Annotated in this window: 54 protein-coding genes (2 of these 54 running past the window's edge); 24 read left to right on the top strand and 30 right to left on the bottom strand. The window is 69.4% G+C overall.

What is annotated here, in order from left to right; translation table 11 throughout:
• The 3 genes in view from ON31_RS21805 to ON31_RS21815 are tightly spaced (at most 35 nt apart) and all read right to left on the bottom strand, a layout consistent with a single transcriptional unit that may run on beyond the window.
• Positions 1-1,074, bottom strand: partial view of an ABC transporter permease gene (locus ON31_RS21805; RefSeq protein WP_039816203.1) — the 5' end (the start) only. Its footprint begins 1,422 nt before the window's first position; the window shows 1,074 of its 2,496 coding nt (coding positions 1-1,074); its start codon is at positions 1,072-1,074; its stop codon lies off the left edge, out of view.
• Positions 1,071-1,841: an ABC transporter ATP-binding protein gene (locus tag ON31_RS21810; protein WP_081592628.1), complete on the bottom strand. Its 771-nt coding sequence runs from the start codon at positions 1,839-1,841 to the stop codon at positions 1,071-1,073. Before ON31_RS21810 ends, ON31_RS21805 begins: the two co-directional genes overlap by 4 nt.
• Positions 1,842-1,876: 35 nt before the next feature.
• Complete coding sequence (locus ON31_RS21815) at positions 1,877-2,206, bottom strand: hypothetical protein (protein WP_039816205.1); 330 nt, start codon at positions 2,204-2,206, stop codon at positions 1,877-1,879.
• A 157-nt stretch (positions 2,207-2,363) separates the two neighbouring features.
• Between ON31_RS21815 and ON31_RS21820 the strand changes: the two genes are divergently transcribed.
• The 6 genes from ON31_RS21820 (at position 2,364) to ON31_RS21845 (ending at position 9,444) form a co-directional block, all read left to right on the top strand.
• Positions 2,364-3,743, top strand: coding sequence for a sensor histidine kinase (locus ON31_RS21820; protein ID WP_051037573.1), 1,380 nt, complete (start codon positions 2,364-2,366; stop codon positions 3,741-3,743).
• The gene (locus tag ON31_RS21825) at positions 3,740-4,426 is read left to right on the top strand and encodes a response regulator (RefSeq protein WP_039816207.1); all 687 of its coding nucleotides are present in this window, start codon (positions 3,740-3,742) and stop codon (positions 4,424-4,426) included. The genes ON31_RS21820 and ON31_RS21825 overlap by 4 nt, the downstream gene beginning before the upstream one ends.
• Before the next feature lie 57 nt (positions 4,427-4,483).
• Positions 4,484-6,241: a serine/threonine-protein kinase gene (locus tag ON31_RS21830; RefSeq protein WP_039816210.1), complete on the top strand. Its 1,758-nt coding sequence runs from the start codon at positions 4,484-4,486 to the stop codon at positions 6,239-6,241.
• A 37-nt stretch (positions 6,242-6,278) separates the two neighbouring features.
• Positions 6,279-7,202, top strand: coding sequence for a serine hydrolase (locus ON31_RS21835; RefSeq protein WP_255222197.1), 924 nt, complete (start codon positions 6,279-6,281; stop codon positions 7,200-7,202).
• Between the two features lie 279 nt (positions 7,203-7,481).
• Positions 7,482-8,309 (top strand): serine hydrolase, encoded by an 828-nt coding sequence (locus tag ON31_RS21840; RefSeq protein WP_051037575.1) that lies wholly within the window; start codon positions 7,482-7,484, stop codon positions 8,307-8,309.
• 103 nt (positions 8,310-8,412) lie between these two features.
• Positions 8,413-9,444, top strand: coding sequence for an ATP-dependent 6-phosphofructokinase (locus ON31_RS21845; protein ID WP_029930679.1), 1,032 nt, complete (start codon positions 8,413-8,415; stop codon positions 9,442-9,444).
• Between the two features lie 65 nt (positions 9,445-9,509).
• Here ON31_RS21845 and ON31_RS21850 read toward each other — a convergent pair whose 3' ends face one another.
• Together ON31_RS21850 and ON31_RS21855 are read right to left on the bottom strand one after the other, a co-directional pair.
• A complete protein-coding gene (locus ON31_RS21850; protein ID WP_029930680.1) occupies positions 9,510-9,710 on the bottom strand; it encodes a DUF397 domain-containing protein in 201 nt (66 codons plus the stop codon).
• Positions 9,707-10,588 (bottom strand): helix-turn-helix domain-containing protein, encoded by an 882-nt coding sequence (locus tag ON31_RS21855; RefSeq protein WP_039816214.1) that lies wholly within the window; start codon positions 10,586-10,588, stop codon positions 9,707-9,709. The genes ON31_RS21850 and ON31_RS21855 overlap by 4 nt, the downstream gene beginning before the upstream one ends.
• Positions 10,589-10,862: 274 nt before the next feature.
• Between ON31_RS21855 and ON31_RS21860 the strand changes: the two genes are divergently transcribed.
• Positions 10,863-11,069, top strand: coding sequence for a hypothetical protein (locus tag ON31_RS21860; protein WP_147287089.1), 207 nt, complete (start codon positions 10,863-10,865; stop codon positions 11,067-11,069).
• Between the two features lie 24 nt (positions 11,070-11,093).
• On the opposite strand, the gene ON31_RS21865 is transcribed toward ON31_RS21860, so the two are convergent.
• The 4 genes from ON31_RS21865 to ON31_RS21880 form a co-directional block, all read right to left on the bottom strand.
• Positions 11,094-11,396 carry a hypothetical protein gene (locus ON31_RS21865; protein ID WP_218007371.1) on the bottom strand — a complete coding sequence of 101 codons (303 nt, stop codon included), beginning with the start codon at positions 11,394-11,396 and terminating at the stop codon, positions 11,094-11,096.
• 1,370 nt (positions 11,397-12,766) lie between these two features.
• Positions 12,767-13,933, bottom strand: a complete 1,167-nt coding sequence (locus tag ON31_RS38400) for a serine/threonine-protein kinase (protein WP_081592630.1) — start codon at positions 13,931-13,933, stop codon at positions 12,767-12,769.
• Positions 13,934-14,027: 94 nt separating this feature from the next.
• Complete coding sequence (locus ON31_RS21875; protein WP_039816221.1) at positions 14,028-14,687, bottom strand: response regulator; 660 nt, start codon at positions 14,685-14,687, stop codon at positions 14,028-14,030.
• A 120-nt stretch (positions 14,688-14,807) separates the two neighbouring features.
• Positions 14,808-15,992 (bottom strand): sensor histidine kinase, encoded by a 1,185-nt coding sequence (locus ON31_RS21880; protein ID WP_085996463.1) that lies wholly within the window; start codon positions 15,990-15,992, stop codon positions 14,808-14,810.
• A 168-nt stretch (positions 15,993-16,160) separates the two neighbouring features.
• Here ON31_RS21880 and ON31_RS34795 point away from each other — a divergent pair, with 168 nt between their 5' ends.
• Entirely contained in the window at positions 16,161-17,168 is a 1,008-nt protein-coding gene (locus ON31_RS34795) for a hypothetical protein (protein ID WP_147287087.1), read from the top strand.
• Between the two features lie 440 nt (positions 17,169-17,608).
• Positions 17,609-18,952 (top strand): alpha/beta-hydrolase family protein, encoded by a 1,344-nt coding sequence (locus ON31_RS21890; RefSeq protein ID WP_039816223.1) that lies wholly within the window; start codon positions 17,609-17,611, stop codon positions 18,950-18,952.
• A 101-nt stretch (positions 18,953-19,053) separates the two neighbouring features.
• Here the strand turns inward: ON31_RS21890 and gatA are convergent, their stop codons facing one another.
• On the bottom strand, positions 19,054-20,523 hold the full coding sequence (gene gatA, locus ON31_RS21895; protein WP_039816224.1) for an Asp-tRNA(Asn)/Glu-tRNA(Gln) amidotransferase subunit GatA: 1,470 nt from the start codon (positions 20,521-20,523) through the stop codon (positions 19,054-19,056).
• A complete protein-coding gene (gene gatC, locus ON31_RS21900) occupies positions 20,520-20,819 on the bottom strand; it encodes an Asp-tRNA(Asn)/Glu-tRNA(Gln) amidotransferase subunit GatC (protein ID WP_029930688.1) in 300 nt (99 codons plus the stop codon). Before gatC ends, gatA begins: the two co-directional genes overlap by 4 nt.
• 244 nt (positions 20,820-21,063) lie before the next feature.
• Here gatC and ON31_RS21905 point away from each other — a divergent pair, with 244 nt between their 5' ends.
• Complete coding sequence (locus ON31_RS21905) at positions 21,064-21,714, top strand: ACT domain-containing protein (RefSeq protein WP_029930689.1); 651 nt, start codon at positions 21,064-21,066, stop codon at positions 21,712-21,714.
• A gap of 49 nt (positions 21,715-21,763) precedes the next feature.
• On the opposite strand, the gene ON31_RS21910 is transcribed toward ON31_RS21905, so the two are convergent.
• The 3 genes from ON31_RS21910 to ON31_RS21920 form a co-directional block, all read right to left on the bottom strand.
• Positions 21,764-22,264 carry a GNAT family N-acetyltransferase gene (locus ON31_RS21910; protein WP_029930690.1) on the bottom strand — a complete coding sequence of 167 codons (501 nt, stop codon included), beginning with the start codon at positions 22,262-22,264 and terminating at the stop codon, positions 21,764-21,766.
• Between the two features lie 93 nt (positions 22,265-22,357).
• The gene (gene ligA / locus ON31_RS21915) at positions 22,358-24,439 is read right to left on the bottom strand and encodes an NAD-dependent DNA ligase LigA (RefSeq protein ID WP_039816226.1); all 2,082 of its coding nucleotides are present in this window, start codon (positions 24,437-24,439) and stop codon (positions 22,358-22,360) included.
• A gap of 70 nt (positions 24,440-24,509) precedes the next feature.
• On the bottom strand, positions 24,510-24,953 hold the full coding sequence (locus ON31_RS21920) for a DUF4345 domain-containing protein (protein WP_051037593.1): 444 nt from the start codon (positions 24,951-24,953) through the stop codon (positions 24,510-24,512).
• A gap of 82 nt (positions 24,954-25,035) precedes the next feature.
• Between ON31_RS21920 and ON31_RS21925 the strand changes: the two genes are divergently transcribed.
• Complete coding sequence (locus ON31_RS21925) at positions 25,036-25,611, top strand: TetR/AcrR family transcriptional regulator (protein WP_039816228.1); 576 nt, start codon at positions 25,036-25,038, stop codon at positions 25,609-25,611.
• Between the two features lie 47 nt (positions 25,612-25,658).
• Positions 25,659-26,078, top strand: a complete 420-nt coding sequence (locus tag ON31_RS21930; RefSeq protein WP_039816230.1) for a PPOX class F420-dependent oxidoreductase — start codon at positions 25,659-25,661, stop codon at positions 26,076-26,078.
• Positions 26,079-26,090: 12 nt separating this feature from the next.
• On the opposite strand, the gene ON31_RS21935 is transcribed toward ON31_RS21930, so the two are convergent.
• Entirely contained in the window at positions 26,091-26,909 is an 819-nt protein-coding gene (locus tag ON31_RS21935) for an ArsR/SmtB family transcription factor (RefSeq protein WP_039816232.1), read from the bottom strand.
• 110 nt (positions 26,910-27,019) lie between these two features.
• On the opposite strand from ON31_RS21935, the gene ON31_RS21940 reads away from it, so the two are divergent.
• Complete coding sequence (locus tag ON31_RS21940) at positions 27,020-28,273, top strand: AAA family ATPase (RefSeq protein WP_255222205.1); 1,254 nt, start codon at positions 27,020-27,022, stop codon at positions 28,271-28,273.
• Between the two features lie 52 nt (positions 28,274-28,325).
• Positions 28,326-28,670, top strand: a complete 345-nt coding sequence (locus ON31_RS21945) for a hypothetical protein (protein WP_051037577.1) — start codon at positions 28,326-28,328, stop codon at positions 28,668-28,670.
• Between the two features lie 47 nt (positions 28,671-28,717).
• Here the strand turns inward: ON31_RS21945 and ON31_RS21950 are convergent, their stop codons facing one another.
• The 3 genes from ON31_RS21950 to ON31_RS21960 are packed head-to-tail and all read right to left on the bottom strand — an operon-like array spanning position 28,718 to position 32,179.
• A complete protein-coding gene (locus ON31_RS21950) occupies positions 28,718-29,767 on the bottom strand; it encodes a methionine synthase (RefSeq protein ID WP_051037578.1) in 1,050 nt (349 codons plus the stop codon).
• Between the two features lie 46 nt (positions 29,768-29,813).
• Positions 29,814-30,938 carry a tRNA 2-thiouridine(34) synthase MnmA gene (gene mnmA, locus ON31_RS21955; RefSeq protein ID WP_051037579.1) on the bottom strand — a complete coding sequence of 375 codons (1,125 nt, stop codon included), beginning with the start codon at positions 30,936-30,938 and terminating at the stop codon, positions 29,814-29,816.
• Between the two features lie 2 nt (positions 30,939-30,940).
• A complete protein-coding gene (locus tag ON31_RS21960; protein ID WP_039816235.1) occupies positions 30,941-32,179 on the bottom strand; it encodes a cysteine desulfurase family protein in 1,239 nt (412 codons plus the stop codon).
• 153 nt (positions 32,180-32,332) lie between these two features.
• Here ON31_RS21960 and ON31_RS21965 point away from each other — a divergent pair, with 153 nt between their 5' ends.
• Both ON31_RS21965 and ON31_RS21970 read left to right on the top strand, forming a co-directional pair.
• On the top strand, positions 32,333-33,433 hold the full coding sequence (locus tag ON31_RS21965) for an enolase C-terminal domain-like protein (protein WP_029930700.1): 1,101 nt from the start codon (positions 32,333-32,335) through the stop codon (positions 33,431-33,433).
• A 143-nt stretch (positions 33,434-33,576) separates the two neighbouring features.
• Positions 33,577-34,596, top strand: a complete 1,020-nt coding sequence (locus ON31_RS21970) for an SDR family oxidoreductase (RefSeq protein WP_039816237.1) — start codon at positions 33,577-33,579, stop codon at positions 34,594-34,596.
• Positions 34,597-34,698: 102 nt separating this feature from the next.
• Here ON31_RS21970 and ON31_RS21975 read toward each other — a convergent pair whose 3' ends face one another.
• Positions 34,699-35,589: a manganese catalase family protein gene (locus tag ON31_RS21975; protein WP_039816239.1), complete on the bottom strand. Its 891-nt coding sequence runs from the start codon at positions 35,587-35,589 to the stop codon at positions 34,699-34,701.
• A 160-nt stretch (positions 35,590-35,749) separates the two neighbouring features.
• On the opposite strand from ON31_RS21975, the gene ON31_RS21980 reads away from it, so the two are divergent.
• Complete coding sequence (locus tag ON31_RS21980; RefSeq protein ID WP_039816241.1) at positions 35,750-37,600, top strand: glycoside hydrolase family 15 protein; 1,851 nt, start codon at positions 35,750-35,752, stop codon at positions 37,598-37,600.
• 58 nt (positions 37,601-37,658) lie between these two features.
• On the opposite strand, the gene ON31_RS21985 is transcribed toward ON31_RS21980, so the two are convergent.
• A complete protein-coding gene (locus tag ON31_RS21985; protein ID WP_039816243.1) occupies positions 37,659-39,440 on the bottom strand; it encodes a thiamine pyrophosphate-requiring protein in 1,782 nt (593 codons plus the stop codon).
• Positions 39,441-39,591: 151 nt separating this feature from the next.
• Between ON31_RS21985 and ON31_RS21990 the strand changes: the two genes are divergently transcribed.
• Both ON31_RS21990 and ON31_RS21995 read left to right on the top strand, forming a co-directional pair.
• Positions 39,592-42,567 carry an FAD-binding and (Fe-S)-binding domain-containing protein gene (locus tag ON31_RS21990; protein ID WP_440589910.1) on the top strand — a complete coding sequence of 992 codons (2,976 nt, stop codon included), beginning with the start codon at positions 39,592-39,594 and terminating at the stop codon, positions 42,565-42,567.
• Between the two features lie 142 nt (positions 42,568-42,709).
• Positions 42,710-43,120, top strand: a complete 411-nt coding sequence (locus tag ON31_RS21995) for a PRC-barrel domain-containing protein (RefSeq protein WP_029927384.1) — start codon at positions 42,710-42,712, stop codon at positions 43,118-43,120.
• Positions 43,121-43,218: 98 nt separating this feature from the next.
• Here ON31_RS21995 and ON31_RS22000 read toward each other — a convergent pair whose 3' ends face one another.
• The 3 genes from ON31_RS22000 to ON31_RS22010 all read right to left on the bottom strand — a co-directional run bounded on the left by ON31_RS22000 (position 43,219) and on the right by ON31_RS22010 (position 46,676).
• A complete protein-coding gene (locus ON31_RS22000) occupies positions 43,219-44,283 on the bottom strand; it encodes a lysophospholipid acyltransferase family protein (protein WP_051037594.1) in 1,065 nt (354 codons plus the stop codon).
• 9 nt (positions 44,284-44,292) lie between these two features.
• The gene (locus ON31_RS22005) at positions 44,293-45,141 is read right to left on the bottom strand and encodes a GNAT family N-acetyltransferase (RefSeq protein WP_039816245.1); all 849 of its coding nucleotides are present in this window, start codon (positions 45,139-45,141) and stop codon (positions 44,293-44,295) included.
• Positions 45,142-45,383: 242 nt separating this feature from the next.
• Positions 45,384-46,676, bottom strand: coding sequence for an NAD(P)/FAD-dependent oxidoreductase (locus ON31_RS22010; protein WP_039816247.1), 1,293 nt, complete (start codon positions 46,674-46,676; stop codon positions 45,384-45,386).
• Between the two features lie 113 nt (positions 46,677-46,789).
• On the opposite strand from ON31_RS22010, the gene ON31_RS22015 reads away from it, so the two are divergent.
• Complete coding sequence (locus ON31_RS22015; RefSeq protein ID WP_039816249.1) at positions 46,790-47,647, top strand: LysR family transcriptional regulator; 858 nt, start codon at positions 46,790-46,792, stop codon at positions 47,645-47,647.
• Between the two features lie 40 nt (positions 47,648-47,687).
• Here ON31_RS22015 and ON31_RS22020 read toward each other — a convergent pair whose 3' ends face one another.
• Entirely contained in the window at positions 47,688-48,626 is a 939-nt protein-coding gene (locus ON31_RS22020; protein WP_039816251.1) for an aminoglycoside phosphotransferase family protein, read from the bottom strand.
• Positions 48,627-48,682: 56 nt separating this feature from the next.
• Here ON31_RS22020 and ON31_RS22025 point away from each other — a divergent pair, with 56 nt between their 5' ends.
• On the top strand, positions 48,683-49,090 hold the full coding sequence (locus ON31_RS22025) for a DUF1707 domain-containing protein (protein WP_051037580.1): 408 nt from the start codon (positions 48,683-48,685) through the stop codon (positions 49,088-49,090).
• A gap of 15 nt (positions 49,091-49,105) precedes the next feature.
• Here the strand turns inward: ON31_RS22025 and ON31_RS22030 are convergent, their stop codons facing one another.
• The 3 genes from ON31_RS22030 to ON31_RS22040 all read right to left on the bottom strand — a co-directional run bounded on the left by ON31_RS22030 (position 49,106) and on the right by ON31_RS22040 (position 51,530).
• Entirely contained in the window at positions 49,106-49,495 is a 390-nt protein-coding gene (locus ON31_RS22030) for a hypothetical protein (RefSeq protein ID WP_039816253.1), read from the bottom strand.
• Positions 49,496-49,745: 250 nt separating this feature from the next.
• The gene (locus ON31_RS22035) at positions 49,746-50,705 is read right to left on the bottom strand and encodes an electron transfer flavoprotein subunit alpha/FixB family protein (protein WP_039816256.1); all 960 of its coding nucleotides are present in this window, start codon (positions 50,703-50,705) and stop codon (positions 49,746-49,748) included.
• A gap of 39 nt (positions 50,706-50,744) precedes the next feature.
• Positions 50,745-51,530 (bottom strand): electron transfer flavoprotein subunit beta/FixA family protein, encoded by a 786-nt coding sequence (locus tag ON31_RS22040; RefSeq protein ID WP_039816258.1) that lies wholly within the window; start codon positions 51,528-51,530, stop codon positions 50,745-50,747.
• A gap of 184 nt (positions 51,531-51,714) precedes the next feature.
• Between ON31_RS22040 and ON31_RS22045 the strand changes: the two genes are divergently transcribed.
• The 3 genes from ON31_RS22045 to ON31_RS22055 are packed head-to-tail and all read left to right on the top strand — an operon-like array spanning position 51,715 to position 55,285.
• Positions 51,715-52,497: a class I SAM-dependent methyltransferase gene (locus ON31_RS22045; protein WP_255222199.1), complete on the top strand. Its 783-nt coding sequence runs from the start codon at positions 51,715-51,717 to the stop codon at positions 52,495-52,497.
• On the top strand, positions 52,494-54,023 hold the full coding sequence (locus tag ON31_RS22050; RefSeq protein ID WP_039816262.1) for a 1,4-alpha-glucan branching protein domain-containing protein: 1,530 nt from the start codon (positions 52,494-52,496) through the stop codon (positions 54,021-54,023). The genes ON31_RS22045 and ON31_RS22050 overlap by 4 nt, the downstream gene beginning before the upstream one ends.
• Positions 54,023-55,285, top strand: a complete 1,263-nt coding sequence (locus tag ON31_RS22055; protein WP_039816264.1) for a glycosyltransferase family 4 protein — start codon at positions 54,023-54,025, stop codon at positions 55,283-55,285. The genes ON31_RS22050 and ON31_RS22055 overlap by 1 nt, the downstream gene beginning before the upstream one ends.
• Before the next feature lie 35 nt (positions 55,286-55,320).
• Here ON31_RS22055 and ON31_RS36860 read toward each other — a convergent pair whose 3' ends face one another.
• From ON31_RS36860 to ON31_RS22065, 3 genes are all read right to left on the bottom strand, one after another.
• Complete coding sequence (locus tag ON31_RS36860; protein ID WP_157533747.1) at positions 55,321-55,488, bottom strand: hypothetical protein; 168 nt, start codon at positions 55,486-55,488, stop codon at positions 55,321-55,323.
• 105 nt (positions 55,489-55,593) lie between these two features.
• On the bottom strand, positions 55,594-56,835 hold the full coding sequence (locus tag ON31_RS22060) for a vWA domain-containing protein (RefSeq protein ID WP_039816265.1): 1,242 nt from the start codon (positions 56,833-56,835) through the stop codon (positions 55,594-55,596).
• A 57-nt stretch (positions 56,836-56,892) separates the two neighbouring features.
• A protein-coding gene (locus ON31_RS22065) for an NACHT domain-containing protein (protein ID WP_039816266.1) crosses the window boundary here: on the bottom strand, positions 56,893-57,671 show its 3' portion. It continues 1,396 nt past the right edge of the window; the window shows 779 of its 2,175 coding nt (coding positions 1,397-2,175); the start codon falls outside the window, past its right edge; its stop codon occupies positions 56,893-56,895.

Below are 57,671 nucleotides of genomic sequence, written 5' to 3' on the forward strand. Positions count from 1 at the left end.
GGCCACCACGCAGGCCGCGACGGCGACCGGCACGGCGTAGCCGGGCAGGATGAATTCGGTCCGCGCCTCGACGGAGTTCAGCATGGCCGCGGGTAGCCGGTGAATGGCGATGCGCCCCATGAACACGCCGACCGCCGCGCCGACGAGACCGCCGATCAGCCCCAGCAGCGCGGATTCGGCCACCAGATCGCGCACCATGGGCGCACGGCGGCCGCCGATGGCGCGCAGCAGCGACAGCATCGGGCGGCGTTGCGCCACCGCCATACTCATGGCGTTGTAGATGAGGAACGACGACACGATGAGCGCGGCGGCCGAGGAGGCCAGCGTCGCGAGGGTCACCACCTGCACCGCACTGCCCGCCTGGGCCGCGCGCATGCCGGGATCGGCCACCACGGCGCGCCCGTCCACCACATCGGTGAGGGCCGAACGCAGCTGCGCCACATCGGTATCGGCGGCGGCGACGATCTGGATGGAGTCCAGCCGCCCGGCCCGGTCGGTGATCTGCTGCGCCACCGGCAGCAGCGTGATCACCAGGTGCCCGTCGTTGAGTTTGCGCGCGGCCGGATCGTCGAGCACCCCGGCGACGGTGACGGGGGTACCGCCGATATCGAAGCTCTCCCCCTCCGCGTATCCCATTCCGGTCCCGACCAGCACGCCGTTGCGGACGGTCGGCAGCTTGGCCGCCTGCTCACGCAGCGGCCCGTCCAGATCGCTGCCCAGGGCGGCGGCGCTGGCATCCGCGCCGATGAGCAGGGCGCGGTCCGCATCGGCCCCGATGGGGGCGCGCAGCATGGGGACCGCGGTCCCGACTCCCGCGACACCCCGAACCTCTTGCAGCAGCGACTGTTCGAATCCGGCGTCGGTGATACCGCTGATCTCCAGCACGGCGTCGCCGGAGAGGCTGCGCGCGAGTCGGTCCACCGATCCGGTGATGGAGCCGGAGATGCTGAACACCGACACCAGCAGCCCCGCCGACACGCCCATCACGATCATGGACATGAGGGTGCGGCCACGGTGCGCGAGCAGCTCACCGATATTGAACAGCCGCAGACGATCCCACCCCGCACGTATCACGGACGCACCGCCTCGGCGGGCTCGGAGCCGTCCTCGCTCAGCGATGCGGTGAGTTCCACCGGTACCGTGCGCGCCTCGCCGTTCTCGGTGTGCTCGACCAGTTCGTTGGAGCCGATCTTCCCGTCCCGCAGGGTGATCAGCCGGTCGCAATAGCGCACCGCGCCCATGTCGTGGGTGACCATGACCACGGAGTTGCCCTGCCGGGTGATGTCGCCGAGCAGTTCCAGGATGGACGCCCCGGTCTTGGAATCCAGGTTGCCGGTGGGCTCGTCGGCCAGAATCAGCGGCGGGTCCATGATGAGCGCCCGCGCCACCGCCACGCGCTGCATCTGCCCGCCGGACAGTTCCGCGGGCCGATGTTCGGCGCGGTCGGCCAGTCCCACCAGCTCCAGCAGTTCCAGGGCGCGCGGCTTGGCCTTGCGCAGTCCGGTGCCGTCCAACAGCTTCGGAATGGCGACATTCTCCCAGGCCGACAGCGTGGGCAGCAGGTTGAAGAACTGGAAGACGAAACCGACACGGTGCCTGCGGAATTCGGACTGCCGATCGTCGTCGAGCCCACCGATCTCCGCGTCCTGGAAGCGGATCGATCCGGAATCAGGGGAATCGAGGGCGCCCAGCATGTGCAGCAGGGTGCTCTTGCCGGAGCCCGACGGGCCGATGATGGCGGTGAACTCCCCCGGTTCGATACGCAGGCTGATGCCGTCCAGCGCGCGTACCGTCTGTTCACCCACCCGGTACTCCTTGGTGACGTCGGTCAGTTCCAGCATGTGCTTCCCCTCGTCGGAAATAACGTCGATCGCCCTCAGCTCGCGAGTGCGCGGTCTCGCGGCCGGTCGATCAGGTGGTCGGTGTCGTAGGTGTCCAGGACGGCGCGCAGCGCGGGCTGTTCGGAGGCCAGTTCGAGATAGACGTCGACCGCCGATTTTCCCTCCGTCAGCGCGTTGTCGAGCTTCGCGTGCAGGTGGTTCTCCCAGCGGTACCGCAGTGCCAGCAGCACCCCGGTGGGTCCTCCGAAGAGGCGTTCCACATCCGGCAGTCCGTGAAAGAGCTTGGGATCAGCCGGATTTCGCGCCGCTCGATCGAGTACGGCGTGCAGGATATCCGTGCGAGCACGGTGGTCTGCCCAAGTCATGGCCCCAACCTTTCGTTCTCGATATCCCACACGCTACGTACCAGGTTCTGTGCCTGTCTTCGTGCCGTGGACCCGAATCGATCTCCTACCGGGGTAGGAGATCGGGCCCACTCGACGAAGGATGCACACGACCGATCCGGGCAATTAGCCTTACAGGATGAACGTGACCGACGCCACGTCACGGTTCGCCGGGGCCGCCTGGCGTGACCTGCGGGAGAGTGCGCGCGACAGCCGCGTGCGGGCCCGCCGGTTCCTGCGCGATCCGGTGCGCGAGTTCCAGCGCAATGTGGAGGAGCTGCCCTACGACTATCCGGCGGCCACGATCATGCTGCTGGATGTGGTGCTGCTGGTGGCGGCCACCATCGCCATGATTCAGCGGCACGAGTACTTCCCGAGCCCGCTGCCGCTGGTGGCCATGGGCCTCACGTACGTGACCGGCCCGCTGTACGCGTTCTTCGGGATGGTGCCGAAACCGGTGATGATCGGCGGTCTGGCCATGGTCGCCACGGCATTGTTCCTGGTGCAGCCGGTGGAGAACGATATCTCGCCGCTGATCCTGATCCTGGCCGCGGGCGAGGTCGCCGCTATCACCCCGGCACTGGTGAGTGTGCCGCTCACTCTCGTCATGCTGGGGCAGCTCGCCTTCTTCGCCCGGATCGGCCATCTCGATGGTGCGCTCCAGTACAGCGCGGGTGTGGTGTGCGGCTGGATGACCGGACGGATGCTGCAGTACCAGAGCCGCTTCACCCGCCAGGAGCGCGAAACCCAGGAGGTGCGCACCGCGCGGGCCGCCGACGAGGAACGCGGCCGCATCGCCCGGGAGGTGCACGATGTGATCGCGCATTCGCTGTCCATCACGCTGCTGCACGTCACCGCCGCCCGCCACGCGCTGCAAACCGACCGCGACGTGGACGAGGCCGTGGACGCCCTCGCCGACGCCGAACGTCTGGGCCGCCAGGCCATGGCCGATATCCGCCGCACGGTCGGGCTGCTCGACCAGCGGCCCTCCCGCACCACCCCGGAACCCGGCCTGGAGGATATCGCCGAGCTGGTGGGCGACTTCGTCCGCGCCGGAATGGCGGTGGACTACGAACTCGAGGGTGATCCGGCGACCGTGAGCGCGGGCCTGGGGCTGGCGCTGTACCGGATCAGCCAGGAGTCGCTGGCCAATATCGCCAAACACGCGCCGGGCGCGCGAGCGCGCGTGCGCATCCTGGTGGACGCCCGGGGCATCACCGTCACCGTGCACAACACGCTGCCCGCCGGAGTGGCCGCCCGGCCGGGCAACGGCATGGGCGTCCGGGGTATGCGGCAGCGCGCCGAACTCCTCGGCGGGATGCTGTCGGCCGGACCCGAGGCGGGCGGCTGGCAGGTGCGGGCGCGCATTCCCCTGTCGGGCAGGCCGGTCGACGGCTGCGTCGTCATCAATGCCGCGAGTACCGCCGAGGATTCGCTCAAGTCCATGTTCCAGAACATGACCCGCAAATTGCAGGAGGGCCGCGCCGACTCGGCGCGGGAGAGCCAGGAGGGTGTGTGAGCACGCAGCCGGAGGACGAGCCGACCGCCGTACTCGTCGTCGACGATCAGGAGCTGGTGCGCGGTGGTCTGCGCCGAATCCTGCGCCGCCGTGACGGTTTCGTGGTGAGCGAATGCGCCGACGGGGACGAGGTGCCCGCCGCGGTGGCCGCGCATCGACCGCAGGTGGTGCTGATGGATCTGCGCATGAAGCGCATCGACGGCATCGAGGCCACCCGCACCCTGCGGCAATCGGCCGACGCCCCACCGGTATTGGTGCTCACCACCTTCGACGACGATCAGCTGCTGTCCGGTGCGCTGCGCGCGGGCGCGGCCGGATTCATCCTCAAGGACTCCCCCGCCGAGGATCTGATTCGCGCGGTGCGCACCGTGGCGGCGGGCGGCGCCTGGCTCGACCCCACCGTGACCCCGCGCGTGCTCACCGCCTACCGGTCGGCCCGTCCCACCCCGTCCCCGGCCGCCACCCGGCTCGGCGATCTCACCGCGCGCGAACTCGAGGTGCTCGAACTCATCGGCCGCGGCCGCCTCAACGCCGAGATCGCGCATGCCCTGGGCATCTCCGAGGTGACCGTGAAGAGCCATGTGGGACACATCTTCGGCAAGCTCGGGCTGCGGGACCGGGCCGCGGCCATCGTCTTCGCGTTTGACCAGGGTGTGGTCGCCCCAGGAGAATCCAATCTCTGACGGATGGGTCGCGGCCGCCGCTGCCGCGCCCCGTCCCAGAGTTGGAGGTTGGACGGGGTGGATGCACCGCCATCGCGGGCCGGGAGCAGGTTCGGGCCGTACGAGTTGCGCTCGCTGCTGGGCAGGGGAGGGATGGGTGAGGTCTACGAGGCCTACGACACCGGGAAGGACCGGGTGGTCGCGCTCAAGCTGCTGCCGTCCGAACTCGCCGAGGATCCCTCCTACCAGGAACGATTCCGCCGGGAATCACAGGCGGCGGCGAGATTGGCCGAGCCGCACATCATTCCGATCCACGACTGGGGCGAGATCGACGGTGTGCTGTACATCGATATGCGGCTGGTGCGCGGCCAGGATCTGCGCTCCCTGCTGAACCAGTTCGACACCCTGCCGCCCGCCCGGGTGGTCGGTATTCTCGAGCAGGTCGCGGCGGCCTTGGACGCCGCGCACTATTCGGGTCTGGTGCACCGCGATGTCAAGCCCGCCAATATCCTGGTCACCGAGGCGGATTTCGCCTATCTGGCCGATTTCGGCATTGCCCGCGCGGAGGGTGACAGCACCGTCACCACGGCGACCTCGGCCGTCGGCTCCTATGCCTACATGGCCCCGGAACGCTTCGATGTCGGACCGGTCACCGGCCGCGCCGACATCTACTCGCTGGGCTGCGTCCTGCACGAGGCGCTCACCGGCACCCGACCGTTCCCGGTGCAGAATATGAGCGAGCTGGTCCGGGCGCATCTGTCGCAGTCGCCGCCCCCGGCATCGCACCTGCGGCCCGGCATTCCGCCGGGGCTGGACGCCGTAATCGCCCGCGCCATGGCCAAGAATCCTGCCGACCGGTTCTACACCGCGGGCGAATTCGCCGCGGCCGCGCGCAACGCGCTGGTCGGCGGACCGGTCGCGGTGCCGCCGCCCCCGACCGTGCCGTCCGCCCGGACCGTCCCGCCGCCCACGGTGCCGCCCGCCGTCCCGCCGACCGCGGTCCAGCCACGGGTGGGCGCGTCCGATCCCACCGTGGTGCGGCGGACTCCCGCCGATTCCGGACCGGCCTACACGACCGGGGCCTTCCCCGCGGCTGGTGACGAGCAGCCCGCCACCGGCGATCTGCCGGTGATCGTGCCCGCCGACCCGACCGTGGTGCGGCCCAGCGACTTCTACTTCACGCCCCTGCCCGAGCAGGCGCGACCGGCGGAACCGCGGTGGGGTGAGCATTCCTATGCCTCCGGCAACGCCGACTTTCCGTACGCGCCCGCGCCGGACCCGTCGGCCTATCCCACCTCGGAGCATCCGGTCGTCGAACCGCCCCCGACCGAACCCCGGCCGCGGCAGCGCCGGTCGATCGTGGTGCCGGTGGCGGTGGGCGTGCTGGCCGTCGCGTTGACCGCGGTGGCGGGCGTGCTGGGCTGGCAGGCCATCGACGACGGCGGTACCGAATCACCGAATGTACCGGCGGCACAGGATAATCCGACCCGGCCGCGCACGGCCCCGCCCACACCCGGCCGTACGACGACCGCGCCCACCACCACGACCACGCCGACCACGGTGCAGCTGCCCGCGGGCGCGACGCCGTGCCCCTCGGTCTTCGGGTCGCTGGGCGGCTACACCTCCTCGGCGACCGGAACCTCGGTCACCAGTTGCCCGTTCGCCGAGGAGGTGCGCCGGGCCTACGCCGATGCGGCGGGCGACACCTCGGGTACGACGGCTACGGTGGTCGCGGTGAGTCCGGTGACCGGCCGCTCGTACCCGATGAGTTGCACGGCCGCAGGGAAATTGGTGACCTGCACCGGTGGAGAGAACGCGGTGGTGTATGTCTACTGATCCGTTTCGGATCTGTCGTAAGGCCCTGAGGAACACGGTGGTACTCGCCACCCTGCTCGCGGTGTCGGCGTGTGCCGTTCAGGTCGGCACCTCCGGTGTGCCCGCCGCCGATTCGGCGGAGATCGCGCCCGACGGCGGCGACCGCGCGATGGGTCTACCGGCGGCGGAGGGGAATCGCTCACTGGGCGCACCAGACCTGCCGGATCTGTTCGGCCTGCCCCGAACCATCTCCCTGGCAGCGGATTTCGCCGATCTGCGGGCTCGTCTGGACGGCCGCATGGGGATGGCGATCATGCCGGTCGGCGGTGGCGAGGTGACGGTGCTCGGCGACTGGAGCACGGGTATCGCGTGGTCGACCATCAAGGTGCCGATCGCCCTGGCGGCCCTGCGCCGCGATCCGGAAGGCCTGCTCGATACCGCCGAGGCGGCCATCACCTTCTCCGACAACGATGCGGCACAACAGCTCTGGAACTCGCTGGGCAGCGCGGAGGAGGCCGCCACCGCGGTCGAGTCGGTGCTACGCGAGGCCGGTGACACCGTCACCGATATCGCCGACCGGCACACCCGACTGGCGACCGTGGGCTCCTACGAACTCATGGCCTTCGGCGCGACCAGCTGGACACTGACCGATCAGGTGCGCTTCGCCTCCCGGCTGCCCTGTCTGGACGACGCCGATACGGTGATCTCGCTCATGGGCGAGATCACACCCGACCAGAGCTGGGGTCTGGGCCGACTCATCGGCGCGGAGTTCAAGGGCGGCTGGGGTCCCGACGACGACACCGGCGACTACACGGTGCGGCAGTTCGGCCTGATCCCGACACTGTCGGGCCCGGTGGCGGTGGCCATGGCCGCCGAACCCGCATCGGGCGGCTTCACCGACGCCACCGACATGATGGACCGCATGGCCCTGCTGGTCGCCGACCATCTCGAGGAACTGCGCGGGGGCCGCTGCGTGCGCTGACCCGGTACACCGGATGTCGCAGAGACGCCATGGCCGCCGCACACCCGAAAAGCGTGCGTCCGACCGCATTTGACCACCGCCCGTAGACACACCAGAATCCTTGCGATCGACGGGAGCCGGTGGTCGAGTATCGACGTCGCCCACCACACCCGGGATATGGAGGTAGACGGGGTGGACGTCCCACGGTCGGAACTTCGGGGCGGCGCCGCGAGCGGCGGGTCCCCACGACGATCGACGCGTCACGACCGGCGGTGGAGCCGGTTCGCGCGGGCGGCCGGGGTGGCCGCCGTGCTGGCGCTGTCCGCCTGTAGCAGCCAGCCCACGCTGGTGCCCGAAACCACCGGTGCCACACCGACGGCCGTCAAGCCCACCACCGGACTCGTTGCCGCCCTTCCCGGTTCGCTGGCCTGGGATTTCAACGAATTGCAGGCCACATTGCAGGGCACGGTCGGACTGGCGGTCATGGCCGTGGGCGGTGACCGGCAGGTCACCCTCGGCGACTGGAGCACCGGTGTGGCCTGGTCGACCATCAAGGTGCCGCTGACCCTGGCCGCGCTGCGCAACAATCCGGGGTACAGCGGCGCGGCCAGCGCGGCGATCACGGCCTCCGACAACTCCTCCGCCGAGATGCTCTGGCAGTCGCTCGGATCAGCGGATACGGCCGCGCAGGCGGTGGAGGCCGTGCTGCGCGAGGGTGGTGATTCGACCACCACCGTGCCCGCCCGGCCGCCGCGCTCGGAGTACTCGGCCTTCGGGCAGGCGGAATGGTCGCTGTCGAATCAGTTGCGCTTCGCCTCCCGGCTGCCCTGCCTGCCGCAGGCCGAGACGGTCACCGCGCTCATGGGGAAGGTCAGCTCCGGCCAGCGCTGGGGGCTGGGCACCCTGGCGGGCGCGCGGTTCAAGGGCGGCTGGGGTCCCGACATCGGCGGCGACTATCTGGTGCGTCAGTTCGGGCTGCTCCCGGTAACCGGTGGGGAGATCGCCATCGCGCTTGCGGCCGCGCCCGATTCGGGTTCCTTCGACGACGGCGCCGCCCTGCTCACCAAGCTCGCGGGGCTGATCGAACTACATCTCGAGGAGCTCGCCGGAGGCGTCTGCCCGCCATAGCGTCGCATCACAGCGTGCGGTGCCCGGCGGTACGGCGATCCGTAACGAGCGGTTCACGGGGGTGCGGCCCACAGGGTCACGCGGACGGGGCAAGATGGGCGGCATGCGTATCGGAGTTTTGACCGGAGGCGGGGACTGCCCAGGCTTGAACGCGGTCATCCGAGCTGTCGTTCGTACCGCGAACGGTCGCTGGGGCGACGCGATTGTCGGCTTCCAGGACGGGTGGCGCGGCCTACTCGAGGATCGCAAGATCCAGATCTTCAATGACGACCGCACCGACCGGTTGCTCGCCAAGGGCGGCACCATGCTCGGCACCGCGCGCACCAATCCCGATGTGCTGCGCGCCGGACTCGGCCGGGTCAAGCAGACTCTCGACGACAACGGCATCGAAGCGCTCATCCCCATCGGCGGCGAAGGCACCCTGACCGCGGCCAGCTGGCTGTCCGACGAGGGCGTGCCGGTGGTGGGCGTGCCCAAGACCATCGACAACGATATCGACTGCACCGACGTCACCTTCGGCCACGACACCGCGCTGGCGGTCGCCACCGAGGCCATCGACCGGCTGCACACCACGGCGGAATCGCATCAGCGCGTCATGCTGGTGGAGGTCATGGGCCGCCACGCCGGATGGATCGCGCTGAACGCCGGAATCGCGGGTGGTGCGCATCTGACCCTCATCCCCGAAGTGCCGTTCGATGTCGACGAGGTCTGCAATATGATCAAGCGTCGATTCCAGCGCGGTGACAAGCATTTCATCTGCGTGGTCGCCGAGGGTGCGCATCCCGCGCCCGAATCCATGACCCTGCGCGACGGCGGTATCGACGAATTCGGCCATGTCCGTTTCACCGGCGTCGCCCAGCAGCTCGGCGCCGAGATCGAACGCCGCATCGGCAAGGAGGTCCGCACCACCGTGCTGGGCCACGTGCAGCGCGGCGGTCAGCCCACCGCCTACGACCGTGTCCTCGCCACCCGCTTCGGCGTCCATGCCGCCGAGGCCGTGCACGCGGGCCGCTTCGGGCAGATGGTCGCCCTGCACGGCACCGAGATCGAGCTGGTGCCGCTGTCGGAGGCCACCAAGCAGCTCAAACTGGTGCCGCCGGACCGCTACAACGAGGCGGCTGCCTTCTTCGGCTGAACCGAACTCTCGCGGCCCCCGCTCCGTCGGGTGTGGGGCCGCGAGCGTCGCGCCTCAGTGGTCGATCAGTGGTCGAATCGACCCGCCGTCACCGCGGCGGTGAACCCCTCCCACGCGGCGGGCGTGAACATCAATGCCGGTCCGGCCGGATGCTTGCTGTCGCGCACGCCGACCACGCCCGCCAGGAACGCGATCTCCACGCACTCCTTCGCGCCGGTGCTGTGCGTGCTCTTGAACCACCGCGCGCCGGACCGTTCGACGTTCACGTCACGTACTCCTTCGCTGCCTCCCGCAAGAGGTCTCTACTGCTCGCTTCGTCCAACGCCGCGTGCTGGAGCGCGTGGTACGCCTCGCGGTACCGGTCGACCGCCGCCTGCTTCTCCAGGTAGAGGTCGCCGAGGTAGTTCTCCAGATACACCACGGTCGGGTCGACCGGCCTGTGCCGCGGGTCCCGGCCGAATTCCAGAATCACGAACGGCCCGACGGTATGCCCCGACGGGACGCCTGCGGAGAAGGGTAGTACACGAACAGTAATCGTCGGCAGCGTGCTCATATCGGCCACACGGCGCAACTGTGCCGACATGATGCGCGGCGTGCCGACGACCCTGCGTAACGCGGTTTCGTGCAGCACCACGTCGAAGACCGCGGGGCTGCGTTTGCGGGTCAGCAGGTGTTGACGGCGCACGCGCAGCTGGAGGCGGCGGTCGATCTGCTCACGCGGAGCATCCGGCCAGTAATCGGCGATGAGAACGCGCGCATAATCCGGCGTTTGGAGCAATCCGGGCACCAGATCGGGTTGATAGGAAATGAGGGTGCGCGCCGAGGATTCCAGGCCCACATACATGTCGAAGCCCTCGGGCACCAGGCTGTCGTATTCGTGCCACCACGATTTCACGTTCGACTGCTGCGCCAGTCCCACCAGCGCCGCGGTGAATTCGTCGTCGAAATCGTAGATACGGCACAGTTCCCGGATGTCGAGCACGCGGATCTTCTCGGCATTGCCGGTTTCCAGACGCTGCAACTTCGATTCACTCCACTCCATGAGCGAAGCCGCCTCGGCAATGGTCAGATTGGACTCCATCCGACCCTCACGCAGGTATCGGCCCAGCTGGCGGCGCGGCAGTGTGGAACTGTGCTCTGACATCGAATCCTCCCCCGCGAAGCTGATTTTCGGTCACTGTGAACGATGCTGCCATGCGTAATGAATGCTGACCTGGCGGTTTCGGAAAAGTTCCGCATATCTGCCGCCTTTGCCTGACATTTCCGCCTCGCGCCTGCTGTGCTTGTAGGCGCGCCCGGTGAGAGCCGGAGCCCTGACAACTCTGGACACACTCGTCCCCGAGCCGGGCGCACCTCTCGATCACCGTCGACTCGAAACGAGTCGCATGACCGGCGATTCTCGCTACGCTGGCCCTAACGTGCCCCTCGCGCTGATTCCGGCGGAACTGATGATGTACATCCTCGACTGCACGACAGACCCGGGCGAACTCACGCCCGAACAATCCCACCAAGCCATGCAATTGCACATGTGCTGCACGGTCGACGACTGCCGAGTCCGCCGCCGAGCCCGCCAAATCCTGGTGGACGCCGGACAAATGGTCCTGGACGACCGCGCCGCCCCCTGACCGCGCCACCCACTGCCCGCTCCGCTACGGATCGATCGCGCTGAGGACCAACACCACCACCAACACCAGCAGCACCCCCGCCGCAACGGCCAACGCCACCACCGCGGCAGGCTGCACCTCCCCGAACACCGACCGCCGCGGCGGCTGCACCGGCGGCACCTGCGGGGGCGGATAGGGATAGGGCACGAACGGCGGCGGCGCTCCGGCGGCCGGTGGCAGCGCATCGGGTCCCACCGCGGTGGGGCTACCTGCCGGTTCGGCGGTCTGGGAATCCACCGCCTGGCAGTCGGTGGGCACCAGGCCCACGTCTTCAGGAGCCGGTGTCACCCCGACCTGACCGGTACTCGAATCAACCTGCCCGGCAGTCGCGTCCGCAGCACCGGACTGCTCGGCACCCCCGGCCGCGACAGCCGCTCCTGACGCCGCACGCCCCACGTCCCGCCCCGACCGAGTCACCTGCCGCTGCCCCGACTCCGATCCCGAATCGGCGCCGGCCGCGGATGCGCCCGACGCTGTTACCGAAGGGGGAACGCCGGATTCGTCGCCCACGGCAGGCATATCCGTTCCGCCACCCGAAGGCGAACCGACCGGGTCGACGGCGGAGACCGAACCACTCGGCGCCTCGGTCCCGGAGCCGTCCGAATCGCGACTCGGAGCAACCCCGCGCGGCCGCACGCCGCGGTCGACCTCCCCGGGGTTCCTTCGTCCACCACTTTCCCGAACCCACGCCCCGCCCGAATCGCGCTGCACACCAACGGCATACGAGACAGGCTCCGTCACCGAACGCATCACGGCGGACGAGCCGGACCCACCGGCCGACTCAGCGTCACCGGGTCGCACCTCCGCGCCGACGGCCGCATCCAGGTGAGGTGATCGGCCTCCAAGCGCCGCGACTTCCTCGCGCGACAACCGGTCGCTACGCGTCGAGTCCAACGGCGCATCACTCGGGTTCGACGAGTGTTCGCCTGACCGCTTCTCAGCGCCCGAGACGGCGACCCCTGGCGGCCGAGCAGCCGACACGTCGGCCGCACGCCGCGACTCATCCGAACGCCCCCGGGCCACTTGCGCCGATTGATCGTCATCCCCCGAAACGGCTTGCGGCGGAAGAATGCTGTACGCGGGAACTCCAGGCTGCGAACGATCCGAGGGCACCGGCTCAGCCCGCGGCGGCCGTCCCGACGGAGCGGAACTCCCCGGTGGCTGCGCGGGCTCGCCGGAATGCGCTGAACCGACCCGCAGCGACCGGCTTTCGGACGCCGAGCCCCCGTGCGGCGGCTCACCTGAGTGTGGCGAATCAACCCAGGACGACCGCCCCGCAGACGCGGAACCTCCCTCCGGCATCTGGGCCGCAGACGCGGAACCTCCCTCCGGCGTCTGGGCCGCAGGCGCGGGGAATCCCTCCGGAGGCGAACCCGACGGCGCTTGATCCGCGGGTGACCGCTGGCCTGGCAGCGCGGCACTCTCGTGTGGCGGTGGTACCACGGGTGCGGAGTCGCCGCGCGGCGACGGATCCGGGTACGGCTGCGGCGACTCATCCGGCCGCGCGGGGATCGGCGGTGGCGGCGTACCCGACGGCACCGAATCAGCTTGCGGCGGCTGACCCGTGGGCGTGAGGTTCGGGTGTGGCTGACCCGAATGCGCTGGATCCCCCGGCGGCGGCTGTCCAGGCGGTGCGACGCCCTCCTGCGGATGCCGCATCACGGGCGCGGGGGCACCGTGCGGCGGCTGGCCGGGGGAAGCTGGACCGGCCTGGGGTGGCTGGTCTGGGGCGGGCGGTGTTCCGGGGGGCGGGTAGGCCGGTGGGGGAGGTGGTGTGGGGGTGTAGTTCTGGGGTTGGGGGGATGGGTAGCCGGGCTGGGGTGGCTGGTAGCCGGGGGGGTTGTGCGGGGGCGGGGCAGCGGGGGGTTGGTAGCTCTGGGGCGGGTACGGGGGTGGGCGGGGGGCTGCGGGTAGCCCTGCTGCTGCGGGGCGTATGCGGGCGGGAAGGGTTGTTGGGGTGCTTGGGGGTTGGGTTGGTAGGGGTACGGGGCGGGTTCCTCGAGGGCGCGGCGGGCGGCGGCGGCGAATTCGGCGCAGGTGTGGAAGCGGTCGGCGGGACGCTTGGCCATGGCCTTGGCGATGACGGCGTCGACGGCCGGGGAGAGTCCGGGGCGGCGCATGCTGGCCGGGTAGGGCATGAAATGCAGGTGGCCGCTGATGATCTCACCGGGGTTCGGGGAGTCGAAGGGGCCGATTCCGGTGAGCAGCCAGTAGAGGGCGCAGCCCAGCGAGTACTGGTCGGTGGCGTGGTCGAGCCGACCGCCGGTCATCTGTTCCGGCGAGGCGTAGGCGAGGGTGGCGGTGAACATGCCCGCCTGGGTCAAATGTGTGGAATCCTCACGCAGCCGCGCGATTCCGAAGTCGGTGAGGAACACCCGCTCCCCGTGCCCACCTACCGCCCGCGCCAGCATGATGTTGGCGGGCTTCACATCTCGGTGCAGCACGCCCCTGCTGTGCGCGTAATCCAGTGCGTCCGCGACCCCTTCGATGATCTGCACCGCCCGCTCCGGCGGCAGCGTGGCGGTCTGCACGCTGGCCGCGTCCACACCGTCCACGTACTGCATGGAGATCCACAGCTGGGCGTCCTCGGAACCCCGGTCGTACACGGCGACGATATTCGGGTGATCGAGCTGCGCCACCAGATCGGCCTCGCGCTCGAACCGCGCCCGTACCTCGCGGTCCGCGAACAGCTCCCGGTTGAGCAGCTTCAGCGCCGTCAGCTTCCCGAGCCGGGGGTGCCGCGCGAGATACACCGATCCCATACCGCCCTGACCGAGCAGCCGTTCGATGGTGAATCCGGCGAATACGTCACCCGTCTTCAGCAAGGCGACGGCCCCCCTTCCGGTGACATACGGGTGCGGAGAGCCTACCGCGCACGATGTCCTTCCGGCCGCTCGGTTCCACGGTCTCGCACATGGTTCAGCCCGGTGTCACCAGCCCGGATTCATAGGCCAGCACCACGGCCTGAGCCCGGTCACGCAGGTTCAGTTTCGCGAACACCTTGGACACGTGGGTTTTCACGGTCTGCTCGGCGACGAACAGGGTTTCGGCGATCTCGGCATTGGACATACCCCGCGCGATCAACTCCAGCACCTCGCGTTCACGAGGAGTGAGATCGCCCAGCGCCGGAGTGGGCGCCCGGCGGGCGCGGCGGCGGGTCACGTCGGCGATCAGCCGCCGTGTCACCGTCGGCGCGAGCAGCGCGTCACCACCGGCGACCACGCGCACGGCGCGCACCAGCTCCTCGGCGGGCGCGTCCTTCAGCAGGAATCCGCTGGCCCCGATCCCGAGCGCCTCGTACACGTAGTCGTCGATATCGAAGGTGGTGAGCATGAGCACCCGTACCGGCGGCTCGAGTCCCGCGGACAGAATCACCCGCGCCGCGTCGAGACCGTTCATCTCCGGCATGCGCACATCCATGAGCACCACATCCGGCCGCAGCCGCTTCGCTTCCGCCACAGCGGTTTTCCCATCGGGCGCGTCCCCGACCACGCTGATGTCCGGCTGCGCCGCCAGCAGCGCGCCGAACCCCTGCCGCACCATCGCCTGATCGTCGGCGATCAACACGGTTATCGCCACAGTCCCACCTCACGCACCCCACGAGTCTCGCACGATCGCCCCCGAGGTATGCCCGCGAGGGGGAACTGGTGGCGGCGGCCACTCGCACGATGCCGCCACCAGTTCCCCGTGATCCGATGACTACGTATCTATGGGGAGGTGGGCGTGGACTTCGAAGGTGCCGTCGGGGTGGGGGGTGGCGGTGAGGTGGCCGCCCGCGGCCTGGGCGCGGGACTGCATGCCGGTGATGCCGCTGCCGGGGGTGTCGTGGGGGGAACGAGGGGCCGTGGGGATCTGGGTGGCGGCGTCGTTGGTGACGGTGAGGGTGACCGCGGTGGTGGCGGCGACGATGCGCACCCGCACCGGCGCGCCGGGGGCGTGGCGGGAGGCGTTGGCCAGCGATTCCTGGACGATGCGGTAGAGGGCGAGGCCGGTGGCGTCGGGGAGGGCCGTCAGCGGGCCGTCGATCTCCGTGGTGAGGGCCATGCCCGCGCGGCGGGCGCCTTCCAGGAGGTCGGGTACCTCCATGGCGGTGGGTTGCGGGGCGTGTTCGGGCAACTGTCCGTCGCTACGGAGCACGCCGAGCAGGCCGCGGATCTCGTTGAGCGCCGCGCGGGCGCCCACGCCGATGGCCTCGAACTCCGCGCGGGCGGCCGCGGACAGGCCGTCGATGCGGTAGGGGGCGGTCTGTGCCTGCACCACCACCATCGACATGTGATGGGCGACCACATCGTGCAGGTCGCGGGCGATGCGCGCCTTCTCCTCCAGAATGGCGCGGCGGGCCCGCTCCAGTTCGGTCTCCTCCGACTGCGCGAGCAGCGCCTGCCGCGACTGGGTCAGCCAGCGCACCATGAGGCCGAGCAGCACGATCCCGGTCACGGCGATAGGCCAGCCGAACCCGGAGGTGGCGAACTCGTCGCCCTGCGAGGCCATGGTCGTGCCCATGAGCAGCGCCGTCGCCAACCACGCGACCAGCACGATCTGCATGCCGGAGCGCACCGCCACCGCGGCCAGCAGCGCGAACAGGCACAGCAGGTGCACCACCTGGAACGGGATGTCCTCGCCGGATCGATTCGGAATCGCCAAGGCGATGACCAGCGCGGCCCCGGCCGAAATCGCCCAGCCCAGCGCCGGATTCACCCGGGCGAGCAGCAGCGGGAAGGCGGCGAACCCGGCGATGAACGGGGCGGCCGCCGCGGCCACCTGGTGGGTGATGAACAGTGTCGGCCACGCGACGGCGTAGAAGATGAGCGCCACCGCGACGGTGCCCGCGTCGAACCAGAGCCGCGCGTGCTGCAGCCGCCGTGACGGCAATGTCGCAACCATAGCCACGACAGTAGGACCCGCCGCGCCGCCGCACCTCATACCCCCGAGCGATCTTGGACCCCCTACCGAAGTATCACTTCCCGACCCCCCTCCCCCGTACCGCGCAGCCGGGAAACCGTCCCGCAGCGTGACGTCCCGGAGCCCGCGTCCTCCATAGCGTCGGAAACCATGATCGTGAGCCCGGACCACCAGGGTCGTCCCCGCCGTCCCCACCCGTGCCCCACCGCATCAAGCTCCAGTAGGCCGATCCGCGGTGCGCGGCTGGCGGCCGCGGCGGCGGTGCTGCTGGCCTCCACGGTGGCGACAGCCCCCGTCGCGACCGCGACCGCACCAGCCCCGGGTAATCTCGCGACACTCGACGGCGCTGTCGCCGTCAACTCCGACAGTCCGGACACCGCCGCAGGCACCACCGCCGCCTTCGGCGACCGACTGCCGACCATCGCACCTCGGGTCGCCGCAGCGATCACCGGCGTTCTGGCGACCGACGTGGGTGGCGATCCCACCGCTGATGACGGTGGCTCGGCCGCCGGGACCGGGAACGGCGCGCCCATTCCGAGCACGGTGCGCGACGAGAACGCCGGTGCGCGATCGGCGGTCATCGCGCTCACCTCCGCGGGCGGATCCGGTGCCGCGATCCCACCCGACTTCGCCGCCGTCATGGGCTATCACCCGACGGTCGAGCAGGGGCTGCTGGTCAATCCCGGTGGCGACTGTTCCTCCCCTGTTCCGCTGCCTGCCGAGTTCGAGACCGCTTGCAAGGCCCATGATCTCGGATACGATCTGCTGCGCTACGCCGATGCGCGGGGCGAGCCGCTCACCGCGTGGGCTCGGCAGGCGCTCGACGCCACCCTGGAGCAGCGCATGCACGCGGCCTGCACCGCGCGCCAGGAACCGATCGCCCGCGCCCGCTGCCGCATCATGGCCAGCGTCGCCACCACGGCCGTGGACCTCAACTCGCGCCGCCAGGACTACGGACCGCCTGTCCACGAAACCCTCACCGACGCAACGGCTCCCACCTCGCCATCCGTGGCGGCCGCCTATCCGCTCGCCGCCGCTGCGCTGGCGCTGAGCGGATTCGCCACCGGCCGCGGCCTGCGCCGCCGCGCCGATCGACCGGATAGGGGCGGGTTCCGCCGCCACACCACCGCAACGACCGCACGGGGGACCTCGGCATGAGCACAACGCACGAGTTCGGGACCGGTGCCGCGCAGCGCCGAGAACCGCAAGCGGCGCAACCGATCTCCCCCGACGGAGGGAGCCGGGTATCGGAGGCGAATACCCGCACCACCGGGGCTGTCGACCACAACGGTGGAACACAGCCGCACACCACAGCGCCAACAGACCACGACAACCCCGAACACCACCAGCAGCACCACACATCGCGCCACCCGAGCCCAGACGACCGCAGGGGCCGAAGCCCGCTTCGTACAAGGTCGACGACTTCGCAGGACCGGGAACCGCCGATAGGCCGGTCCACGGAGCTCGATCCGGCCGACGATCAGCGGCAGCGGCACAGCCGCCGATCTGGGGAAGGCGCGCCGGATCACGGTGGGCGCCGGTTTGCTCGGGGCCGCTTCGGGTTCGGGCGGCAGTGGCGGGGGCCGCGGGTTCGTTTCGTGTCCATCAGTCCCACGGCGACGCCGCGGCTCGGCACCACGGTGGGAATCGCGCTGGGCGTACTCGCCTCACTGGCTCCGGGGTTGCTGCCCCGGACACCGTCGGCGCAGGCGATTCTGAGCGGGCTGCTGGCCGTGATCGGTCTCGCGCTGGCCGGGCTGGTGCGGTTCACGTTGCGGCGCTGCGGCGTGCATGTCGATACCGTGACGGCGCGGTGGCGGCAGCCGGCGCTGCTGGTTGCGGCCGTCGCGACGGGCGGGGCCGTCGGGTATGCCGAGCATTGGCAGACGCGGTTGCGGGACGCCATGGGGGTCGCGCAGGTCGGCGCGGAGTACTGGCTGTGGTGGCTGCTCGGAACCACTCTCATCGTGGGCGCGGCTGTCGGGTTCGCGCATGGAATCCGTTGGCTGGTAAGGCGTATGGGACGGTTGCGCAGTGCGGTGCTCGGCGTTCTGCTGGTGGTGGCGACGCAGGGGGCCGCGGTTCCGGCGGTGGTGCAGTGGCGGCAGGCCGCCTACGCCGCCGCGAATGCCGCGGTGGATCCGGCGGTGCGGCAGCCGATCTCCGCCGCGCGGTCGGGCAGCCCGGTGTCCACGGTCAGCTGGCCGTCGCTGGGCGCGCAGGGCCGCCGCTTCGTGGCGGGTACACCGGCGCGAGCGGTGCGGGTGTATGTGGGCCTCGATTCCGCCCCGGATCTGAATTCCCGCGTGGCACTGGCCATCCGGGAGTTGGAGCGCTCCGGTGGCCTGCGGCGCTCGCATCTGGTGGTCACCGTTCCCACCGGTTCGGGCTGGATCGACGCCGAGGCCGCCGCCGGTCTCGACGACCGCTTCGACGGCGATGTGGCGCTGGTCGGCCTGCAATACTCGGCGGCACCGAGCTGGGCCACCTTCGTCTTCGGCCGCGCCGCCGCGGAACGGTCCGCCCGCGCTTTGTTCACGGCCATCGAACAGCGCCTGTCCGTCCTCCCCCACCCGCCGAAGCTCTACGTCTACGGCCAGAGCCTCGGCGCGCTCGGCGGCAGCGCCATCTTCCCCGACGACGCCGACCAGGACCGCCGCACCTGCGCCGTCCTCTGGGCCGGACCCCCGGCCGGAGCCGTCAACCGCGACGGCGCAACGGTTCTCGCCAATGCCTCCGACCCCGTGGTGCACTGGTCCCCCGCCCTGCTGTGGCGCCCGGCGAACCTCACCGACACCCGCCCCGACGCCCCCGTCCCGCCGTGGCTCCCGGTGGTGAGCTTCCTGCAGACCACCGCCGACCTCCTCGCCGCCCTCGACGCCCCCACCGGCCACGGCCACCGCTACGGCCCCGACCAGGGCACCCGTCTCGGCACCTGCTGAACCCAGCCGATCCGGCCCCCGGGAGCTGATCCGGCCCCGGGTTTCGCGTGGGCCGGATCAGTTCAGTGGTCACCGGGATTGCGGCCGAAGCCCGCGAACACTCAGGCGATCGGTCCGCGGGCGGCCTCGTAGGCGGCACCGACCCGGTACAGCCGGTCGTCGGCCAGGGCCGGGGCCATGATCTGCAGGCCCACCGGCATGCCGTCGTCCTGGCTCAGCCCGGACGGCACCGACATGGCGCAGTGTCCGGCCAGGTTGGTGGGCAGCGTGCACAGGTCGGACAGGTACATGGCGAGCGGGTCGTTGACCTTCTCGCCCAGCTTCCACGGGGTGAACGGGCTGGTCGGCGAGACCAGCACGTCGACGCTCTCGTAAGCCCTGTCGAAGTCCTGCGCGATGAGGGTGCGCACCTTCAGCGCCTGACCGTAGAACGCGTCGTAGTACCCGGCCGACAGCGCGTAGGTTCCGATCATGATGCGGCGCTTGACCTCCGGGCCGAATCCGGCCTCGCGGGTGAGCGACATGACCTGCTCGGCCGAATGCGTGCCGTCGTCGCCGACGCGCAGGCCGTAGCGCATGGCGTCGAAGCGTGCCAGGTTGGACGACACCTCCGACGGCAGGATCAGGTAGTAGGAGGCGAGCGCGTACTCGAAGTGCGGGCACGACACCTCGATCACTTCCGCTCCGAGATCCTTCAGCTGGGCGACGGCGGCGTCGAAGGAGGAGATCACGCCGGGCTGGTAGCTGTCGGAGTGCAGTTCCTTGACCACACCGACCTTGACGCCCTTCAGATCACCCCGCGCGCCCTCGCGGGCGGCGGCGACCACGGGCGGCACCGGCACATCGCGCGAGGTGGAGTCGCGCGGGTCGTAGCCGGCGATCACCTCGTGCAGCAGCGCGGTGTCCAGTACGGTGCGACCGCACGGCCCGCCCTGGTCCAGCGACGACGCGCAGGCCACCAGGCCGTAGCGCGACACCGTGCCGTAGGTGGGCTTGGTGCCGACGGTCGCGGTCACGGCCGCGGGCTGCCGGATGGAACCGCCGGTGTCGGTGCCGATGGCCAGCGGCGCCTGGTAGGAGGCCAGCGCCGCCGCCGAACCACCACCGGAACCGCCCGGAATCCGATCCTTGTCCCACGGGTTGCGGGTCGGCCCGTACGCCGAGTTCTCGGTGGAGGAGCCCATGGCGAACTCGTCCATATTGGTCTTACCGAGAATCGGGATACCGGCCGCGCGCAGCTTGGTGGTCAGGGTGGCGTCGTAGGGCGCGACCCAGCCCTCCAGGATCTTGGACCCGCAGGTGGTCGGCTGATCGGTGGTGGTGAAAACGTCCTTGAGCGCCAACGGAACACCGGCCAGCGGCGAGGCCACGGTCCCGGCGGCCACGGCCCGGTCCACCTCGGCGGCGGCGGTGAGCGCCTGCTCGCCGGAGACGTGCAGGAAGGCGTTGATCTCGCCGTCGACCTCGGCGATGCGCTGAATGTGCGCCTCGGTGACCTCCACCGAGGACACCTCGCGGCCGTGGATCTTCTCCGCCAGCTCGGCCGCGGTCAGCTTGGTCAGGTCACTCATTCGCCCTCTCCCAGGATCTGCGGGACCATGAACCGCTGTTCTTCGACCGCGGGTGCGCCGGACAGCGCCTGCTCCGGGGTCAGGCATGGCTGGACCTCGTCCGGGCGGGTCACATTGGTCGCCGGATTCGGCGACGCGGTGGCCGGAACATCGGCGGCGGCGACTTCGGAGATGGCCTTGACGTGGTTCAGGATCGAATCCAGCTGACCGGCGTACAGGTCCAGTTCTTCCTCGGTCAGGGCGAGCCGGGACAACCGGGCGAGGTGTGCGACCTCGTCGCGGGAGATGGCGGGCACCGCGGGACCCCTTTCGGCATGGTTTAGCGTGGTGATTCGGCTGTCCGACAGCCTATCGACTCGTGCGGGGGCGTCCGTCACCGGTCGGGACCATGGCGGCCACACTCGATAGCCGCCACAATGAACAGTGGTCCACGTCACCGGAATCCCGTCGACTCGATAACGGTCTCACGAGGGTGTAAGTATTGCCAGACTCGGGTATTCGTTCCGAGTTGTCGGTCGCACAGGAAAGGAAGGGACGCACGTGTCATTTCTGCTCCGCGTGCAACTTCCGGATCGCCCGGGAAGTCTCGGCTCACTCGCCCTCGCGCTGGGCTCCGTCGGCGCCGACATCCTCTCGCTGGATGTCGTCGAACGCGGCGACGGCTACGCGATCGACGACATCGTGGTGGAGGTGCCGCCCGGCGCACTCCCCGACACCCTGATCACCGCGGCCGAATCCCTGGCCGACGTGCTCGTGGACTCGCTGCGCCCGTACTCCGGGATGCTGGACACGCATCGGGAACTCGAGCTCATCGACCAGGTGGCCAGCGCCCGCGACGACCGGCTCCAGGTGCTGGTGGACGGGGTGCCGCGAGTGCTGCGGGTGGGCTGGAGCACCATTATCGACATGGGTCCGCAGGGTGCCTACCGCGTGGTCGGCAGCCAGAGCGCACCCTCCACCCAGGCGGCGTCGGCGCCCTGGATGCCCCTGGAGAAGCCGTGCGTGCTCGACGGCGAGGCCGACTGGGTGCCGCAGATCTGGCGCGACATGGACACCAAACTCGCCGCCGCGCCCCTCGGTGACACGGGGAAGGTGCTGCTGCTCGGACGTCCGGGCGGACCGGACTTCCGCCCCAGCGAGGTGGCGCGGCTGGGCTACCTGGCCGGAATAATCGCCACGGTGCTCGGCTAGCCGAGAAGTTCTCGCGCCGAGGGCTCGCACCCGCCGCGGTAGCTGCCCGCTACGCCTCCCCGAGCAGATCCCTCCGCATGACGGTGAGCGGCGTCCCCGCCATGGTCCGCCAATCCCGTTCCGGCACATGAACGAAACCGACCCGGTCGTAGATGCGCCGGGCATCGGCCATGGTCGGCATGGTGGTGAGGACGATGCCCGCGCACCCCTCCGCTCGCGCGATCTCGACGACCCGGTCGATCAGCGCCGAACCCACGCCGAGTCCGCGCGCCCGTTTGGCCACGGCGAGCATGCGGAACTCCAGTTCGCCCGGTCGGGCGATATCGGCGAACGGCGTTCCCGGCCGGGCCACCGTCACCGACCCGAGCAACTCGTCTCCGCGCACCGCCACCAGCACCTCCGCCGCGGCGGCCCGCGTCGCGGTATCCGCGAGCTCGGACACGTAATCGCTGCGCGGATTCACATGCCCCTCCCCCACATACACCTCCACCGTCAACGCCCCCACAGCCGCGAACTCCCCCGCCCGCGCTTCCCGAATCTCCACACCCATACCGCGCCTCCATCCGACTTGGTCATTCGATCACGGGGAACTGGTGGCGGCATCGCGCGAGTGGGCACCGCCACCGGTTCCCCCTGATCTTGCTCACCCTTCGACGCCGTCGGGGCCACGCTCCAGGAGCCGCAGAAACCCCTCCTCGTCGAGGATGGGCACCCCCAGCTCCTCGGCCTTGGCCGCCTTCGAGCCGGGCGCGTCGCCGATGACGACGAAGGCGGTCTTCTTCGATACCGAACTGGCCGCCTTGCCGCCGCGCACGATGATCGCCTCCTTGGCGCCGTCGCGCGTGAACCCTTGCAGCGAACCGGTCACCACGATCGACAGCCCCTCGAGAGTGCGCTCGATGGACTCGTCGCGCTCATCCTCCATGCGCACGCCCGCGGCCCGCCATTTGTCGACGATGGTCCGATGCCAGTCGACGGTGAACCACTCCGCCACCGCGGCGGCGATGGTCGGCCCGACACCGTCGGTGGCGGCGAGTTCTTCGACGGTGGCGGCGTCGATGCGATCGATGCTCCAGAATTCCGAGGCCAGTGCCCGCGCGGCGGTCGGTCCGACATGCCGGATGGACAGGCCCACCAGCACCCGCCACAGCGGGCGGTCCTTGGCGGCCTCCAGATTGTCGAGCAGCTTCCTGCCGTTCGCCGAGAGCGTGCCGCTCTTGTTGGTGAACAGCTTGGTGGTGAGCAGCTTGTCCTCGTCGAGGTCGAACAGGTCGCCCTCATCGGCGATGGCGCCGGATTCGAGCAGGTCGATGGCGGCCTCGTAGCCGAGCGCCTCGATATCGAACGCGCCGCGTCCGGCCACGTGGAAGACCCGCTCCCGCAACTGCGCCGGACAGTACTGCTGGTTGGGGCAGCGGATATCGGCGTCGCCCTCCTTCTCGGGGGCGAGTTCGGTGCCGCACTCCGGACACCGGGTGGGCATGACGAATTCGCGTTCGCTGCCGTCCCGCATATCCACCACCGGACCGAGCACCTCGGGGATCACGTCGCCGGCCTTGCGGATGGTGACGGTGTCGCCGATCAACACCCCTTTGCGCTGCACCTCGGCGGCATTGTGCAGGGTGGCCATGGCGACGGTGGAGCCCGCGACCGTCACCGGCTCCATGACCGCGAACGGGGTGACGCGGCCGGTGCGGCCCACATTCACCTGGATGTCCAGCAGTTTGGTGGTGGCCTCCTCGGGCGGGTACTTGTACGCGATGGCCCAGCGCGGGGCCCGCGAGGTCGCGCCGAGGCGACGTTGCAGCGCGAATTCGTCGACCTTGACGACCTGGCCGTCGATCTCGTGCTCGATATCGTGGCGGTGCTCACCCCAATACGCGACGCGCTCGAGCACCGCGTCGGCACCCCGCACCAGCACGGTGTGCGCGGAGACCGGCAGGCCCCAGGCGGACAGCGCCCGATACGCCTCGTGCTGCGATTCCGGCGCCCAGCCGTCCAGACGGCCGAAGCCGTGGCAGATCATGCGCAGTCGCCGCCGCGCGGTCACCGCCGGATCCTTCTGCCGCAGCGATCCGGCCGCGGTATTGCGCGGATTCGCGTACGGCGGTTTGCCTTCCGCCACGATGGCGGCATTGAGCTGGGCGAAGTCCTCGAGCGTCATATACGCCTCGCCGCGCACCTCGAGCAGTTTCGGCACCGGGAATTCGTCGCTGGGCGTGAGCACGTGCGGGATGTCGTCGATGGTGCGCGCGTTGAGCGTGACGTCTTCCCCGGTGCGTCCGTCACCCCGGGTCGCGCCGCGGACCAGCCGTCCGTCCTCGTACACCAGATTGAGTGCGACGCCGTCGATCTTGACCTCGCACACGTACCGGATATCCGGTCCGGTCTCGGCCTCCACCCGGCCGATCCACTGCCGCATCTCCTCGTCGTTGAACACATTGTCCAGCGAGTACATTCGCTCCAGATGGTCCACCGGCGCGAATTCGGTGGTGAATCCCCCGCCCACCAACTGCGTCGGCGAATCCGGCGTCCGCAGATCCGGATGCGCCTCCTCCAGCGCCTCGAGGCGCTGGAACAGCTTGTCGAACTCCCCATCCGAGATGATCGGCGCGTCCCGCACGTAATAGCGGAACTGATGGTCGCGAACCTCCTCCGCCAGTCGCTGCCACTCCACGCGCTCGTCCCCGCTCGCCGGGGTGATCTCGATTCCCGATTCGCTCACACAGGCACCCTATCGGAGCCCACCGACACTCAGGCGCGACATTCCCGCACGTCGCACGGGGTATCCCGGACTAATCGTGACCGAGCGGTCTCCACACGTTCGCGGTGGGCTCCGGACGGCTGCCGACGGGCCGGGCGATGCGCTTCTCGTCGGCGTCGGCCAACCAGAAGAACACCGCGGGCAAGGCCAGCTCGATGACTGTCAAGGCGATCTGGAACCAGTGCGGCTGTCCCACCAGGGCCATCGACAGTAGGCGACCAACACCGCCGAGCAGGAAGACAACCGCCAGCCAGCGCACGGCCGATGCTGGAACGGGCGACCGCCGGGCGGTCCAGATCCAGACCAGCCCGTAGCCGAAAAAGATTGCCCCATAGAACCTTTCGCGACTGTCCACGGTCGCGCCCGCCCCGCCCTCACCGGGGACCGAGTGAATGCCGAGCGCGAAGTGGAAGATGCCGATCGCCACACAGGCAACCCCCATCGCCCACACGAGTCCCCGGAGCGTTCTGTCCATCACGCCCTCCCGCCGCTAGTAGACGTATGTCTAACAAGCGACGGTACGAACGTAATAGACATATGTCAACTAGAGTCGCGGCATGCCTCCTCGCCGACGCCTGACCCCGGAACGGAGACGCAGCGAATTGCTCGAGGTCGGTGCGCGCATGTTCGCCGAGCACCCCTATGACGAGGTGCTCATGGAACAGGTGGCCGAGCGTGCCGGAATCTCACGCGCATTGCTCTACCGCCACTTCCCCACCAAACGCGAGCTGTTCACGGCCATCTATCAGCAGGCCGCCGACCAGCTGCTGTCCGATGCCGCACTCGATCGCACGCGGCCGTTACGCGAACAACTCGCGACCGCACTGGACAAGAACATCGACTACTTCGCGGCCAACCGGAACACCTACCTCGCCGCCAACCGCACCCTCGCCGGCGACCCGACCGTGCAGGCGATCATGACGGGACATCACGCCGCGTGGCGGGAGCAGCTTCTCGACGCCGCCGGCCTCGACGGCCACGAACGAGCCCTGACCTCCGCCGTCCTGCTGAGCTGGCTGCTCTTCGTCCACTCCCTGTGCGTGGAATGGCTGGAGCACCAACAATTCTCACGCACCGAGCTACGCACGGCCTGTGTCGGCGCACTGCTGGGCGCACTGCCCGGCGAGCACTGATCGAGCACTCGGGAACATCCGTCGCCCGGGCCGCGGTTGCAGAGCGTATGGATATCGAGACCGCCGTCACATTCGCTCGGGAGCACCGCCGGTCGGTGTTGGCGACCATTCGCAAGGACACGCGGCCACAGCTGTCCAATGTCACGCACTGGGTAGCGGAGGACGGGATCATTCGGATCTCGATCACGGCCGATCGGGCCAAGTATCACAATCTGCGGCGGGAGCCGTGGGCGGCGCTGCATGTGACCAGCGAGGACTTCTGGTCGTACGCGGTGTTGGAGGGGAAGGCGGAACTGTCGCCGGTGGCGGCCGACGTGGACGACGCGACGGTGGCGGAACTGGTGGCCTACTATCGCGCACTCAGTGGGGAGCATCCGGATTGGGACGACTATCGGCGGGCCATGGTGGCCGACCGCCGCGTCGTCGTGCGGATCACGACGACGCGGGCGTACGGCATGCTCGGCTGAATCACCGTCGACTCACACCGATTCGGGCGTCCACGCCTCCGGGTCGAGTTCGGGCAGGGTCTCGCCGGTTTCCAGCAGGGCCTTCAGATTGGTGATGATGCTCGGCCAGCCGCCGCTGACGGCCTCGAGCAGGCCGCTGCCCGCATCGAACCCGTCGTGCACGACGGTGAGTTTCACCAACGTGCCGACCGGTTCCAGCTCGAAGGTCACCTTGGAGCGGGATTCGCTCGCCCACTGCTCCACGGTGGCCTGGTCGAGGCCGAACTGCTCGCCGAATTCGGGGCCGACGGAGTGCCAGGTGTAGGACAGCCGGGTGTACGGCTGCGCCTCCAGCACCACCTGTTCGGGGGCCTTGCTGGTCCAATCGCGTTCGTGCCAGGTCATTTCCGAGCCGGGCTGCCAGTCGGTGTCGAAGCTCGCGCCCCAGTAGCGCTTGGTGAAGGCCGGTTCGGTGAGCGCCCGCCACAGCTGCTCGGGGGTGGTCTTGATGTAGGTGGCGTAGACGAATTCGTTGCTGCCCATGGTCGTGCTCTCCAATGCGGTCTTGAGGTCGGCGAGTGCGTGCACCCGCCCGCGGTCGTAGCGGTTGATCCAGCGGTCGGCGATGGCGTTGACGGGCTCGGCGTTCAGGTAGTGCAACTTCTCCCGGCCGTGGCGGCGGGTGGTCACCAGATTGGCTGCCTCCAGCACGGCCAGATGCTTGCTGACCGCCTGCCGGGACATCTCCAGCACGGCGCACAACTCCCGCAGCGTTTGGCCGCTGCGATCGTTCAGGCTGTCGAGCAGGCGGCGGCGACTCGCGTCGGCCAACGCCTTGAACACCTCGTCCACACCATCTCCTCAATAGGCAACTCCTTGGTTGCACATTAGACCATAGGCAACCTATTGGTTGCCTGTCAAGGGTGCACCCCCGCTCGCGCATTCCGGCGGCGACCGGCAGGATGGCGAGCGTGTTGCGCAGCTTCCAGGTGTCGAATCACGGATCCCTCGCCGAACCGCAGGAATTGCGGCTCACCCGCGGCAGCGGACCGGTCGCCGTACCGGTGACCGCGGTGCACGGCGGGGCCGCCACCGGCAAGACCTCGCTCATCGACGCGCTGTGGCATATGCGCGACGCGGTGCTGAACTCGGTCACCGGCTGGGATCCCTTCGCCGGGCCCGCCCGCCGCCCGCACCTCGGATCCCCGGACCGCCCTTCGGAATTCGTGGTCAACTTCGTGGCCGAGGGCTGTCCGTACACCTACGGCTTCCGACTCGACAACGCCGATGTGACGGCCGAATGGCTGCACACCCACCCGCACAACCGCAAACGAATCGTCTTCGAACGCGCCGGTGCCGATATCCGCGTCGGCCCCATGTTCGAGGCCGCCCGCTACGGCATCGGCGCGCTGGTGCCGCTGGTGCGCCCGAATGCCCTGCTGCTCAGCCTGTCCGGGCAGATGTACGCCGAAGCCCTGGTCCCCGCCTACCGCTGGTTCCAATCACTGCTGGAAGTGCAACGCGGGCACCAGGATCCGCAGGCCATCGCACACCGGCTGGGCAGCCACATCTCCCGCTCCACCGACCACGCCGCCCGCCTGCTCACCCTGCTGCGCTCCGCGGACCTGGGCATCGCCGATCTGCTCATCCCCGAGAACGACCCCATGTACGCCGACTACCTGCGCGAGCTGGACAACGACATCGCCACCACCGCGAAGGAGATCGACGCCGCCACCACCTCCCCCGCCCGCGCCGAGGTGCTGCTACGCGACCACGGACTGACCGTCACGGTGCTGCACCGCGAACTCACCGCCCTCTACGCCGCCCGCGACGCCCTCTACGCCCGCATGGTGGCCCGCCGCGGCGTCGGCCTCGGCCTGGTGCACGACGGCATCGACACCCCGTTCGGCATCACCGAGGAATCCACCGCCACCCTGGCCCTGCTCCGCCTGCTCCCCCCGATCCTCGACACCCTCGACTCCGGCGGCGTGCTGGCCGTCGACGATATCGACGCCCACCTCACCCCCGACGCCACCGACCGCCTCATCCAGCTCTTCCAGAACCCCGAAACCAACACCCACGGCGCCCAACTGGTCTTCACCACCCCCAACCGCACCCTCATCGACCGCGGCAACGGCCGGTCCCAAGCCAAACGCACCACGGTCTGGCAGTTGCGCCGCACCCCACAGGGCACCAGCGAACTCGCGTCGCACTGACGGTCGCGGGCGGCCTGCGGTCACCCACCCCGCAGCCGCCTACCATGAGGTCATGCTGGAATTCGCCTTCCTCGTGATGATCGTCGGAAGTCTGGTGGCGGTGGTGATGCTCTACCGGCGCGGTCGGCAGGGGAAGCCGATGACGGGGGCCGAGAGCGGGACGCTGTATGTGACCGGGGTGAGTCCGCGACCGGATGTGCCCGGGGATCAGTACGTGACGATCAGCGGCAATATCTCCGGGCCGTCGGTGGTGGCGCACGAGACGTACGGGCGGTTCGCGTGGGATGTGAAGCAGTGGCCGTCGGTGGGCGATCAGATTCCGGTGGCGTATCCGCCGGGGAAACCGGACAACTGGCAGATCCAGCATCCGGGATCGCGGCCGTACTTCGGGTCCTGAGCGCGGGTGGCCCGGCGCAGGGCCGGGACCCCAGGGTGACGGTGACGTCAGTCGAAACGCAGGGCTTCCGGTTCGTCGGAGAAGGCGCGGGCGCATTCGGCGGACAGTTCCAGCGCTCGGCGGGCCCAGCTCAACGGTGCTCCGGACAGGCCGCAGGCGGGGCTGACCAGGATGTGGGTGGCGAGCAGGCGGCGGGGTAGGCCGAGGCGATCCAGCAGTCGGACGGCGGGTTCGGCGATCTCGCGCCAGGTGGTCGGGGTGGCGGGAGCTGTCGTGGGGATCAGGCCGAGGGCCAGGTGGCGACCGGAGTCGAGGAGTTCGCCGATATCGTCGAGATCGCGTGTGCCGATGGTGGACAGGTCGAATCCGACTGCGGCAGCGGTGGTTCGGCGCAGGAACCCCAGCGGCGCGCGGGCGTCGCAGCTGTGGATCAGGACCGGGGCGGGCTGGGCGGCGATCACGGTGTCGAGGATGTGCTGGGCCTCCGGGGCGGGCAGGGCACGCACGGTGTTCATGACGCTGGCACCGCGCAGGGAACCCTCCAGCACCGCCGTCAGCGACGGTTCGTCGAGTTGGACGACGACGTTCGCGCCCAGGCGTTTGCCCACCTCCGCGACATGGCCCGCGAGCCCCTCCGCGAGGGACTCCGAAAGGTCGCGCAGGGCACCGGAATCGGTGAGCACGCGATGCCCGACGGGGAGTTCGACCTGGGCGGCGAGGGTCAGGGGGCCGGTCGCCTGCACCTTGACCGTGCGCCCGGCGCCCGCCAGACCGGCTGTCTCCCAAGCCTCTTCGAGGGCGTCGAGATCGGTGCGCAGCAGATCACGGGCCCGGCGGGCCACCGCGCCCGGCCGTGCGGCCAGCCGGTAGCCCCGGGGCGTGCTGTCGAAGGCCATATCCACCAGCAGCGCCGAGGTGCGACCGACCATATCCGCGCCGATACCGCGCGCGGGCAGCTCGACCAGATGCGGGAGGTCGCCGAGTTCGCCGACGACGGTCGCCGTGGCCTCTCGGATATCGGTCCCGGGCCACGAACCCACCCCGGTGGCGATACCGCCCCGGAGCTGCACCGGCTCGCCCGCTCCGCCGTCACCCACGTTGGTTACTCCGTCTCTCGCGGCCGTACACCGGCACGCGCGATGCTCACACCGTGGCGTCCGACACCAATTCTGTCGCGTACGAGTGTCGTTCACGCTCGGTGCCGCTGATGGTGCCGCTGCCGAGCACCTGGTCACCGTGCTCGGCATCCGGACGGTACAGCACCACGGCCTGGCCGCGGGCGACGCCGGTGAGGGGCTGGCGCAGGCGGACCACGAGGCCGCCCTCGACCGGTTCGGCGACCGCGGGGGCGGTGCCGCCGTGGGCGCGCACCTGGGCCACGCACTCGATCGGGCCGTCGGGGGCCGCACCGGAGGTCCAGACGGCGCGCTCGGCGAGCACCGTCCACACCTCGAGGTCGGCGGCGGAGCCGACGCGCACGGTCCCGGTCTCCGGGTCGATATCGGTGACGTAGCGCGGCTTGCCGTCGGCGGCCGGGCCGGGCAGGCCCAGGCCCTTGCGCTGGCCGATGGTGAAGCCGTGCACGCCTTCGTGATCGGCGAGCTTGGTGCCGTCGGCATCGAGGACGGCACCGGGCCGGACGCCGATCTTCGCGCCCAGGAAGGCGCGGGTGTCACCGGAGGGGATGAAGCAGATGTCGTGGCTGTCGGGCTTGTTCGCGACGGCGAGTCCGCGTGCCGCGGCCTCCTCGCGGATCAACGGCTTCGGGGTGTCGCCCACCGGGAACATGGCGCGCGCGAGCTGCTCGGCGGTCAGCACCGCCAGCACATAGGACTGGTCCTTGTCGGCGTCCACGGCGCGGCGCAGCACCCCGTCCGCCAGGCGCGCGTAGTGTCCGGTGACCACAGCGTCGAAGCCGAGCGCCACCGCCCGGTCGGCCAGCGCCGAGAACTTGATCTTCTCATTGCAGCGCAGGCACGGATTGGGGGTTTCCCCGGCGGCGTAGGACGCGACGAAGTCGTCGATCACGTCCTCCTTGAACCGATCGGCGAAATCCCAGACGTAGAACGGGATTCCGAGCACGTCGGCGGCGCGGCGGGCGTCCCCGGCGTCCTCCTTGGAGCAGCAGCCGCGCGATCCGGTGCGCAGCGTCCCCGGTGCGGTCGACAGCGCCAGGTGCACGCCCACGACCTCGTGTCCGGCGTCGAGGGCGCGGGCGGCGGCCACCGCCGAGTCCACGCCACCGCTCATGGCGGCCAGTACACGCATTACTAGTAGCCTCCCTTCGCATGCGGGGTGGAACCGACGCTCGCCAGTCCGGCGGCCTTGGCCCGCTCCACCACCTGCGGCAGCGCCGCCAATACGGCATCCACATCGGTATCGGTCGAGTCGTGGCCCAGCGAGAAGCGCAGCGATCCGCGCGCCAGCGCCGGTTCCACGCCCATGGCGAGCAGCACGTGGCTCGGTCCGGCCACGCCCGCGTTGCAGGCCGACCCGGTCGAGCATTCGATTCCGGCCGCGTCCAGCAGCATCAACAGTGAATCACCCTCGCAGCCGGGGAAGGTGAAATGTACATTGCCGGGCAGCCGCCGCTCCCCCGTCGCGCCGTTGAGCACCGCATCGGGGACCAGCTCCCGCACACCGGCGATGAGACGATCGCTCAGCCGCGTCAATTCGACGGTGCGCGAGGCCATCCCGCGCACGGTCTCGCGCAGTGCGGCGGCCAGGCCGACGGCCGCGGGCACATCCGAGGTCCCCGAGCGCAGATCGCGTTCGTGGCCGCCGCCGTGCACGATCGGCACGCACGGCACGGTGCGGCCCAGCAGCAGCACGCCGACGCCGTGCGGCCCGCCGACCTTGTGTCCGGCGAAACTGGCCGCCGACAGTCCGCTGGCCGCGAAGTCCACCGGCAGCTGCGCCGCGGCCTGTACCGCGTCGCTGTGCATGGGAACGTCGAATTCCTGGGCCACCGAGGACAGTTCGACGATCGGCTGGACGGTGCCGACCTCGTTGTTGGCCCACATGACGCTGACCAGCGCCACCTCGTCGGCATACGATTCCAGCGCGGCGCGCAGCGTGCGCGGTGAGACGACCCCCTCGGAGTCCACCTCCAGCCACGTGACGTCCGCACCCTCGTGCTGCTCCAGCCATTCGACGGCATCCAGCACGGCATGGTGTTCGACAGCGCTCACCAGAATCCGCGTGCGCCGTGGCTCGGCGTCACGCCGCGCCCGGTAGATGCCCTTGACGGCGAGATTGTCGCTCTCGGTCCCCCCGGAGGTGAAGATCACCTCCGACGGCCGCGCCCCCAGATTCGCCGCGATCGACTCCCGCGCCTCCTCCAGCAGCCGCCGCGCGGCCCGCCCCGACCCGTGTAGCGACGACGCGTTCCCCGCCGTTCCCAGCACAGCCGTCATCGCCTCGACGGCGACCGGGAACATGGGTGTCGTGGCCGCGTGATCGAGGTAGACCGTCTGGGCACCGACCGGACCCGGGAAAGCCGACTTCATGACCAGACAAGGATAGCCGTCGACCGCACGCCGATATTCCCGGCGTCGCCGCCCGGCGGTGATAAGCGGACCGCAGGGTGGGTATCTCGGCCAGATGAGGGCCCGCCGTCGCGCCCATCGCGACATCAAGTCCAACCGAACGGGGACGAGTCAATGGATACCAGGACTGTGCGGATCGACGAGGACATCGCGGTGGCGGTGTACCGGTTCCCGACCGAGCAGATCGAGGCCGATGGGACGCTGGAGTGGGATTGGACCACCGCGGTGGTGGTGCGGGTCGGTGCGGGTGGTGAGTTCGGGCTGGGTTGGACCTACGGGTCGCCCGCTACCGCGGAGGTCGTGTCGGTGCATCTGGCCCCGCACCTCGGCAACAAATCGCCATTCGACATCGCCGGATGCTGGGAGACCATGCATCGGGCCTGCCGCAACATCGGGTCGAAGGGGATCGCAGCCTTGGCGATCAGCGCGGTCGACATCGCGCTGTGGGACCTGAAGGCCCGGCTGCTGGCGGTACCGCTGGCCACACTGCTGGGTGCGACGCGGGAACGGGTGCCGGTCTACGGGTCGGGCGGATTCGTCAATCTGCACGAGGATCAGCTGAGCGAACAGGTCGGCGGGTGGCTGGCGGCGGGCTGCCGGGCCGTCAAGATCAAGATCGGTGAGGGACGCGGCGACTGTATCGAGCGCGACCTGGAACGGGTGCAGCAGGTACGCAAGCTGATCGGCCCCGACGTGCGCATCATGGTCGACGCCAACGGCGGCTACACCCGGGGCCAGGCGCGGCGCGTGGGCCAGGAACTGGACCGGCTCGGCGTGGTGTGGTTCGAGGAGCCGGTGACCAGCGACGACCGCACCGGTCTCGCGGCCGTGCGGGACGCGGTGCGGTGCGATGTGGCCGCCGGTGAGTACGTCTACGACGGCTACGACGCGGCCGCGCTGGTGGACGTGGTGGACTGCCTGCAACTCGATGTCACCCGCTGCGGTGGCTACACCGGCTTCCTGCGCGGTGCGGCCGTGGCGGGCGCGCACGGATTGGATGTGTCGGCGCACTGCGCGCCGTCGCTGCACGCCCCGATCGCGGGAGCCGTGACCGACCTGCGCCATATCGAGTGGTTCATCGACCACGTCCGTCTGGAACCGCTGCTGGTGGACGGCGTGCCCGAGGTGTCGGACGGCGAACTGGCGGTCCCCCTGGACGAGCCCGGTCACGGCATGCGGATCGCCGCGGCGGCGGCCGACTACCGGCTGCGGTGACTCGTCCGGGCGTTTGACGTCGCGACCGTCGGGCATCTCGGCCGTGAGGCTCCGGCCCGGTGCCCGACCCGCCGTGGGCATGCGGCACGCGGGACGGCAGCGCGTCAGCGGCCGACACGTTCCAACCCGAAGGAGGAGACCCCATGAACGACAAGGGCTCTCGCGTCGTGGTGATCACGGGTGCCAGCGCCGGAGTGGGCCGTGCCTGTGCGCGGGCCTTCGGCGCGCGCGGTGACCGGGTGGCGCTGCTGGCCCGGGGCGAGCGCGGGCTCGACGCCGCGGCGGCGGAGGTGCGCGCCCGGGGCGGCACCCCGCTGACCGTGCCGGTCGACGTGGCCGATCCCGATGCCGTCGAGGCGGCGGCGGAGCGGGTGGAGTCCGAACTCGGGCCGATCGACATCTGGGTCAACAATGCCTTCGCCGCCCTGTTCGCACCCTTCGAGCAGATCTCCCCCGCCGAGTTCCGCCGGGTCACCGAGGTCACCTATCTGGGCTACGTCTACGGCACCCGCTCAGCGCTGGCGCGCATGCAGCAGCGCGGCCGGGGGACGATCGTGCAGGTCGGCTCGGCGCTGGCCTATCGGGGGATCCCGCTGCAATCGGCCTACTGCGGGGCCAAGCACGCCATTCAGGGCTTCAACGAATCACTGCGCTGCGAACTGCTGCACCAGGGCAGCCCGGTACACGTGACCATGGTGCAGCTCCCGGCGCTCAATACCCCGCAGTTCGACTGGGGCCTGACCCGCATGCCGCGCAAGGCGCAGCCGGTGCCGCCCATCTACCAGCCGGAAGTGGCGGCCGACGCCATCGTCCACGCCGCCGACCATCCGGGCCGACGCGAGTACTGGGTCGGCGCGAGCACCGTGGGCACCCTGCTGGGCAACAAGATCATCCCTGGCCTGCTCGACCGTTACCTGGGGCGGACCGGCTATGCCTCCCAGCAGACCGCCGAACCGGAGAATCCGGATCGGCCCGCGAATCTGTGGGAACCGCTGGACGACACGGACGGCGAGGACTTCGGCGCGCACGGCCGATTCGACCGCAGTTCCCACTACGGGAGCCCGCAGGTGTGGTTCTCCCGGCACCACCGCTCCCTCGCGGCCGCGGCGATCACCGCCGGCGCGGGCATCAGCGCACTCGCCTGGGGGCTGGCCCGCCGGTGAGACCGCGGCGTTCGACATCGGAGCATTCGGTGTAGCCGGTTCTCCCCCTGTCGGCCCGCGGTGCGGCCGGGTCGCCCCGGCCGCCACACGGCCGCTCCGCCCTTACCGGTCGCCCGAATGGTGTTCGTGGGTGAACGGTTTCGTGCCCTGCACGGCGGGCTCGCCCCGGGGGTTGATCTCGTCGCCGCGATTGCGGAACTGTCCGCTGCCGAGCCACTGCTGCGCCGGATCCTCGACGTACTGCCATTCCATGCCCTCGATCCACGGCCCCCGGCCCTCGTTCCACGGGCCACGGCTGGATTCGCCATCGGACATATTGAATGCGACATTCTGGAATCGGTCGTCCCCGGGCTGCGCACCCGGCGGGAAATTCACCGGCATTTCGTTCAAAGCAGCTGTGAACTGCTGGAAATGCGCGATTTCACGGGTCATGAGGAAGGACAGCGTATCCTGCACGCCCGGATCGTCGGTGAACTGCTTGAGGTACTCGTAGACGATCTTCGCCCGCGATTCCGCCGCGAGATTGCTGCGCAGATCCACCGAGAGTTCGCCGTTGGAGTTCACATAGGACCCCGACCACGGGACTCCCGCGGAATTGCTGACATCGACACCGCCGCCGCGCAGCGCGAAATACACCGGATTCGCGGCGACCTGGTGAATGGCCTGCTCACGACCATCGGAGCTGGCCACCACCGGCATCCAGTCGCAACGCTGATTCGCCTCGGCCAGATCGTCGTTGAGCCCGTCGAGCAGCATGGTGATCGTGGACCCGACCATCTCGAGGTGGCTGAGCTCCTCGGTGGCGATATCCATGAACAGGTCGTACATCTTCGGGTGTTTCCGGCGCAGGACGAACGCCTGGCTGAAATACTGCATCGCGGCCTTCAACTCCCCGTTGGCACCGCCGAATTGTTCCTGCAGCAAGGTCGCGAAACGTGGATCCGGTCGATTCACTCGCACCTCGAACTGAAGTTCTTTGTTGTGTACGAACATGGTTACTTCCCAACAGTTTCGGACTGGGTGGACGATGACCGCCTACCCGGCCGCCCGAACCGGAAACATGCGGCGTACCGACCGGAGGCATGGACGAACCCGGCTCGGGTATCACGAGGGCAATTCCGATTTCACCCGACAACCGAGAGGAACTGGGAGATTGCCGTCCCGTATCGAGGACTACGCGCTATTGGGCGATTTGCAGACCGCCGCGCTGGTGGCCACGAACGGCAGTATCGACTGGCTGTGCGTGCCGCGGTTCGACTCGCCCGCCTGTTTCGCGGCGCTGCTGGACACCCCGGAGGCCGGACACTGGCAATTGGCCCCGGCCGCGGGCGGCACTGCCACCCGACGCGCCTATCGCGGCGACTCCCTGGTGCTGGACAGCGAGTGGCATACCGCCGACGGCGCGGTCCGGGTCGTGGACTGCATGCCGCCGCGCGGCGCGACGATCGACCCGGAGCAACGTCCGGCCGTCGATGTGGTTCGGGTGGTGGAGGGGATTTCGGGTCGCGTACCGATGCGGATGGATCTGCGCCTGCGCTTCGATTACGGCAGCGTGGTGCCCTGGGTCCGGCACCCGGGCGGGAAACTCACCGCCGTCGCGGGACCCGACGCGGTGTGGTTGCACACCGATGTGCCGCTACACGGCCACAATATGACCACCACCGCCGAGTTCGAGGTCGAGGCCGGACAGCGGGTGCCGTTCGTGCTCACCTATCAGGCCTCGCATCTGCCCCAGCCGCGCCCGGCGCACCCCGGCGACGCCATCGCCGACACCGAGTCGTTCTGGGCGAACTGGATCAGCCGCTGCACCTACCGGGGCCGCTGGGCCGGGGAGGTGCGCCGGGCCCTGGTCACGCTGACAGCGCTGACGTACGCCCCCACCGGTGGCATCGTCGCAGCGCCCACCACCTCCCTGCCCGAACAGTTGGGCGGCCCTCGGAACTGGGACTACCGGTATTGCTGGCTGCGCGATGCCGCCTTCACCCTGCAAGCGCTACTGGGCACCGGGTTCGTCGACGAGGCGCGGGCGTGGCGGGAGTGGCTGGTGCGCGCGGTCGCGGGCGATCCGGGCGAATTGCAGATCATGTACGGCCTGGACGGGAGGCGGCGGCTGCCCGAGCAGACGCTGCCCTGGCTGTCCGGGTACGAAGGCGCCGCACCGGTACGGATCGGCAATGCCGCGGTACGGCAGGTGCAGTTGGACGTCTGGGGCGAGGTTCTGGATGGGCTGCACCTGGCCCGGGAAGCCGGGCTACCCGCCTCCGATGCTGCCTGGGATGTGCAGAAAGCGCTCCTGGAGTATCTGGAGGGCCACTGGGCCGATCCGGACAACAGTCTCTGGGAGATGCGTGGTCCCCGGCGGCATTTCGTGCACTCCAAGGTGATGGCCTGGGCCGGACTGGACCGCGCGGTGCATACCGTCGCCGCCCACGGCCTGGATGGCCCGGTCGACCGGTGGAAGGATGCGCGCGACCGGATTCATCACGAGGTGTGCGCGCGTGGGTTCGATGCGGAACGCAACACCTTCACCCAGTTCTACGGCTCGCGCGGACTGGACGCGGCGCTGCTGCTGCTCCCCCGGGTCGGGTTCCTGCCCTGGGACGATCCGCGGATGCACGGCACCGTGGACGCGGTGCGGAAAGGGCTGTGCGAGGACGGTTTCGTCCGGCGCTACGACCCCGACATCGACCGGGTGGACGGACTGCCCGGCGGCGAGGGAACCTTCCTGGCCTGTAGCTTCTGGCTGGCCGACGCCCTGCACGGCACCGGCCGCACCGACGAGGCGCGCGCCCTGTTCGCCCGCCTGCTCGACCTGCGCAACGACGTCGGCCTGCTCAGTGAGGAATACGATCCGGCCACCGGCCGCCACCTGGGCAACACCCCGCAGGCATTCAGCATGGTGGGCCTGGTGAACACCGCCCGCGAACTCACCGGCTCCGCGGTGGAAACCTCGGCCGGACAGCGCGAACAGCATCTCGGCGACCGGTCGGGGTTCCCGGCCTGAACGTTGCGGACCCGTTCGCCCGGACTGTTCGCCGCGCGCGGTGTTCCACGCGAACCGCTCAGGGCCGCATTTCCTGGGCCTTGGTCTTCGCACCCTGCCACATCAGGTGCCACGCTCCCGGATCGCCGCGCAGGATGGCCGCGGCCGTATCCTTCATCTGCTCGAAGCTCGCGTGCGGCGGAATGGGCGGCACCTCCGGATCACACCGCACGTCGATCACGGTGGGACCGTCGGCGGCCAAGGCGCGCTCCCAGGCTCCGGCGATGTCGGCGGGATCGTCCACCGCGATCGCACCGAGTCCCATGCAGCGAGCCAGGTCGGCATACGACACATCCGGAATAGTCTGGGACTCCTCGAATTTCGGCGCGCCGCCCATAGCGCGCAGCTCCCAGGTGACCTGGTTGAGGTCGTTGTTGTGGAAGACGCAGACGACCAGGCGGGGATCCGACCACTCCGACCGGTAGCGGGCGATGGTCAGCAATTCGGCCAGTCCGTTCATCTGCATGGCACCGTCGCCCACCAGCGCGACCACCGGGCGGTCCGGATGGGCGAATTTCGCGCCGATGGCGTAGGGCACCCCCGAGCCCATGGTGGCCAGGGTGCCCGACAGCGAACCGCGCATCTGCCCGCGGAAGCGCAGACAGCGGGCATACCAGTTGGTGGACGATCCCGAATCCGAGGTGACGATGGCATTGTCCGGAACACATTGCGACAGTTCCCATACCACGCGCATGGGATTCACCGGTTTGGCCTCGAGCATGGACTGCTGCTCGACGGTGCGCCACCAGTCCGAGACATTGTTCTCCACGGTCTCGCGCCAGGAGCGGTCCTCCTGCCGGCGCAACAATGGGATCAGCTCCCGCAGTGTCGATTTCGCATCACCGACCAGATTCACCTCGGTCGGGTAGCGCATCCCGATGAGGGTGCCGTCCAAATCGATCTGTACCCCGCGGGCCTGATCGAAGTCCGGCATGAACTGGGTGTAGGGGAAGTTCGAGCCGATGATGAGCAGGGTGTCGCAGTCGCGCATCAGCTCGTAGCTCGGCCTGCTGCCCAGCAAGCCGATCGGACCGGTCACGAACGACAGATCATCGGGCAGCACATCCTTGCCGAGCAGTGCCTTGGCCACGCCCGCCCCGGTGATATCCGCGACCTCCAACACCTCCGCGGCCGCGTCGCGGGCACCCTGCCCGATCAGCATCGCCACCTTCTCCCCCGAGTTCAGCACCTCGGCGGCACGCTCGATCTCGGCGCGCGCCGGAGTGACGACCGTGGGCAACCGCCCCGGCGGGCTCGACGGCACATGCTTGAACTCGTGCTGCGGCGGCTCGTAGGACTCCTCCTGCAAATCGGCGGGAATGATCACCGCGGTCGGGGCGCGCCGGGTGAGCGCGGTACGGAAGGCACGGTCGAGGGCATTGGGCAGCTGGCTGGACACATTCACCTCGACCAGATACTCCGAGGCCACATCCTTGAACAGCGATTGCAGGTCCACTTCTTGCTGGTAGCTGCCACCCATGGCGCTGCGCGCGGTCTGTCCGACGATGGCGACCACCGGCACATGATCGAGTTTGGCGTCGTAGAGGCCGTTGAGCAGATGGATCGCGCCGGGGCCGGAGGTTGCCAGGCACACCCCCACCCGGCCGCTGAACTTCGCGTAGCCGGTGGCCTCGAAGGCCGACATCTCCTCGTGCCGGGCCTGTACGAACTTCGGCTCGTTCTCGGCCCGGCCGAAGGCGGCGACCAGGCCGTTGATGCCGTCGCCCGGGTAACTGAACACGGTCTCGACACCCCATTGCCGCAACCGCTGTAGCACGTAATCCGATACGTCCATGGGCATGACTCCTCCTCGTCGTCGTGAATCCCGCCGCTGTCGCCGTGCTACCCGCTCCGGGGACGATCAATCGCCCGGCGGCCGATCCGGTGCCGTGTGCGGCGCGGCCCAGCGGGTAACCGGGCCGCGTGGAGCAGTCACGGGAGGAGGGTGTCGCATGACACGGATGGACGACAGCGGCGTCGAGCGCGCGGACGACCGGTCCGAATCACCTCGGATCGACACGCGGACGCTGGAGCGGGAGTTGCGGATGGCCGTCCGGGGCGAGGTGCGCTTCGACTCCGGAACTCGGGCGACCTACGCCACCGATGCCTCGAACTACCGGCAGGTGCCGCTGGGAGTGGTGCTGCCGCGCACGCCCGAGGACGCCGAAGCCGCGGTCGCGGTGTGTCGCGCGCACGACGCGCCGGTGCTGTCGCGCGGTGGCGGCACCAGCCTGGCCGGCCAATGCTGCAACAGCGGGGTCGTGCTGGACTGGAGCAAATTCTGCGACCGGGTGGTCTCGGTGGACCGCGACGCGCGCACCGCCATCGTCGAGCCGGGTATCGCCCTGGACGAGCTCAACGACCGGCTGGCCGACACCGGACTGATGGTGGGTCCGCGCCCGTCCACGCATGACAGCTGCACCATCGGCGGCATGATCGGCAACAACTCCTGCGGCTCCACCGCGCAGGAGTACGGCAAGATGGCCGATTCGGTGCGTCGGCTGGAGGTGCTCACCTACGCCGGAACCCGTGCCTGGGTGGGAGCGGCCGCCGACGACGCGCAGGCGGCCCTGATCGAGCGCGGTGGGGAGCTGGGCGAGATCGTGCGACGACTGCGCGATCTGCGCGACCGCTACGCCGACGAGATCCGGTCCCGCTTTCCCGATATTCCGCGCCGGGTCTCCGGGTACAACCTCGACGCGCTGCTGCCGGAGCGGGACTTCCATCTGGCACGGCTGCTGGTGGGCAGTGAGAGCACCCTGGTGACGGTGTTGCGGGCCGAGATCGAACTGGTGCCCAGGCCGGGGGCCGTCACACTCGCCGTCCTGGGCTACCCCGATATCGCCACCGCCGCGGACGCGGTGCCGCGGATCCTGCCGTACGAACCGTCCGCGCTCGAGGCCATCGACCATCGGCTGGTGGAGCTGGAACGCACCCGCGCCCTGGCCACTGCGGCCGCCCGCCAATTGCCCGAGGGCCGGGGCTGGCTCATGGTGCAATTCCACGGGGAGGATCAGGAGGCGGCGGATCGCAAGGCGCACACCATGATGCGGGAGGTGTGCGACCGCACCGGGGCCACCGGCGTGCTGCTCGACGATCCGCGACGCCAGGCCGAGGTCTGGGCGGCCCGCGAGGCCGGGCTCGGAGCCACCGCGTATCCGCCCGACGGACCGGAAACCCACGAGGGCTGGGAGGACGCCGCGGTACCGCCCGACCGGCTCGGCGACTACCTGCGCGACTTCGAGAAACTGCTGGACGAGTTCGGCTACCAATCCGCCTCGCTGTACGGCCATTTCGGTCACGGCTGCGTGCACACCCGCATTCCCTTCGATCTGCGCACCGCCGACGGCATCGCGCGGTACCGCCGGTTCGTGGCGCGCGCGGCGCGGCTGGTGACCGAGTACGGCGGCTCGCTGTCCGGTGAGCACGGCGACGGCCAGTCGCGCGGTGAACTGCTGCCGATCATGTTCGGCGACCGGGTGGTTCGTGCGTTCACCGAACTCAAGGACATCTTCGATCCTCGCGACCGCATGAACCCCGGTAAGGTCGCCCGGCCCCACCGCCTCGACCAGAATCTGCGCCAGGGCGTGGACTACCGGCCCTGGGAACCGGAGACCCACTTCGCCTTCCCACACGACGACCACCGCTTCAGCGTGGCCGCGGGCCGCTGTGTGGGAGTCGGGAAATGCCGCGGCCACCAAGGCGGAGTGATGTGCCCCAGCTACCGGGTGACCCGCGAGGAGGAGCACTCCACGCGCGGGCGGGCGCGGCTGCTGTTCGAAATGCTCAACGGCGACGTGATCACCGACGGCTGGCGCTCCGAGGAGGTGCACGACGCGCTCGATCTGTGCCTGGCCTGCAAGGGATGTCGCAGTGACTGCCCGGTCGACGTCGATATGGCGACCTACAAGGCCGAATTCCTGTCCCACTACCACCACAACCGGATTCGGCCCATGGCGCACTATTCGATGGGCTGGATACCGCTGTGGGCGCGGCTGGCCACCAGCATGAGCGGATTCGCCAATGCGGTGGTGCAGTCGCGCACGCTGGGACAGCTGGTGAAGCGCGCCGGGGGCATGGCCCCGGCGCGCGCCATGCCCCGTTTCGCCGATACCCGCTTCACCACGATATTCCCTGAGCTGCACCAGGATTCGACGGGCACGCGCGGCACCGTACTGCTGTGGCCCGACACCTTCACCAACAACTTCGAACCCGAGGTGGCCCGCGCCGCGGTCCGGGTCCTGAACGCGGCCGGTTTCACCGTCCGGGTGCCCACCCGCGCCGTGTGCTGCGGCCTGACCTGGATCTCCACCGGCCAGCTGCCCACCGCCAAACGTATTCTGCGCCGCACACTGCGGACGCTGCGTCCCGAACTGCGGCTGAGCACGCCGGTGGTGGTGCTGGAACCCAGCTGTGCCGCCGTCTTCCGCTCCGACCTGCCCGAGCTGCTGCACGGCGACGAGGACGCCCACCGGCTGGCCGAGCAGACCCGCACCCTCGCCGAACTGCTCGCCGAACGCGCCCCCGAGTGGCAACCACCCCGGCTGGACTCGCACGCCGTGGTCCAGCCCCACTGCCACCACCACGCCATCCTCGGATTCGACCCCGACCGCGACCTCCTCTCCCGCACCGGTCTCGACGCCGACGTTCTCGACGCCGGATGCTGCGGCCTGGCGGGCAGTTTCGGCTTCGAACGCGGCCACTACGACGTCTCCGTGGCCTGCGCCGAGGACAAACTCATGCCCGCCATCCGCGCCCAGCCTCCCGGCACCCTCATCACCGCCGACGGCTTCAGCTGCCGCACCCAGATCCGCGAACTGGCCCCGGATACCGCGCCCGTGCACTCCGCACAGCTGCTGGCCCGCGGCCTCGACCGGTCGAGCACCGCGCACGCACCGGACCGGGATACCGGTCCCGTCGTGCCGTAACCGAGAACAAGCTGGTGGGGGCGTTTGCCGGGCGATCCGGCGGGCATGTCCGGAACAGGACACCGCTCAGCGTCGACGCGTCCGGGGCGTGATCCGGTGTTTGGTTCACCGGGCGCACGCCGGGCCGGAAAGGAGCACAGTCATGGCCGAGCAGCGGCTACCCACGCTCATCGATCTGGACGACACCGATCTGACCCTGCGAAACCCGTCCTACGACATCAGGAACCGCACCGTCGTCGATCCGGAGGAGAACGAGGTCGGGGAGGTCGACGGGCTCATCATCGACGAGAACGAGCGACGGGTGCGGTTCATTCGGATCGCATCCGGCGGGGTGCTCGGGTTCGGGCAGACCAAGCGGCTGGTGCCGGTGGAGGCGATCGTCGGGATCGAGGGGAAGTCGGTGCACATCGACCGCACCAGACAGCAGGTCACCGACAGCCAGCCCTACGATCCGCCGCTCGTCGACGCACCCACGTTCTACGAGGCGCTGTACGGACAGTACGGGTACACACCGTTCTGGGCGGCGGGGATGGGGCGCTACCCCACCCCGTGACCCGCGCCGCGCCCACCGCTCACGCGGCGGTCGTCGCGGCCACGATCGCGTCGACGGGATGCGCGGCCCGACGGTGCCGGGCGGTTCTTCGGCCGAATTCAGCTGTACGCCACGCTCATCGCGGCCGGTGCCACCGCTTCGGGTCGCCGCACCGGCGCGTCGTGCGCGGCGGTGGGTTGCGCGGCGGGCGACTGCGCCTGCGCCAGTTCCGCCTGGAGTTCGTGGATGAGACCGGCGGCAATGGCCTGGTTGGGGTGGTCGTCGTGCAGGGCTCGTTCGCAGCGCAGCGCGAGGTCGCGGCGGTCGGTGCCGGGCAGTTCGAGCGGCTGCAACACCACCTCGGCCACGACACCCCGCGAGCGCAGCACCCGGCGAATGGAATCCATCAGGGTGTCGGTGCCGACGAAACCCGGGACCGTGGAGAGTTCACCCGCGCGGTCCAGATAGCGCACGCGAATCGGCTGCACGGGCACCTCGGCGTCGACGGCGGCCTGGAACAGCGCGGGGCGCATGCGACCGCGCCCGCGACCGCACCAGGTGGTGCCCTCGGGGAAAACACCCACGCGCTCACCGGATTTCAGGCGCTCCACCATGGTCTTCACCACGGCGGGCAGGGTGCGTAGATTCTCGCGCTCGATGGGGATGACGCGCACCAGGCGGGCCACATCGCCGAGCAGCGGCCAGTTCACCAGATCCGCGCGGGCCACGAAACCCATGGGCTGTACGGCGCTCAGCACCACGATATCGGTCCAGCCCACATGGTCGGCGACCACCAGCAGACCGCGGCCGACGTGGCCGTCCTCGATCCGGGTCGCGGTATCGGTGCGCGGCGCCCCGGTGACGGCGTCGTACTCGACGCGCACCGGGCCGTCGCCGCGCCGGTCCACGACGCGGACGCGAATGCCGCAGCACGACAGCAGGGTTCGCGCGTAACCGCGCTGCACGGCGGGTCGCCAGCGGCGCGGGGTGGCCAGATAGGCGGCGGGGAAGGTGGACAGCACGGCCGCGAAGGACAGAATGCGTCCGGCGACCCGCAGGGTTCCGGACTCAGCGGTGGCCTCGACGCAGTCGGGACCGCAGGGGCTCGACGGCATCCAGGCGTGCACGGGCGCGGCGGGCGGGCACGACAGCGGTGCCGAACCCGGGGACAGGAAGGCGGGCATCATGGCGGATCACCGGGCATCGAACGTGGCCGCGGCGCTGCGCAACCGGTCCAGGTAGCGGGTGTTCACGGTGGCGAAGCCGAGCAGCGCCACGAAGTCGGCGACACCGAAATCGGGGTCGTGGGCGGGCTCACCGCAGATCTGCGCGCCCAGGCGCAGATACCCGTTGAGCAGCGGCGGCACCTTCGCGCGGGCGGGCGGTTCCAGCTCGTCGAGGGTGCGGCCGTCCACCTCCACCGGGCGGTACGGGTGCACGAAGCGCTCCGGCGTCACCGCGTGGCGGGCGAGCAGCATGTCCCGCACCCCGCGCACGTTCACCCCGGGCTCGTCCTCGGGCGCCAGCCGCATGGGCACCGAGACGCAGCCCATCACCCAGTCGTAGCCGGTGATCTCGATGTAGTGCAGGATGCCCGCCCACATGAGGCTGAGCACCGAACCGTTGCGGTGTTCGGGCATCACGCACGCGCGGCCCATCTCGACGATCCGCTGCCCTTCCGGATCCAGTCCGGTGAGGTCGAATTCGGTGGCGGTGTAGTAGCCGCCGGCGGCGGACACCTTGTGCGGCGGCAGCATTCGGTAGCAGCCCACGAACTCGTCGGTGTGGTTGTCCCGGACCAGCAGGTGATCGCAGTGCTCGTCGAAACGGTCGTGGTCGCGACCGGTACCGTCGTCGGCGATGGTGAAACCGGGCTCGTCGGCGAAGACCCGGTAGCGCAGCCGCTGGGCCACCTCGCGGTGGGCCGCATCGGATTCGACGACCAGGGAGTACCGGGCACGACCCGGGGAGCGGATCGGTTCCGGGGTGGAACATGGCGCGGCGGAGAGCAGGGCGGGAGTCGACGCTGCCTTGGTGGTCATAACGACGATCAAGCCAGGCGCACACTGCGTCGGAGCAACCTGTGGATGGCGAGCCGATGCCAGTCGAGTGAACGTGATCTGGCCCGCACGCGGAGTTCATCGGACGGTCGCTGACCGTTCCCTACCAGGACAAACGCTGGTTTCCCAGGTCGCGATCCGGGTGCGGCGGGACTACGCTTTCGCAATCGAACATACGCCGACCGCCCGGTGACGAACGCCGGGCGGTCGGGTCTGCCGCGCGGTCAGGCCGCGCGTCGGTATTCCGAGATCTCCGGCGCGGCGGGCTTTTCCACCTCGTCGAAGCCGGGCCGCCCGGTACCGATGAAGGCCACCAGCCACGAGAAGACCGCGGCGAAGCGGTTGCGGAAGCCGACCAGGTAGAACAGATGCACCGCCAGCCAGGCGACCCAGGCGACGGTGCCGGTGAACTTGATCTTATCGTTGACCTTGGTGACCGCGCTGAACCGGCTGATCACCGCCATGCTGCCCTTGTCCCAGTACACGAACGGGGTGGCGACCTGCTTCTTGCGGCGGATGATGTCCGCGACGTGGCGACCCTCCTGCATGGCCACCGGCGACTGGCCCGGGTAGCCGTTGAGCGAGGTCATATCGCCGATGGCGTAGATGTCGGCGTGGCCGCCCACGGTGAGGTCGGGATTGACCAATAGTCTTCCGGCACGGTCGGTTTCGCAGCCGGTGGCCTCGGCCAGCAGGCGCGCGAAGCCGCCCGCCTGCACACCGGCCGACCACACCACGGTCTCGGCGGCGATGCCACGCTCCACGCCGTCCTTGCTCTTGACGGTCACCTTGCCGAGTTCGATATCGGTCACGAAGGTGTCCAGCAGCACCTCGACGCCGCTGTCGGCGAGCGAGCGCTTCGCGTATTCCGACAGATTGCCGCCGAAGGGCGGCAGCACCGCACCGGCGCCCTCGACCAGGGTGACCGACACCTCCTGGCGGTAGTGCCGCTTCGACAGCTCCTTCAGCTGGCCCGCGACCTCGACGCCGGTCGCGCCCGCGCCCACCACCACGAAGCTCAGCAGGCGTTCACGGGTGGCCGGATCGGCGTTCTCGGCCATCGCGAAGACATGCTCGATCTGGGCGCGCAGGCGCTTGGCATCGTCGATGGTCTTGAGCGAGAAGGTCTTGTCGGCGAAATCGTCACGGCCGAAGTAGGACTGGCTGGCACCGGTCGCCGCGATGAGCTTGTTGTAGCGGATGCGCCGCAGGCCCTCGGGCGTCTCGTAGGTGAGGACGGCGTCCTCGGCGTCGATTCCGACGACCGTGCCCAGCCTGGCCTCACCGTGCTTGTGGTGACGAATGATGTTCTTGATGGGTGGCGCGATCTCATCGGAGGCCAGCACACCCGTCGCTACCTGGTAGAGCAGCGGCTGGAACAGATGCTCCGGAGTGGCCGAGATGAGAACGTAATCGATCCCCGACTTGTTCAACTGCTTGGCGGCGGCCAAGCCACCGAAGCCCGATCCGACGATGACGACATCAGTGGCTTCGATCCCCGAATCCAAGTACTGCATGACAGCTCCCTTCTGTCATGACTAACCGTGATTCGGAACGTGATTGTTCCAGGGGTCAGGGCGCATAATGTAGATGACTCTTATCTAGGTTGATCATGAATGGAGATCATCGAGTGGAGCTGCGACAGCTGGCGTACTTCGTCGCCGTCTGCGAGGAGCTGAGTTTCAGCCGCGCGGCGACGCGCTGCTTCATCTCCCAGTCGGCCATCAGCCACCAGATCGCTCGACTCGAGCGTGACCTCGGCGTGACCCTCTTCGAACGCTCGACCCGCTCGGTGGTGCCCACCGACGCGACCACCCGGCTACTTCCTCTTGCAAAACAAATGTTGAGTCTGGAATCGGCCATTCGCGCAGCTGTACGGGCTTCCGGGCCACGCATTCGCTTGGCGGCGAACATGTCTTTCGCAACAAGATCACTGTCTGCCATCGCGGGAGCACGCGCCGCGCATCCGGGGGCCGAGATCGAGTTCGTCATCAAACCGTTCCGGCAGCGCATCCAGGCGGTGGCGGACGGGGACTGCGATCTCGCGCTCATTCGCGGCAGTGTGGATCAGCCCGGCCTGACCGTGGAGAAGCTGTGGGTGGAGGACCTGGTCATCGCCACCTCCACCGCCCACCCGCTGGCCGGACGTGCGGATGTCACCTTCGCCGAGCTCGGCTCGTACCCGCTGCTGCTGCCGCCGGAATCCGAGCAGGTGCTGCTGCACAATGTGGTGCGCGCCGCCTTCGCCGACCTGCCCACCGGACCGGCCTACGGACCGCCCATCCCACCGGACCACACGGCCACCATGGAACTCATCAACCGTCCCGACGCCTGGACCGTGCTGTACGCGGACAGTCAGACCGAGGGCATCGCCACGCTGCGACTGGCGGGACGGCCACTGCGGGTGCCGGTCTCGGCGGTCACCCGCAGCGATGTGCGCCGCTCCCCCATTCTGACCACCCTGCTGGCGGCCCTGCACAGCGCCTGACCGCACCCGGTCGGGTCAGCGGTCGGGTCCCTGAGCCGCGTCAGTGGTGGAGTGCCCGCGCCACGGCCAGGTGCAGGCGCAGATCGTCGGGCTCCTCGTCCTCGACCGCCCAGACGATCTCCTCCATGGCGCGCATGAACGCCCAGCCGCGGGCGCGTTCCGGGTCGATGTCCAGGCCCGCCGCCGTGCGCGCGACGACCTCGCGGGCGTGCGCGGGGGTGGGGTCGCTCTGCACCTGGATCATGATCAGGAAGCCCGCGTCGAAGGCGGCCTCGCCGAGGTATGCCTTGGGGTCGATGAGCAGCCAGGGTTCGCGTTCGGCCGCCACGATATTGCCGAGGTGGGTGTCGCGGTTGACCACCAGCAGCGGGCCGTGCGGGACCGCCAGGTGTTCGCACCAGTCCAGTGCCGACCGCCGCAGCGGTGCCGGAATCACCTGCGCCACCTCGGGTTCGGGGTCGGTGAACAGCTCGACCCATTCCTTCACCATGCCGGTGGCCTCGGGGAGGGGCGGGAAGTGATCGGGAATGCCGGTGGGCGCGCGGCGCAGTCCCCGGTACAGCGCGCAGGCCAGGTCGATCTTGTCGACGTGCTCCGGTTCGCCCTCGAGACTCGGGAAACCCGGTTGTTCCAGCAGCGGCGTGCCGGGGCGAGCCCATTCCAACAGCATGGCACCGGAATTCGGATCGAACTCGTAGAGCCGCACCGCGCCGTCACCCCGATAGCAGTGCAGTCCGGCGGCTTCGCCGATGTTCTCCGGATCGACCACCGGAATCTTGAGCACCGCCACACTGGCGTCGGCGCGGCGCACCGGCGCGACCCACGAGTGGGTGCCGCCGCCGAAGGCATCGCCGATCACCTCCAGTTCCCATGCGGCACAGCGTTCTTCGATCACCGTGGGCAGATCCGCCAACCAGCGTTCTCCGCGTTCTTCGAAGATCTCACGGATGTTCTCGGCGACATCGTCGGGCACAGTCACCCCGTCAGCCTCTCATTGCATCGGCGCGGACCGGCCATTCGACCTACGCTGGCTTCGTGAGCTCCGAGAATCTGCGGGCGTCCGACGCGGACCGCGAGAAGATCGTCAACCGGCTGCGGCTTGCCATGGACGAGGGCCGCCTCAGCCTCCACGAGTTCGACGAACGCCTGCAACAAGTCTACGCCGCCAAGACGCACGGCGACCTGGTCCCGCTGACCTCGGACCTGCCCGCACAGCGACCCGAATGCGGCACCCGCCCGGCCGATACCGGCATCCCCACCTGGATCAAGATCATGTGGACGCCCTGGGTCTTCGTGAACCTGCTGTGCGTGGTGATCTGGCTGGCGACCGGCCTGGGCTACTTCTGGCCCTTCTGGGTGATGGCCCCCTGGGGCCTGGCCCTGCTCATCCCCACCACCATCGGCATCATCACGGCCCGCGACCAGCGCCGCCGCGCGCGATAGCCACGATCCGTCCGATCAGGGAACGTCGATCGGTGTCTCATGCACCGATCGCCACATATGCCGCTGCCCGTCGGTCACCAGCACGGCGGTCACCCACCGCCGCGTCGTCATCTCCCCCACCGTGTTCCCGGCGATGAACCGCACCACCACCAGCCCCGGACGCCGCGCGATCTCCCCTACCTCCGACACCTCGATCCGCAAGCCCGGCTGGGCATTGCGCGCCGACCACAGCCCCGACAGCAGCGTCTCCCGATCCACGAGCTGCCCGGTCGTCACCACCGAGGTGAAGCCCTCGTCCAGCACAGCGGAGATCCGATCGAACACCTTGGGCGGGGCATCGGAACCGAGCCACTCGGCCAAATCCCAGTGCAGCTCCGCGACAACCTCGGAAGGATCGAGACACACTGCCGCCTCGCGGTTCTCAGCGACGACAGCCTCGGCCTTCCTCCGCCGAGGATCGAACAGACCACGCACCATTCCCCCTGAAAGCGCAACTCGCCAAATCAGATCGCTCACGCGACAACTGATTTGGCGAGTAGAGGGTAACTCGTCGGGTACCGGCTGACCCGACGCCGCCGCACCTACGGCGAGTCGGCGACGCGACGGATCACGCCGCCGACCCACCCGCACAATACGCGGAGAGGCGGACCAGCCCTCAGCCCTTGTGGGCCTTCACGGCCTCGGTCAGCTGCGGGGCGACGTTGAACAGGTCGCCGACGATGCCGTAGTCGCTGATCTCGAAGATCGGGGCCTCTTCGTCCTTGTTGACGGCCACGATGGTCTTCGAGGTCTGCATGCCGGCGCGGTGCTGGATGGCACCGGAGATGCCGAGGGCGATGTACAGCTGCGGGGAGACCGTCTTGCCGGTCTGGCCCACCTGGAACTGGCCCGGGTAGTAGCCGGAGTCGACGGCCGCGCGGGACGCGCCGACGGCGGCACCGAGGGCGTCGGCGAGCGGCTCGACGACCTTGCCGAAGTTGTCGGCCGAGCCGACGCCGCGGCCACCGGAGACCACGATGGCGGCCTCGGTGAGCTCCGGACGGTCGCCGCCGACGATCGGCTCGCGAGCGGTGACCTTGACGACGCCCTCTTCCTGCGCGGGCACCTCGACGGCGACCTTCTCACCGGCGCCGTTCTGCGGGGCGGCCTCGATGGCACCCGGGCGCACCGAGATCACCGGCACGTCGCCGGTGGCCTTGGCGTCGACGGTGAACGCGCCACCGAAGATGGAGTGCACGGCCGAGCCGTCACCGTTCACGGCGATGACGTCGACCAGCAGGCCGGAGCCGATGCGGGCGGCGAGGCGGCCCGACACCTCCTTGCCCTCGGCGGTGGCGGCGACCAGGATCGCGGCCGGGGAGGCGGACTCGGACAGTCCGGCCAGCACGTCGACCTTCGGGGTCACCAGGAAGCCCTCGGCGTCGTCGGACTCGGCGACGTAGATCTTCTCGGCGCCGGCGGCGGCCAGGGCGTCACCCAGCTTGTCGGCGGTGCCGGGGGCGGCGACCACGACGGCGGCCGGGGTGCCCAGCGAACGGGCAGCGGTGAGGAGTTCGGTGGTGACCTTCTTGGGGGCACCTTCGGCGTGCTCCACGAGCACGAGTACTTCTGCCATTTGCTTTCTCTCCTGAAGTTCGTAGTGCTCGGGGGGCTGTCAGATGACCTTCTGGCCGACCAGGTAGGTGGCGATCTGGTTGCCGCCCTCGCCCTCGTCGACGATCTTCTCGCCCGCCGTGCGCGGCGGCTTCGGGGTCACACCGGTCACCTGGGTGCCGGCGTTCGCAACGCCCACGGTCTCCGGGTCCACGCCCAGGTCGGCCAGGGTGAAGGTCTGCACTTCCTTCTTCTTGGCGGCCATGATGCCCTTGAAGGACGGGAAGCGCGGCTCGTTGATCTTCTCGTTGACCGAGACGATGGCCGGGAGGCCGGCCTCCAGCCTGAACACGCCCTCGTCGGTCTCGCGCTCGCCGGTGACCTTGTCGCCGTCGACGGTCAGCTTGCGCAGGTGGGTCAGCTGCGGCAGACCCAGGTACTCGGCGACGATGGCCGGGACGGCGCCGGCGCGACCATCGGTGGACTCGTTACCGGCGATGACCAGCTCGACACCCTCGATCTGGCCCAATGCGGCGGCGAGGATGTAAGCGGTCTGCACGGCGTCGGAGCCGTGGATGGCGTCATCCTGGATGTGGATGGCCTTGTCGGCGCCCATGGACAGCGCCTTGCGGATGGCCTCGGTGGCACGCGCGGGACCCGCGGCCAGGACGGTGACCTCGCCGCCCTGCGCCTCCTTGATCAGCAGCGCCTCTTCGACGGCACGCTCGTTGATCTCGTCGAGGATGGCGTCGGCGGCCTCGCGGTCGAGGGTGTAGTCACCGTCGGTCAGCTTGCGCTCGGACCAGGTGTCGGGAACCTGCTTGATCAGTACGACGATGTTCGGCATTGGTCTTCGTCGACCTCCTGTTCTGGTGGCACTGGGGTGTGGCGGTCGCACGACTGCCCACATGTGTAGCTCGGCCAGGACATTACCCTACGTTAAGTTACTCGTGGGTAACTTAGGCTGTGATGTTTTGCATGACCCCCCTCCGACGCCGAGTGTGATACAGGCAACCGCTAACGTCGGACGGGTGAGCGATGCCGTTGTATCCCCCGAAGACCACGCCGATCCCCTGCCGCTGACCGGCGAGCGGACGGTGCCCGGCATCGCCGAGGAGAACTACTGGTTCCGTCGCCACGAAATCGCTTACGCCCGACTGCTGCCGCGCTGCGCCGGAAAGACCGTGCTCGAGGCCGGAAGCGGAGAAGGCTACGGGGCCAACATGATCGCCGATGTGGCCGCGCGTGTCATCGGGCTGGACTACGACGACTCCGCGGTCGCGCACGTGCGGGCCAAATACCCACGGGTGGAGATGATCCAGGGCAATCTGGCCGCACTGCCGCTCGAGGACGCCTCGGTCGATGTGGTGGTGAACTTCCAGGTCATCGAACACCTCTGGGATCAGGCGCAATTCGTGCGCGAATGCCTGCGGGTACTGCGCCCCGGCGGCGAACTGCTGATCAGCACCCCCAACCGCATCACCTTCTCCCCCGGACGCGATACGCCGCTCAATCCTTTCCACACCCGGGAACTCCATGCCGCCGAACTCACCGAACTGCTTGTCGAGGCCGGTTTCCGGGTCGATGTCATGAACGGTGTGTTCCACGGCGCGACGCTGGCCGCGCTGGACGAGAAGTGGGGCGGGTCGATCATCGACGCGCAGATCGAGCGGGCGCTCGCCGGACAGCCGTGGCCCGCGGACCTGGCGGCCGATGTGGCGGCGGTGTCCATCGACGACTTCGATCTGCTCGCCGACTCCGAATCCGATATCGACGCCAGCCTCGACCTGGTCGCCATCGCGGTGAAGCCGTGAGCGCGAAGTCCACGGTTCCGGGCCAGTTCACGCTGGTCCTGCATTCGCATCTGCCCTGGCTGGCCCATCACGGGCGCTGGCCGGTCGGCGAGGAGTGGCTGTACCAGTCCTGGGCCGCCTCCTATCTGCCGGTGGCGCGGGTGTTGCGAAACCTTGCCGCGGAAGGCCGTTCGCATCTGCTGAGCCTGGGCATCACCCCCGTGCTGGCGGCGCAGCTGGACGACCCGCACTGCCTGTCCGGCATGCACCACTGGCTGGGCAACTGGCGGCTGCGTGCCGACGAAGCCGCCATGAATGGGAATACCGCCCTCGGCGCGCACGAACACCGGCTCGCCACGGCGGCGCTCGCGGATTTCGAGACGCGCTGGCGGCACGGGGCGTCGCCGGTGTGGCGCGAACTCATCGACGCCGACGCCATCGAACTGCTGGGCGGGCCGCTGGCCCATCCTTTCCAGCCGCTGCTGGACCAGCGGCTGCGCGCCTATCAGCTCGGCGAGGGTCTCGCCGACGCGCGGCAGCGCTGGGGACATACGCCCGCGGGCATCTGGGCTCCCGAATGCGGATTCACCCCCGGCATGGAGCGGGACTACGCGGCGGCCGGGATCTCGCATTTCCTGTGCGACGGACCGGCGCTGCGCGGTGACACCACCCTCGGGCGGCCGGTGTGGGACTCCGACGTGGTGGTGTTCGGCCGCGATCTGCACGTTTCGTACCGCGTGTGGTCGCCGAAATCCGGCTACCCGGGTCAGCCCTACTACCGTGATTTCCATCACTACGATCACGCCACCGGGCTCAAGCCCGCGCGGGTCACGGGCAAGACCGTGGCCGGGCCGGACAAGGCTCCCTACGATCCGGAACTCGCCGCCGCGGCCGTCGACCGCGATGTGGCGGACTTCGTGGAGACGGTGCGTGAACGCCTGATCGCGGAGTCCGAGCGCATCGGCCGCCCCGCCCTCGTGGTGGCCGCCTTCGACACCGAACTGTTCGGCCACTGGTGGCACGAGGGGCCGCAGTGGCTGGAGAAAGTGCTGCGCGCACTGCCCGAGGCCGGGATCACCGTCGGCACCCTCACCGACGCCCGCGACCGTGGTTACGTGGGCGAACGCGTCGAACTGGCCGACTCGTCGTGGGGTTCGGGCAAGGACTGGCGGGTGTGGGCCGGGGACCAGGTGCGCGATCTGGTCGACCTCAACGCCGAGATCGTGCGGCTGGCCCTGGACACCCTGGACAAGATGCGCACCGATCAGGACGGCCTGCGCGATTCGGTGGCCGATCAACTGCTGCGGGAGGCCGTGCTCACCGTCTCCAGCGACTGGGCGTTCATGGTGTCGAAGGATTCGGCGGCCGGATACGCCCGCGATCGCGCCCATCAGCACGCCCACGCCGTCCGCGAGATCGCGGCCGCCGTTTCGGCCGGGCAACTCGCCAAAGCCGGGCAGTTGGCGGCAGGATGGAGCGCGGCCGACGGACTCTTCCCGGCGCTGGACGCGCGCCGACTCGGCCCCGCCGCCCTAGAAGGACATTGATGAAGATCTTGATGGTGTCGTGGGAGTACCCACCCGTCGTTGTCGGCGGGTTGGGCCGTCACGTCCACCACCTGGCCACCGAACTCGCCGCCGCCGGACACGAGGTGGTGGTGCTGGCCCGTCGGCCCATGGGCACCGACGCGAGTACCCACCCCACCCACTCCTTCGTGGAGGACGGCGTCCTGGTGGTGGCGGTGGCCGAGGATCCGCCGTGCTTCGACTTCGGCGAGGACATGCTGGCCTGGACGCTGGCCATGGGGCACGCCATGGTGCGGGCCGGGGTGGCGCTCACCAAACCCGGGATCGGCGAGGGCTGGGCGCCGGATGTGGTGCACGCCCACGACTGGCTGGTCGCGCATCCGGCCATCGCGCTGGCCGAGTTCTACGATGTGCCACTGGTTTCCACCATTCACGCCACCGAGGCCGGGCGGCACAGCGGCTGGGTGTCGGGCCGGGTCAACCGGCAGGTGCATTCGGTGGAATGGTGGCTGGCGCACGAATCCGACGCGCTCATCACCTGTTCGGCCTCCATGCGGGAGGAGGTGGAGCGCCTCTACAACCCGGAGCGCACCCCGCTCACCGTCATCCGCAACGGTATCGACGTGGGCGCGTGGACTTTCCGGGAACGCGCACCCCGCTCGGGTCCGCCGCGCCTGCTGTACGTCGGCCGCCTGGAATACGAGAAGGGCGTGCAGGACGCCATCGCCGCCCTGCCTCGCATCCGGAAGGCGCATCCCGGAACGACGTTGACCATCGCCGGGGTCGGCACCCAGTTCGACTGGCTGCGCGAGCGTGCCCGGGCGCACCGCGTGGCCCGCGCCGTCAACTTCGCCGGACGGCTGGACCACACCGATCTGCTGGGCTGGCTGCACAGCGCCGACGCCATCGTGCTGCCCAGCCGCTATGAGCCTTTCGGCATCGTGGCGCTGGAGGCGGCCGCCGCCGGCACCCCGCTGGTGACCTCCACCGCGGGCGGCCTCGGCGAACTGGTCACCGACGGCGTCACCGGCGCGTCCTTCGCGCCCGCCGACGTCAACGGCCTGGTAGACGCGGTGGTCTCGGTCCTCGACGACCAGCCCGCCGCCCAGGACCGCGCCTGGGCCGCCCGCGAACGCCTCACCGCCGATTTCGCCTGGGATGTGGTCGCCGCCGAAACCGCCCTGGTCTACCAGGCCGCCAAACGCCGCGTCCGCACCCCACTGTCGCGCCCGGCGATCGTGGAACGCCCCCTCCCGGAACGCGACCCGAACCAGCCGTACTGACTCCGGCGGTGCGCACCGATCGCGCGCACCACGGTTCATCGTCGCGAATAGGTGAGCCCGATCCCGGCGATGAGCAAGGCGAGCCCCACGCCGACAGCCGCGATGAGATTGCCGAAGTAGGCGGCCACGCCGATTCCGACGATCAGTGCCACCGCGAACGCGATCCATTCGACCGCCGTCGGCCGTCGATCCGGTATACGCAACCCCGCACCTCGCTTCCGCTCGGTTTTCGGTCGTCAGTCACTCGACTACCCGGTCCGAGCGGTCCGACACCACATCAGCCGTCGACGGCACCGGCGCGGGCGGCCTCAGCGCACCACACCGGCCGCGCGGGCGGCGGTGAGCCAGGCGGGGAATTCGCCGAGCAGCCGGGCGTAGAGTTCGGCGTCATCGATGCGGTCGATATCGTCGACGGCGAAGAATCCGGCATTGTCGACCAGGCGGCCGTCGAGTTCGTCGAGTGTGCGCAACAGCCCGTAGTTTGCCTGTCCCAGGCCGACGAACTGCCAGAACGCGGGCAGTGCCGCGGCCTCGCGCATCAGGCGCGCGATCCTCGACTTCTCGGAGAAGCCGCCGTCGGTGAAGAACAGCACCAGAGTCGGTGCGTCGCCGGGCCGCAGGGTGGACATGACCTCGCTGATGATCGGGATCTCGTTGTTCGACGCCCCGATCGGCTTGTAGTCGATACCACCGTGGGTGCCGTAGACGTGCAAGTAGGTGTCCGACCACGACTCGGCCTGGTCCACGGTCACATCCGGCAGGCGCAGAAAGGATTTCGCGTACAGGTACGGCTCCAGCACACCGTCGTCGTCGAGCTGGATGGCCACCGGGATCATGCGCCGCACCACACGGTGCACCACCTTGTCACGATAGAGCCGCAGCATGCTGCCGGTCTTGTCGATGACCAGCACCACCCGCGCCCGCTCCGCCGCGGCCTGCTTCACCAGCAGCACCTTGGCCACTTCGCGCTTGCTCAGATCGAGCCGCTGCCGATGCTCGGCCGACAGCCGCGCCTCACCGGGAACCGAGCGCACCACCGGCTGCTCCGCCGGGGGCGCATCGTCCACCGTCACACCGTGATCGGTGACCAGCGCCGCGAACCCGCCCGCGTATCCCTGGCCGACCGCCCGCACCTTCCAGGCCGGGCCACGGCGGTAGAGCTCGACCGCGATCACCACGGATTCAGTGGTCAAACCCTCGATCGCGTACTCGTACAGCGGATTTCCGGTCGTGTCCCGGATGCTTGCCACGGGTGCGCCATGACGCCCGAAGGTATCGTCCGCGTCACCGAGGGTGAGCACCACACGCACGGCGTCCACGTCGGCGGGCACAGCTCCGAGCGCGAACGACAGTTCTCCGCCGGCTTCCGACAGCCGTACGCCGGGTCCGTGTGGCTGGTTGAAGAAGACGAAGTCGTCGTCGGAGCGCACGCGCCGATCACCGGTGAGCAGCAGGGCCGCGATGTCGACCGCGGTATCGGTGCGCACCGCGACCGCCAACTCGGCGACCGGCAGCGCCGCGTTCTGCCCCTTCGTCAGTGCTTGCGCCACAGCCACTCCAGATGTCGGTTCCCGATGAACCCGCGCAGCGTAACCGTCCCCGGCCCGCTATGTCCTGGCAAGCTCCAACCCGGCCGCCGCCCCTGGATCGAGTTCGGTGTGCGGCAGCGGGTTCGCGAGTAGCCAGCGGCGGAAGGATTCGTCGTTGAACTGGTAGTAGCCGCCGCCGGCGCGGAGCAGGCCGGCGCGGTGGGCCCAGTTCAGGAATTCGGTGGGGCGGGCGCTGAACTGGTCGCTGCCGAGTAGGACCAGACAGGCGCAGAGGTAGCGGACGCGGCGGACCACGGTGCTGCCGCCGCCCACCACCAGGGCCGCGACCACCACGGTGAACAGGGCCAGGTGCAGGCCGGAGCCCTGGGTCGCGATCACCCAGGCGAGATAGCCGGTCACCAGCAGGGCCGCGGCGGTCAGCAGCAGCACCCAGCCGGTCCGGCCCCACCGGAACAGCCAGCGGTAGTCGGCGGCGGGGGCGAGGAAGCGGCTCTCCAGGATCGGGCCGAGGAAGGCCAGTAGGGCGGCGAGCAGCGCGGCTATCGGCCAGACTCCCGCCACCCCGGCCATGCCGTGGCCGACCAGCAGGATCACCCGGTCGTGCAGCCAGTGCGTGGGCGCGTCGGCGGCGATGGCGGCGGCCTGGGCCACGGTGACCGCCAGCCCGACCACGAAACCCGTTGCGGCGAACCGCGTCGCACGCTCGACCAGACGGGAGGTGCTGCCCGACCAGCCGCGCGCCGCCACCGCCGCCGCGGCGATGGCGGAGACGGCCAAGCCGATGGCGAGGGTACGGGCCGACTCCATGGGTCGGTAGTTCCACCAGGCGATATCGA

Source organism: Nocardia otitidiscaviarum NBRC 14405 (assembly GCF_000308635.1).
Lineage (GTDB): Bacteria > Actinomycetota > Actinomycetes > Mycobacteriales > Mycobacteriaceae > Nocardia > Nocardia otitidiscaviarum.

Bases quoted from the DNA above. Each gene is read 5' to 3' on its own strand.
- ON31_RS21920 (WP_051037593.1), bottom strand. From the start codon at position 24,953: ATGGACAGAACGCTCCGGGGACTCGTGTGGGCGATGGGGGTTGCCTGT.
- ON31_RS22005 (WP_039816245.1), bottom strand. From the start codon at position 45,141: ATGACCACCAAGGCAGCGTCGACTCCCGCCCTGCTCTCCGCCGCGCCA.
- ON31_RS21855 (WP_039816214.1), bottom strand. From the start codon at position 10,588: ATGTCAGAGCACAGTTCCACACTGCCGCGCCGCCAGCTGGGCCGATAC.
- ON31_RS21815 (WP_039816205.1), bottom strand. From the start codon at position 2,206: ATGACTTGGGCAGACCACCGTGCTCGCACGGATATCCTGCACGCCGTA.
- ON31_RS22000 (WP_051037594.1), bottom strand. From the start codon at position 44,283: ATGCCCGCCTTCCTGTCCCCGGGTTCGGCACCGCTGTCGTGCCCGCCC.
- ON31_RS21810 (WP_081592628.1), bottom strand. From the start codon at position 1,841: ATGCTGGAACTGACCGACGTCACCAAGGAGTACCGGGTGGGTGAACAG.
- ON31_RS34795 (WP_147287087.1), top strand. From the start codon at position 16,161: ATGATCGTGAGCCCGGACCACCAGGGTCGTCCCCGCCGTCCCCACCCG.
- ON31_RS22035 (WP_039816256.1), bottom strand. From the start codon at position 50,705: ATGGCAGAAGTACTCGTGCTCGTGGAGCACGCCGAAGGTGCCCCCAAG.
- ON31_RS21970 (WP_039816237.1), top strand. From the start codon at position 33,577: ATGAACGACAAGGGCTCTCGCGTCGTGGTGATCACGGGTGCCAGCGCC.
- ON31_RS21975 (WP_039816239.1), bottom strand. From the start codon at position 35,589: ATGTTCGTACACAACAAAGAACTTCAGTTCGAGGTGCGAGTGAATCGA.
- ON31_RS21925 (WP_039816228.1), top strand. From the start codon at position 25,036: ATGCCTCCTCGCCGACGCCTGACCCCGGAACGGAGACGCAGCGAATTG.
- ON31_RS21930 (WP_039816230.1), top strand. From the start codon at position 25,659: ATGGATATCGAGACCGCCGTCACATTCGCTCGGGAGCACCGCCGGTCG.
- ON31_RS21965 (WP_029930700.1), top strand. From the start codon at position 32,333: ATGGATACCAGGACTGTGCGGATCGACGAGGACATCGCGGTGGCGGTG.
- ON31_RS22040 (WP_039816258.1), bottom strand. From the start codon at position 51,530: ATGCCGAACATCGTCGTACTGATCAAGCAGGTTCCCGACACCTGGTCC.
- ON31_RS21910 (WP_029930690.1), bottom strand. From the start codon at position 22,264: ATGGGTGTGGAGATTCGGGAAGCGCGGGCGGGGGAGTTCGCGGCTGTG.
- ON31_RS21985 (WP_039816243.1), bottom strand. From the start codon at position 39,440: ATGCCCATGGACGTATCGGATTACGTGCTACAGCGGTTGCGGCAATGG.
- ON31_RS21995 (WP_029927384.1), top strand. From the start codon at position 42,710: ATGGCCGAGCAGCGGCTACCCACGCTCATCGATCTGGACGACACCGAT.
- ON31_RS21940 (WP_255222205.1), top strand. From the start codon at position 27,020: ATGGCGAGCGTGTTGCGCAGCTTCCAGGTGTCGAATCACGGATCCCTC.
- ON31_RS21845 (WP_029930679.1), top strand. From the start codon at position 8,413: ATGCGTATCGGAGTTTTGACCGGAGGCGGGGACTGCCCAGGCTTGAAC.
- ON31_RS21880 (WP_085996463.1), bottom strand. From the start codon at position 15,992: ATGGTTGCGACATTGCCGTCACGGCGGCTGCAGCACGCGCGGCTCTGG.
- ON31_RS22010 (WP_039816247.1), bottom strand. From the start codon at position 46,676: ATGCAGTACTTGGATTCGGGGATCGAAGCCACTGATGTCGTCATCGTC.
- ON31_RS22055 (WP_039816264.1), top strand. From the start codon at position 54,023: ATGAAGATCTTGATGGTGTCGTGGGAGTACCCACCCGTCGTTGTCGGC.
- mnmA (WP_051037579.1), bottom strand. From the start codon at position 30,938: ATGCGTGTACTGGCCGCCATGAGCGGTGGCGTGGACTCGGCGGTGGCC.
- ON31_RS21945 (WP_051037577.1), top strand. From the start codon at position 28,326: ATGCTGGAATTCGCCTTCCTCGTGATGATCGTCGGAAGTCTGGTGGCG.
- gatA (WP_039816224.1), bottom strand. From the start codon at position 20,523: ATGAGTGACCTGACCAAGCTGACCGCGGCCGAGCTGGCGGAGAAGATC.
- ON31_RS21990 (WP_440589910.1), top strand. From the start codon at position 39,592: ATGACACGGATGGACGACAGCGGCGTCGAGCGCGCGGACGACCGGTCC.
- ON31_RS21960 (WP_039816235.1), bottom strand. From the start codon at position 32,179: ATGAAGTCGGCTTTCCCGGGTCCGGTCGGTGCCCAGACGGTCTACCTC.
- ON31_RS21820 (WP_051037573.1), top strand. From the start codon at position 2,364: ATGAACGTGACCGACGCCACGTCACGGTTCGCCGGGGCCGCCTGGCGT.